52 protein-coding genes, 1 pseudogene, 1 riboswitch and 2 other annotated features (1 of these 56 only partly in view) are annotated in these 57,671 nt (G+C 34.8%); of the genes and pseudogenes, 41 read left to right on the forward strand and 12 right to left on the reverse strand.

The window, feature by feature from the left end; translation table 11 throughout:
• The 3 genes from AC22L0_RS05265 to AC22L0_RS05275 form a co-directional block, all read left to right on the forward strand.
• Nucleotides 1-500: the 3' portion of a PadR family transcriptional regulator gene (locus tag AC22L0_RS05265; RefSeq protein WP_070757096.1), read on the forward strand. Its footprint begins 40 nt before the window's first position; 500 of the gene's 540 nt are visible here — the last part of the coding sequence; its start codon lies beyond the left edge, outside the window; its stop codon occupies nt 498-500.
• Nucleotides 501-536: 36 nt separating this feature from the next.
• Nucleotides 537-2,285 carry an MDR family MFS transporter gene (locus AC22L0_RS05270; protein ID WP_069604831.1) on the forward strand — a complete coding sequence of 583 codons (1,749 nt, stop codon included), beginning with the start codon at nt 537-539 and terminating at the stop codon, nt 2,283-2,285.
• A 208-nt stretch (nt 2,286-2,493) separates the two neighbouring features.
• Nucleotides 2,494-3,768, forward strand: a complete 1,275-nt coding sequence (locus AC22L0_RS05275; RefSeq protein ID WP_000884510.1) for an MFS transporter — start codon at nt 2,494-2,496, stop codon at nt 3,766-3,768.
• Nucleotides 3,769-3,814: 46 nt separating this feature from the next.
• Here the strand turns inward: AC22L0_RS05275 and AC22L0_RS05280 are convergent, their stop codons facing one another.
• Nucleotides 3,815-4,798, reverse strand: coding sequence for a ketoacyl-ACP synthase III (locus AC22L0_RS05280; protein WP_087968078.1), 984 nt, complete (start codon nt 4,796-4,798; stop codon nt 3,815-3,817).
• Nucleotides 4,799-5,489: 691 nt separating this feature from the next.
• Between AC22L0_RS05280 and hflX the strand changes: the two genes are divergently transcribed.
• The 12 genes and pseudogenes from hflX (at nt 5,490) to AC22L0_RS05340 (ending at nt 16,283) form a co-directional block, all read left to right on the forward strand.
• Complete coding sequence (hflX, locus tag AC22L0_RS05285; protein ID WP_087968076.1) at nt 5,490-6,749, forward strand: GTPase HflX; 1,260 nt, start codon at nt 5,490-5,492, stop codon at nt 6,747-6,749.
• 211 nt (nt 6,750-6,960) lie between these two features.
• Nucleotides 6,961-8,172, forward strand: a complete 1,212-nt coding sequence (locus AC22L0_RS05290; protein WP_001149411.1) for an MFS transporter — start codon at nt 6,961-6,963, stop codon at nt 8,170-8,172.
• Nucleotides 8,173-8,182: 10 nt separating this feature from the next.
• Nucleotides 8,183-9,100: a cysteine synthase A gene (gene cysK / locus AC22L0_RS05295; RefSeq protein WP_000762273.1), complete on the forward strand. Its 918-nt coding sequence runs from the start codon at nt 8,183-8,185 to the stop codon at nt 9,098-9,100.
• Between the two features lie 78 nt (nt 9,101-9,178).
• Nucleotides 9,179-9,691, forward strand: coding sequence for a GNAT family N-acetyltransferase (locus AC22L0_RS05300; protein ID WP_000771279.1), 513 nt, complete (start codon nt 9,179-9,181; stop codon nt 9,689-9,691).
• A gap of 92 nt (nt 9,692-9,783) precedes the next feature.
• On the forward strand, nt 9,784-10,611 hold the full coding sequence (locus tag AC22L0_RS05305; RefSeq protein WP_087968073.1) for a DUF4037 domain-containing protein: 828 nt from the start codon (nt 9,784-9,786) through the stop codon (nt 10,609-10,611).
• A 23-nt stretch (nt 10,612-10,634) separates the two neighbouring features.
• Nucleotides 10,635-11,210: a hypothetical protein gene (locus AC22L0_RS05310; RefSeq protein ID WP_087968071.1), complete on the forward strand. Its 576-nt coding sequence runs from the start codon at nt 10,635-10,637 to the stop codon at nt 11,208-11,210.
• A 239-nt stretch (nt 11,211-11,449) separates the two neighbouring features.
• Nucleotides 11,450-11,672, forward strand: a binding site (T-box leader).
• A gap of 299 nt (nt 11,673-11,971) precedes the next feature.
• A complete protein-coding gene (locus AC22L0_RS05315) occupies nt 11,972-13,309 on the forward strand; it encodes a sodium-dependent transporter (RefSeq protein ID WP_001088187.1) in 1,338 nt (445 codons plus the stop codon).
• 369 nt (nt 13,310-13,678) lie between these two features.
• Nucleotides 13,679-13,942: a CD3324 family protein gene (locus AC22L0_RS05320; RefSeq protein WP_000878325.1), complete on the forward strand. Its 264-nt coding sequence runs from the start codon at nt 13,679-13,681 to the stop codon at nt 13,940-13,942.
• A gap of 160 nt (nt 13,943-14,102) precedes the next feature.
• Nucleotides 14,103-14,789, forward strand: coding sequence for a DUF421 domain-containing protein (locus AC22L0_RS05325; RefSeq protein WP_001015536.1), 687 nt, complete (start codon nt 14,103-14,105; stop codon nt 14,787-14,789).
• A gap of 110 nt (nt 14,790-14,899) precedes the next feature.
• A complete protein-coding gene (locus AC22L0_RS05330) occupies nt 14,900-15,541 on the forward strand; it encodes a FusB/FusC family EF-G-binding protein (RefSeq protein WP_000387073.1) in 642 nt (213 codons plus the stop codon).
• Between the two features lie 142 nt (nt 15,542-15,683).
• Nucleotides 15,684-15,842, forward strand: a pseudogene (locus AC22L0_RS05335) (RCC1-like domain-containing protein); the annotation flags it as partial.
• A gap of 240 nt (nt 15,843-16,082) precedes the next feature.
• A complete protein-coding gene (locus AC22L0_RS05340) occupies nt 16,083-16,283 on the forward strand; it encodes a hypothetical protein (RefSeq protein WP_000913386.1) in 201 nt (66 codons plus the stop codon).
• A gap of 163 nt (nt 16,284-16,446) precedes the next feature.
• On the opposite strand, the gene msrA is transcribed toward AC22L0_RS05340, so the two are convergent.
• Entirely contained in the window at nt 16,447-16,983 is a 537-nt protein-coding gene (msrA, locus tag AC22L0_RS05345; RefSeq protein WP_001291887.1) for a peptide-methionine (S)-S-oxide reductase MsrA, read from the reverse strand.
• Nucleotides 16,984-17,073: 90 nt separating this feature from the next.
• Complete coding sequence (locus tag AC22L0_RS05350; RefSeq protein ID WP_087968068.1) at nt 17,074-17,832, reverse strand: SDR family oxidoreductase; 759 nt, start codon at nt 17,830-17,832, stop codon at nt 17,074-17,076.
• A 545-nt stretch (nt 17,833-18,377) separates the two neighbouring features.
• Nucleotides 18,378-18,617: a binding site (T-box leader), on the forward strand.
• Between the two features lie 149 nt (nt 18,618-18,766).
• On the opposite strand from AC22L0_RS05350, the gene ilvE reads away from it, so the two are divergent.
• The 6 genes from ilvE to ilvA are packed head-to-tail and all read left to right on the forward strand — an operon-like array spanning nt 18,767 to nt 25,667.
• Nucleotides 18,767-19,666 carry a branched-chain-amino-acid transaminase gene (gene ilvE / locus AC22L0_RS05355; protein ID WP_000528156.1) on the forward strand — a complete coding sequence of 300 codons (900 nt, stop codon included), beginning with the start codon at nt 18,767-18,769 and terminating at the stop codon, nt 19,664-19,666.
• A 22-nt stretch (nt 19,667-19,688) separates the two neighbouring features.
• Nucleotides 19,689-21,404, forward strand: a complete 1,716-nt coding sequence (gene ilvB, locus AC22L0_RS05360; protein WP_000813474.1) for an acetolactate synthase large subunit — start codon at nt 19,689-19,691, stop codon at nt 21,402-21,404.
• Nucleotides 21,401-21,631 (forward strand): ACT domain-containing protein, encoded by a 231-nt coding sequence (locus tag AC22L0_RS05365; RefSeq protein WP_000019916.1) that lies wholly within the window; start codon nt 21,401-21,403, stop codon nt 21,629-21,631. Before ilvB ends, AC22L0_RS05365 begins: the two co-directional genes overlap by 4 nt.
• 14 nt (nt 21,632-21,645) lie before the next feature.
• Nucleotides 21,646-22,653, forward strand: coding sequence for a ketol-acid reductoisomerase (ilvC, locus tag AC22L0_RS05370; RefSeq protein WP_000861136.1), 1,008 nt, complete (start codon nt 21,646-21,648; stop codon nt 22,651-22,653).
• A 46-nt stretch (nt 22,654-22,699) separates the two neighbouring features.
• Nucleotides 22,700-24,373 (forward strand): dihydroxy-acid dehydratase, encoded by a 1,674-nt coding sequence (gene ilvD / locus AC22L0_RS05375; RefSeq protein ID WP_001255818.1) that lies wholly within the window; start codon nt 22,700-22,702, stop codon nt 24,371-24,373.
• Between the two features lie 31 nt (nt 24,374-24,404).
• Nucleotides 24,405-25,667: a threonine ammonia-lyase IlvA gene (ilvA, locus tag AC22L0_RS05380; RefSeq protein ID WP_087968066.1), complete on the forward strand. Its 1,263-nt coding sequence runs from the start codon at nt 24,405-24,407 to the stop codon at nt 25,665-25,667.
• Nucleotides 25,668-25,747: 80 nt separating this feature from the next.
• Here the strand turns inward: ilvA and AC22L0_RS05385 are convergent, their stop codons facing one another.
• Together AC22L0_RS05385 and AC22L0_RS05390 are read right to left on the reverse strand one after the other, a co-directional pair.
• Nucleotides 25,748-25,975, reverse strand: coding sequence for a hypothetical protein (locus AC22L0_RS05385; protein ID WP_087968063.1), 228 nt, complete (start codon nt 25,973-25,975; stop codon nt 25,748-25,750).
• A gap of 52 nt (nt 25,976-26,027) precedes the next feature.
• Nucleotides 26,028-27,131, reverse strand: coding sequence for a CapA family protein (locus AC22L0_RS05390; RefSeq protein WP_000854542.1), 1,104 nt, complete (start codon nt 27,129-27,131; stop codon nt 26,028-26,030).
• Between the two features lie 204 nt (nt 27,132-27,335).
• On the opposite strand from AC22L0_RS05390, the gene AC22L0_RS05395 reads away from it, so the two are divergent.
• The 3 genes from AC22L0_RS05395 (at nt 27,336) to AC22L0_RS05405 (ending at nt 30,313) form a co-directional block, all read left to right on the forward strand.
• Nucleotides 27,336-28,052: a DUF554 domain-containing protein gene (locus tag AC22L0_RS05395; protein ID WP_000236039.1), complete on the forward strand. Its 717-nt coding sequence runs from the start codon at nt 27,336-27,338 to the stop codon at nt 28,050-28,052.
• 18 nt (nt 28,053-28,070) lie between these two features.
• Complete coding sequence (locus AC22L0_RS05400; RefSeq protein WP_087968061.1) at nt 28,071-28,931, forward strand: GNAT family N-acetyltransferase; 861 nt, start codon at nt 28,071-28,073, stop codon at nt 28,929-28,931.
• Nucleotides 28,932-29,098: 167 nt separating this feature from the next.
• Nucleotides 29,099-30,313 carry a multidrug efflux MFS transporter gene (locus tag AC22L0_RS05405; RefSeq protein WP_061654551.1) on the forward strand — a complete coding sequence of 405 codons (1,215 nt, stop codon included), beginning with the start codon at nt 29,099-29,101 and terminating at the stop codon, nt 30,311-30,313.
• A gap of 54 nt (nt 30,314-30,367) precedes the next feature.
• Here AC22L0_RS05405 and AC22L0_RS05410 read toward each other — a convergent pair whose 3' ends face one another.
• The gene (locus AC22L0_RS05410; RefSeq protein ID WP_087968059.1) at nt 30,368-31,129 is read right to left on the reverse strand and encodes a DODA-type extradiol aromatic ring-opening family dioxygenase; all 762 of its coding nucleotides are present in this window, start codon (nt 31,127-31,129) and stop codon (nt 30,368-30,370) included.
• A gap of 212 nt (nt 31,130-31,341) precedes the next feature.
• On the opposite strand from AC22L0_RS05410, the gene AC22L0_RS05415 reads away from it, so the two are divergent.
• The 7 genes from AC22L0_RS05415 (at nt 31,342) to AC22L0_RS05445 (ending at nt 39,063) form a co-directional block, all read left to right on the forward strand.
• The gene (locus AC22L0_RS05415) at nt 31,342-32,265 is read left to right on the forward strand and encodes an alpha/beta hydrolase (protein ID WP_087968057.1); all 924 of its coding nucleotides are present in this window, start codon (nt 31,342-31,344) and stop codon (nt 32,263-32,265) included.
• 293 nt (nt 32,266-32,558) lie between these two features.
• On the forward strand, nt 32,559-33,203 hold the full coding sequence (locus AC22L0_RS05420) for a LytTR family DNA-binding domain-containing protein (protein WP_000390208.1): 645 nt from the start codon (nt 32,559-32,561) through the stop codon (nt 33,201-33,203).
• A 127-nt stretch (nt 33,204-33,330) separates the two neighbouring features.
• The gene (scpC, locus tag AC22L0_RS05425; RefSeq protein ID WP_087968055.1) at nt 33,331-34,845 is read left to right on the forward strand and encodes a succinyl-CoA:acetate CoA-transferase ScpC; all 1,515 of its coding nucleotides are present in this window, start codon (nt 33,331-33,333) and stop codon (nt 34,843-34,845) included.
• Between the two features lie 226 nt (nt 34,846-35,071).
• Nucleotides 35,072-35,515 (forward strand): GNAT family N-acetyltransferase, encoded by a 444-nt coding sequence (locus AC22L0_RS05430; protein WP_000701894.1) that lies wholly within the window; start codon nt 35,072-35,074, stop codon nt 35,513-35,515.
• A gap of 27 nt (nt 35,516-35,542) precedes the next feature.
• Nucleotides 35,543-35,902: a YunG family protein gene (locus AC22L0_RS05435; protein WP_000342922.1), complete on the forward strand. Its 360-nt coding sequence runs from the start codon at nt 35,543-35,545 to the stop codon at nt 35,900-35,902.
• A gap of 53 nt (nt 35,903-35,955) precedes the next feature.
• The gene (locus AC22L0_RS05440; protein ID WP_002196386.1) at nt 35,956-37,281 is read left to right on the forward strand and encodes a bifunctional S-methyl-5'-thioadenosine deaminase/S-adenosylhomocysteine deaminase; all 1,326 of its coding nucleotides are present in this window, start codon (nt 35,956-35,958) and stop codon (nt 37,279-37,281) included.
• Between the two features lie 153 nt (nt 37,282-37,434).
• Entirely contained in the window at nt 37,435-39,063 is a 1,629-nt protein-coding gene (locus tag AC22L0_RS05445) for a peptide ABC transporter substrate-binding protein (RefSeq protein WP_000823519.1), read from the forward strand.
• 51 nt (nt 39,064-39,114) lie between these two features.
• Here the strand turns inward: AC22L0_RS05445 and AC22L0_RS05450 are convergent, their stop codons facing one another.
• Together AC22L0_RS05450 and AC22L0_RS05455 are read right to left on the reverse strand one after the other, a co-directional pair.
• Nucleotides 39,115-39,645 carry a GNAT family N-acetyltransferase gene (locus AC22L0_RS05450; RefSeq protein ID WP_000484219.1) on the reverse strand — a complete coding sequence of 177 codons (531 nt, stop codon included), beginning with the start codon at nt 39,643-39,645 and terminating at the stop codon, nt 39,115-39,117.
• Between the two features lie 196 nt (nt 39,646-39,841).
• Nucleotides 39,842-41,137, reverse strand: a complete 1,296-nt coding sequence (locus AC22L0_RS05455; RefSeq protein ID WP_001030677.1) for an Nramp family divalent metal transporter — start codon at nt 41,135-41,137, stop codon at nt 39,842-39,844.
• A 478-nt stretch (nt 41,138-41,615) separates the two neighbouring features.
• Here AC22L0_RS05455 and trhO point away from each other — a divergent pair, with 478 nt between their 5' ends.
• Nucleotides 41,616-42,575, forward strand: coding sequence for an oxygen-dependent tRNA uridine(34) hydroxylase TrhO (gene trhO / locus AC22L0_RS05460; RefSeq protein ID WP_000246215.1), 960 nt, complete (start codon nt 41,616-41,618; stop codon nt 42,573-42,575).
• A 251-nt stretch (nt 42,576-42,826) separates the two neighbouring features.
• Here trhO and AC22L0_RS05465 read toward each other — a convergent pair whose 3' ends face one another.
• Nucleotides 42,827-44,302 carry a hypothetical protein gene (locus AC22L0_RS05465; protein ID WP_087968052.1) on the reverse strand — a complete coding sequence of 492 codons (1,476 nt, stop codon included), beginning with the start codon at nt 44,300-44,302 and terminating at the stop codon, nt 42,827-42,829.
• Between the two features lie 175 nt (nt 44,303-44,477).
• On the opposite strand from AC22L0_RS05465, the gene panE reads away from it, so the two are divergent.
• Complete coding sequence (gene panE / locus AC22L0_RS05470) at nt 44,478-45,422, forward strand: 2-dehydropantoate 2-reductase (protein WP_001221896.1); 945 nt, start codon at nt 44,478-44,480, stop codon at nt 45,420-45,422.
• Nucleotides 45,423-45,486: 64 nt separating this feature from the next.
• Here the strand turns inward: panE and AC22L0_RS05475 are convergent, their stop codons facing one another.
• Nucleotides 45,487-45,615: a hypothetical protein gene (locus AC22L0_RS05475; RefSeq protein ID WP_000031873.1), complete on the reverse strand. Its 129-nt coding sequence runs from the start codon at nt 45,613-45,615 to the stop codon at nt 45,487-45,489.
• A gap of 140 nt (nt 45,616-45,755) precedes the next feature.
• Nucleotides 45,756-45,902: riboswitch (cyclic di-AMP (ydaO/yuaA leader) on the forward strand.
• Nucleotides 45,903-46,046: 144 nt separating this feature from the next.
• On the opposite strand from AC22L0_RS05475, the gene AC22L0_RS05480 reads away from it, so the two are divergent.
• The 5 genes from AC22L0_RS05480 (at nt 46,047) to AC22L0_RS05500 (ending at nt 52,923) form a co-directional block, all read left to right on the forward strand.
• The gene (locus AC22L0_RS05480; RefSeq protein WP_000254887.1) at nt 46,047-47,873 is read left to right on the forward strand and encodes an APC family permease; all 1,827 of its coding nucleotides are present in this window, start codon (nt 46,047-46,049) and stop codon (nt 47,871-47,873) included.
• Nucleotides 47,874-48,471: 598 nt separating this feature from the next.
• Nucleotides 48,472-49,632: a non-hemolytic enterotoxin NHE subunit A gene (nheA, locus tag AC22L0_RS05485; RefSeq protein WP_000751832.1), complete on the forward strand. Its 1,161-nt coding sequence runs from the start codon at nt 48,472-48,474 to the stop codon at nt 49,630-49,632.
• Between the two features lie 37 nt (nt 49,633-49,669).
• Nucleotides 49,670-50,878 carry a non-hemolytic enterotoxin NHE subunit B gene (nheB, locus tag AC22L0_RS05490; RefSeq protein WP_000162975.1) on the forward strand — a complete coding sequence of 403 codons (1,209 nt, stop codon included), beginning with the start codon at nt 49,670-49,672 and terminating at the stop codon, nt 50,876-50,878.
• Nucleotides 50,879-50,985: 107 nt separating this feature from the next.
• The gene (gene nheC / locus AC22L0_RS05495; protein WP_001171989.1) at nt 50,986-52,065 is read left to right on the forward strand and encodes a non-hemolytic enterotoxin NHE subunit C; all 1,080 of its coding nucleotides are present in this window, start codon (nt 50,986-50,988) and stop codon (nt 52,063-52,065) included.
• 231 nt (nt 52,066-52,296) lie between these two features.
• Nucleotides 52,297-52,923 (forward strand): LysE family translocator, encoded by a 627-nt coding sequence (locus tag AC22L0_RS05500; RefSeq protein WP_000432986.1) that lies wholly within the window; start codon nt 52,297-52,299, stop codon nt 52,921-52,923.
• Nucleotides 52,924-53,046: 123 nt separating this feature from the next.
• Here the strand turns inward: AC22L0_RS05500 and AC22L0_RS05505 are convergent, their stop codons facing one another.
• Nucleotides 53,047-53,358, reverse strand: coding sequence for a heavy metal-binding domain-containing protein (locus AC22L0_RS05505; RefSeq protein WP_487272165.1), 312 nt, complete (start codon nt 53,356-53,358; stop codon nt 53,047-53,049).
• Between the two features lie 129 nt (nt 53,359-53,487).
• Nucleotides 53,488-54,141, reverse strand: a complete 654-nt coding sequence (locus AC22L0_RS05510) for a CPBP family intramembrane glutamic endopeptidase (protein WP_001009302.1) — start codon at nt 54,139-54,141, stop codon at nt 53,488-53,490.
• 640 nt (nt 54,142-54,781) lie between these two features.
• Here AC22L0_RS05510 and AC22L0_RS05515 point away from each other — a divergent pair.
• From AC22L0_RS05515 to deoC, 3 genes are all read left to right on the forward strand, one after another.
• Entirely contained in the window at nt 54,782-55,372 is a 591-nt protein-coding gene (locus tag AC22L0_RS05515) for a TetR/AcrR family transcriptional regulator (protein ID WP_000169648.1), read from the forward strand.
• 360 nt (nt 55,373-55,732) lie between these two features.
• Nucleotides 55,733-56,680: a DNA-binding transcriptional repressor DeoR gene (gene deoR, locus AC22L0_RS05520; RefSeq protein WP_000409782.1), complete on the forward strand. Its 948-nt coding sequence runs from the start codon at nt 55,733-55,735 to the stop codon at nt 56,678-56,680.
• A 305-nt stretch (nt 56,681-56,985) separates the two neighbouring features.
• Nucleotides 56,986-57,657 (forward strand): deoxyribose-phosphate aldolase, encoded by a 672-nt coding sequence (gene deoC, locus AC22L0_RS05525; protein ID WP_001017441.1) that lies wholly within the window; start codon nt 56,986-56,988, stop codon nt 57,655-57,657.
• The last annotated feature ends 14 nt before the right edge of the window (nt 57,658-57,671 follow it).

Below are 57,671 nucleotides of genomic sequence, written 5' to 3' on the forward strand. Positions count from 1 at the left end.
AGGAATTGTCTGGTTACGATATTAAAATTGTGTTTGAAGACGTATTTACTCATTTTTTTGATGGAAGTTTTGGAATGATTTATCCAACGTTACGACAATTGGAGAATGAAGGGAAAATAAAAAAAGAGGTTGTCATGCAAGAGGGGAAGCCAAATAAGAAAATGTACTTTATTACGGATGAAGGACGTGAAGAGTTTTATCAATACATGCAGACGCCTATAGAGAAGGATGTTTTACGTTCGGATTTTTTAATGAGAATGTATTTTGGCAACTATAGTGATGATGTAACAATAAAAAAATGGATTAAAGATGAAATTGAAAGAAAAGAAGCGTACATTGCAGATCTTCGATTGAAATATGAAAAGTGGAGAGTAGGTATTACTTTCGTCGAAGAAATTTCACTAGATGTAGGTATTGCATCGTATAGTGCACAAGTGGAGACTTTGAAGAAAAAATTAGAAGAGTTAGAGGCGAAAGAAAACAATAAAACAGAAGAATGAAAAACGCATTCACAATAAATAAAGGGGTATATAAAGATGGAGCAATCAAAGGGTATTAAGATTGTCTTTTTAATGTGTCTAGGTATCTTTCTTTGTATGATTGATACGACAATTATGAATATAGCTTTACCGGCAATACAATCGAGTGTAAATACTTCATTAGAAAAGATGTCTTGGGTATTAAATGTTTATACAATGACGATTGCAGTACTTGCCATTCCGTTAGGGCGGATAGCTGATATCTTTGGAAAAGCAAAGATGTATATTCTTGGTCTGGTGATTTTTGGGGGTGGATCGGTACTTTGCGCTTTTGCTAATACAGGTGATTTTCTTATTTTTTCTCGTTTTATACAAAGTATTGGGGCAGCAATTTTATTTCCAACAAGTATGGTAATTGGTGTATCAGCTATGCCGTTAGCTAAAAGGCATGTTGCACTTGCAATTTTAGGAGTAACACAAGGATTGTCAGCTGCTATGGGGCCAGTAATAGGTGGAATTATTACGCAAAATTTAGGATGGAGATGGGTGTTCTTCGTTAATGTTCCGGTTTGTATAATAGGAATTGTGTTATGTTGCATCATGCTACAAATAAAAAATGAAGAACGTATTATCTCAAAAATAGATTGGATAGGACTACTATTAAGTAGCACAGCAATTTTTTCATTTACTCTCATATTAGTAAAAGGTAATACATGGGGATGGCAAAGTAATATTGCTTTGTCTTGTTATGCAATTAGCACTATTTCTCTTATTCTATTTATTTTAGTAGAACGAAAGATTCATAACCCAATGGTGAATTTAAAGTTATTTCAAGATCGAATGTTTGTCGGAGCGTCGATCGTTGTTATATTGAGTAATTTATTTTTAATTGGAGTTACTGTATTGCTTCCAACGTTCTTGACGAAACTACAAGGTCGAACGGAAATTGAAGCGGCTTTTTTAGTGACACCTATTTCAGCGATGATATTTTTTGTCTCACCAGTTGCAGCAACTTTAATTAAAAAACTCGGAAAAGTAACTATTATTTTGTCAGGATTTCTTGTTATGGGGCTTTCCTACTATTGGTTGCAAATGATTGATGTTCATTCAACAAATATAGAAATTATTATTCCATGTATGATATTAGGTGTCGGATATGGCTTAGTAGTGGGGCCAATTACAGTTTTAAGTGCGTCTTCGTTTGAAGGAGAATTATTAACTGCTTCTCAAAGTGTTGTATCAATGTTACGACAAGTTGGAATTGTATTGGCGGTCGCAATATTTGTCTCTAACTTAACTCACAATTTAACTGTAAATAAAGAAAAAGTATATCGTTATGCAGAAGAAAAGGTGCGGAATATTCATGTGAATAGTACTGAGCAAACTGAAATTTTACAAATGACTAAAGAAAAAATAGAGAATCAAAGTTTAGAGTCGAATATAAATAAGAAACAAAATGCAATGACAATGGGATTAAGTAAAGAGAAAAAGGAAGAATTGATTCGCGACAAGACGGATGAAATATTAAGAAAAGTTCCAGTAGAATATAGAGATGTAAAAAGAGAAGAAGTTATGAGGCAAGTGACAAAAGAAGTTGAAAAACAAGAGGAAAGTATAAAGAAAGAGGTACTCACATTTTCGAATGATGTGAATCATTATGCCAAGAATCAGATGGCTATGAGTTTTACAGATTTATATAAAGCAAGTGTGCCAATTATTTTAATTTGTGCTTTCGTAAGTTTGTTGTTTTGGGAAGGAAAAGCTTTAAGTAAAAAGAGAAGGGGAAGATTAGTAGAAGATGCGTAAAGAAAAACAGGCTGCTATTAGCCTGTTTTTTCATTGTTTTCTCCTTGCATATTGTGAATAGTAGTATTTTTAATATAGCATGGGATAAGTCGAGTATGATTAGAAAGTTTTTTAGAATGAAAGGTATGAATGGAAAATGCCATTGAATATGTAACATTATACATAGTACATTAACAAGAGGGATTAATTTTAAAAGGAGGATGGGGAATTGCTAGATAAGGCAGGGGCTTTAATAGATAATCATGTGTACACAGAAGAAGAGCAACAAAAACTATACAAACGAACGTTAATAATCGTCAGCATTTCACAAATGTTTGGCGGTGCAGGACTAGCTGCTGGTATTACAGTGGGAGCACTTCTTGCGCAGCAAATGCTTGGAACAGATGCATTTGCAGGATTACCAACTGCTATGTTTACATTGGGATCGGCATTAGCAGCTTTCATAGTAGGGAAGCTTTCGCAACGATATGGACGCCGGATAGGTCTTGCAACAGGGTTTATAGTAGGTGGATTTGGAGCAATTGGTGTTGTAATGGCAGCTTTAACGAATAGCATTATTCTTTTACTTATTTCTTTACTCATATATGGTGCCGGTACAGCCACGAATCTACAAGCTCGTTATGCAGGTACAGATTTAGCAGATAAGAAGCAGAGAGCAACGGCTGTTAGTATTACGATGGTAATGACGACTTTCGGTGCAGTTGCAGGACCAAATTTAGTAGGAGTAATGGGTAGTTTTGCGCATTCAATTGGAGTTCCTAAACTTGCAGGTCCGTTCATACTATCGGCAGCAGCATTTATACTGGCGGGTCTAGTTCTTTTTGTTATGCTTCGTCCAGATCCGTTAATTATTGCTAACATAATAGAAAGATATAAACAGGAACATACATATAAAGGACAACCAATAACAGACGAAGCGAAAGAAAATAAACGAGGTATTACAGTTGGAGCAATCGTAATGATACTTACGCAAATCGTGATGGTTGCGATTATGACGATGACGCCAGTTCATATGGGACACCACGGTCACGGTTTAAGTGCAGTAGGACTTGTGATAGGTTTTCATGTAGGTGCAATGTATCTTCCATCTCTCGTTACAGGAATGTTAATTGATAAAATTGGCCGAACTACAATGAGCATAGCTGGTGGAGTGATTTTACTTGCAGCGGGTGTCATAGCTGCGATAGCGCCAAGTGATTCTTTATTACTATTAATCGTTGCTCTGTCTTTACTTGGGCTAGGATGGAACCTCGGATTGATTAGTGGTACAGCACAAATCGTTGATTCCACAACACCGTCTACACGTGCTAAAACACAAGGGAAAATAGATGTTTTTATTGCGCTAGCTGGAGCTTCTGGTGGCGCGATGTCAGGTATGGTAGTAGCGAATTCAAGTTATGCGGCATTGTCATTGGCTGGAGGCGTGTTAGCGTTATTACTTATTCCTGTTGTGATATGGTCTCGAAAAGGGGCAAGAAATTAAATGAAAAAGAGGTTCTAGTTACTGACTAGAGCCTCTTTTTATACACTTAAATTAAATTCCACTCTACAATAAGCCCTAAATGTGTAAGACCACCACCGAATCCGTATAGTAAAAGTGTGTCTCCATTATTTAACTTTCCTTCTTTTATAGCTAAATCTAGAGCGAGTGGAATGGTGACTGAAGAGGTATTCCCCATATATTCCACGCTCGTTAATGTTTTTTGTATTGGAATTTGAGATTTTTCGCAAATAGATTCAATCATTCGTAAGTTAGCGCTGTGGGGTATGAACCAGTCTATATCATCCCCTTGCATATTTGCGTTATGTAATAAATTTTTTATGCCTTTTGGCACTGTTCGTGTTGCCCATTTATATACTTCTCTTCCATTTTGAACGATTTTTTCATTTGTTTGCAGTGGTGTGCCATTCATAGTAGTAGATAAGTTTGTTCTATATAGATGAATGTCGCCATCACCGTTTGTTCCCATGTGAGCAGCGATAAAGCTTGGGGTGTCTTCATCTCTTTCTAATAAAATAGCTCCAGCACCATCACCGAATAAAATACAGGTCGTTCTATCGGTATAATCAGTAACTTTAGATAATGTCTCTGTCGCTACGACAAGTATTTTTTCATGTGATCCAGAAGTGATTAAGCTATTACCGACGTGTAGTCCATATGTAAAACCAGCACAAGTTGCATTTAAATCAAAAGCTAGTGTATGAGGTATGTTGAAGTATTGTTGTATTTGGCAAGCAACACTAGGGAAAACGTAATCAGCAGTAGTAGTAGCGACAATGATACAGTCGACATCTTCTAAGTTTTTCTTATATGTTGTACATAAATTTTTAATTGCTTTAATGGCTAAGTTTGAGGAATATTCTTCTTCGCTAGCGATTCTTCTTTCCTTCATTCCTGTTCTTTGTACAATCCATTCATCATTCGTATGGGCCATCTTTTCTAAATCGTTATTAGACAATATTTGATCTGGAACATAAGTACCAATTGCAGTAATACGAGATTTAGAATGCATAGGAACATCTCCTAATTTTTATTTTTATAACCTGATACTAATATTAGGTTATAAAAATGTCAATATAGATTTTTGTTGTATTAAAACGATAATACTTAACTTACTATGAAGGAATTTGGCGAGTGCTGTAAAAATAATATACGAGAAGTTTCTAAAATTGATAATTGCTTTTGTTATTTTTATTGTGAGAAAAACTCGCAAAAAATGACGATTAAAGTAAAAAAATAACGATTTTCTTTAGTGTGATATAGGTTGTTAAACCTTGTGAAAGCGAATTACTTATGCTACACTTTATGTAACTTAAAATGAACGGAGGGGCTTCCTTTGATCTTAATCAGATTACGTCTCAATACTTTGTGCCAATAATTGAATAGCGCTCAAAGGCTCTGTCTGTGTACAGAGTGAACGGGATTGGTCTGCCTATTTTAAAGGAACCCTTTATTAAGCTTATATGTGAAAAAGAGGGAGGGACGAATACGCCCTCTTTTTGTTTTGCCTTTATAAATAGAATGGGATTGTATAGGTGAACGCTTATTGTGGATACGTATACGATCTTGGGACTTTTTGACTATAAAATAGGATGAAAGCATAGCTTTCTTCTATTTCTTTGGTGAACCCTTATCCGTTTACGAAAACACAGGCAGCGACCTGTGTTTTTTATTTTACGTAATCGAAATGGAGGAATAAATATATGGAAGAAGTATTACAAAGAGCAGTTTTAGTTGGAGTAAATGTAGGTAATGAAGATGATTTTGCATATTCGATGGAAGAGTTAACAAATCTTGCGGAAGCTTGTGATGTAGAGGTAATTGGGCAAGTAACGCAAAATTTACAACGAGTAAATCCATCGCATTATATCGGAAAAGGAAAGATTGAAGAAGTAGCAGCGTATGTACAAGAAATAGATGCGAATATGGTCATCTTTAATGATGAATTATCTCCTTCACAAATTCGAAATTTAGAAGAGGATTTAGATTGTAAGGTAATTGATCGCACCATTTTAATTTTAGATATTTTTGCGCAACGTGCGAAAACGAAAGAAGCACAGCTACAAGTAGAAGTAGCACACCTTCAGTATATGATGCCTCGTTTAATCGGTCTTCGTGAATCGTTAGGGAGACAGAGTGGCGGCGTTGGTACGAAAAATAAAGGTGTCGGTGAGAAGAAGTTAGAGTTAGACCGTCGTAAAATTGAAGAACAAATTTCAGTTTTGAATAAAGATTTAGAAGCGCTCGTTGCCCAGCGTCAAACGCAGCGAAAGCAACGTAAGAAAAATGAAATACCTGTTGTAGCATTAGTAGGCTATACGAACGCAGGAAAATCAACGACGATGAATGCAATGCTTGAAATTTATAATGGTACAGAAGAAAAACAAGTATTTGAAAAAGATATGTTATTTGCGACGTTAGAAACATCTGTACGAAATATTGATTTGCCAGATAATAAATCATTTTTATTAACGGATACAGTTGGATTTGTAAGTAAATTACCACATCATCTTGTGAAGGCGTTCCGTTCAACGTTAGAAGAAGTAGCGGAAGCAGATTTACTTATTCACGTCGTAGATTACGCAAATCCAAATTATGAACAATTAATTGATATTACAAATGAAACGTTAAAGAAAATTGGAGTAGAAAATATTCCAACGATCTATGCTTATAACAAATCAGATATGGTGGATGTTGAAATTCCGAAAGTACAAGAAGACCGCGTGTATTTATCTGCGAAGAAACATGTTGGAATTAAAGAGCTTGTAGAAATGATTCGTTCCCATATTTATAAAGAATATACGAAATGTGAAATGTTAATTCCGTACGATCAAGGACAGGTAGTTTCGTATTTCAATAATCATGCGCACGTTTTATCAACGAGTTATGAAAATGAAGGTACGAAACTAGAAGTGGAATGTAAGACGAGCGATTACGAGAAGTATAAGCGTTTTGCAATTTAATGTAAGAGGCAACCCAGTTTGTGATTGGGTTGCCTTTTTCTATAATGTTTTACTGCTGAAAGTTACAAGGATGCAAGTCAATGATGGGAGTTAAGTTATATTTCTGGAAAAAGAAATGAAAGCAGTATAGAATAGAAATGTTTCAAAAGTCAGAATTTATTACACCTACTGTAATAAATATATATTTTGTACAGAAAGGAGCGATTCACATATGCAGGCAGTTTCACAAAAAAACACAGTAGAAACACCGACAATATATCGAATATTATTTGCGATTAGTTTCGGACATTTTTTAAATGATTCGATGCAAGCAGTTGTGCCGGCGTTGTTTCCTATTTTGGAAAAAACGATGAATTTATCCTATATGCAAGTAGGGTGGATTGCGTTTGCGTTAAATATGACGTCATCGATTATGCAACCGGTGTTTGGTATGTATTCAGATAAGAAACCGTCACCATTTTTATTACCACTCGGTATGTTTTCAAGTATGCTTGGAATGATTGGACTCGCGTTTGCACCAAACTTTATTATTGTTATTATTTCTGTTTTATTTATTGGCTTAGGTTCCGCAGTCTTTCATCCAGAAGGCGCTCGTGTTGCCTATATGGCGGCAGGTGCAAAACGAGGGTTAGCGCAAGCGATTTATCAAGTTGGGGGAAACACGGGGAATTCTTTAGCTCCTATTTTTACAGCGCTAATTTTCGTTCCACTCGGTCAAATTGGTTCATTAGGTTTTACAGCATTTGCAGCAGTAGGAATTGCATTATTAATTTTCGTATCGAATTGGTACAAAAATGAATTAGCAACCGGCGCTGTAAGAAGGAAGAAGAGAGCTGCGCTTGAGGCGGAAAATGCAATTGTAAGTACACACATTAAATTTGTTATTATACTTCTTGTTTTTCTTACTTTTGTGCGCTCTTGGTACGGTGCCGGTATCGGGAATTTCTATCAATTTTACTTAATTGAGCATTATGGTTTATCTATAAAAAATGCCCAGTATTTCGTATTCGCATTTATGATTGCTGGTGTGTTAGGCACTTTCTTCGGGGGACCGTTAGCAGATCGATTTGGTAAGAAAAACATCATCGTATTTTCAATGTTAGGTTCAGCGCCACTTGCGCTGTTATTACCACATGTCTCACTTGTGTGGGTCGTACCTTTATTTTTATGTATCGGTTTTATTAGTTCAAGTAGTTTTAGTGTAATTGTTGTATACGCGCAAGAGCTTGTTCCGGGAAAAGTAGGGATGGTATCAGGTCTAATTGTAGGTCTTGCGTTCGGCCTTGGTGCTCTAGGTGCTGTAGTACTAGGAAAGTTAGCTGATATATATAGCCTTCAGTTCATTATGATATTATGTAGTTGTTTACCGTTAATTGGACTTACTTCATGGTTATTACCAAGTGATAAGAAAACGATAGAATAGGGGATGCACTATGAAATTATGTGAAAACGTAACAGAATTAATAGGAGATACACCTGTCGTCCGATTATCTAAATTTATTCCGGAAGACGCAGCGGACGTGTATGTGAAACTAGAAATGTTTAATCCATCACGTAGTGTGAAAGACCGTGCTGCTTATAATTTACTTCACGTTGCAGAAGAAAATGGTCTCATTAAACCAGGGGATACAATTATTGAACCGACAAGCGGGAATACAGGAATTGGTTTAGCGATGAACGCAGCAGCTAAAGGGTATAAAGCGATTTTAATTATGCCAGACAATATGTCAAAAGAGCGTATTAATTTATTGAAAGCATACGGGGCAGAAGTAGTTTTAACACCAGCAGAACAAAGAATGCCAGGAGCAATTGCGAAGGCGTTAGAACTGCAAAAACAAATACCGAATAGTTTTATCCCGCAACAATTTGAAAATCCAGCTAATCCGAATATTCACCGTTATACGACTGCACTTGAAATTTACGAACAAATGGATGGAGAGCTTGATGCTTTTGTTGCAACGGCAGGAACAGGCGGAACGATTACAGGGACTGGTGAAACGTTAAAAGAGAAATTGCCAAACTTATATATTGCAGTAGTGGAACCGAAAGGATCTCCCGTTTTATCCGGTGGTGTACCAGGTCCTCATAAACTAGTAGGAACAAGCCCAGGATTTATTCCGAAAAACTTAAATACAGAAGTGTATAACGAAATTATTCAAATTGCAGACGAAGAGGCTTTAACGACAATGAGAAACTTAGCTAGACAAGAAGGATTATTAGTTGGGCCATCTTCTGGAGCATCTGTTTACGCTGCAATCATGATAGCGAAACGTCTAGGCGTTGGTAAAAAAGTTTTATGTATTGCGCCTGATACAGGTGAACGTTATTTGAGCATGGGGTTATTTGAATAAAAAGGATAGAAACACCTTAATAGTGAATAGCTGCTATTAAGGTGTTTGTTTTATGGAATGAAGAGGGGGAGAAGAACAATGAAACTATTAAAACCAATCCATGAATATAGTGAGCGTATTACGGCGTATAGACAAGCGTTTTTACACTCAGGGGAACAACCACATGGAAGTAGTTCTTTACAAAACTTTGATTCTCTTGATGAATGGTTTGAAAAAGTGAGTAAACAAGAACTAGGAGAAAATTTACTAGCTAATCGAGTGCCATCTAGTCAGTTTTTAAGTTTTGAAAAAGGGGAACTTATAGGTTTTGTGAATATTAGACATAGATTAAATCCAGAATTATTACGGGAAAGCGGTCATATTGGATATAGTGTCCATCCGAATAAACGTCGCCACGGTTACGCTACGAAACAACTACAACTTGCATTAGCTGAAGCGCAAAAATTAGGATTGCAGAAAGTATTAATAACTTGCGATAAATCCAATATCGGTTCTGCTAAAACGATTCAAAAGGTTGGAGGTGTGTTAGAAAATGAAGTAGTTTCTTCTCGTACTGGTGAAGTTATTCAGCGCTATTGGATAGAAATATGATTAAGTAGGAATTTGAAAAGGTAATGCAAGCTGTAATATCGAAATAGATAAATGAAATATAGGGGATTACTGCAATTTTAGGGGGAAATGAAATGGGATTAAAAGAGAGAGCGATAGAGATGTCAGAGATTTATAGGCAAAATCCGAAAGTAGAAGCTATTATTTTAGCGGGTTCAGTAGCTAGAAAGCTTGAAGATGAACATTCAGATATAGAATTACATATTTTATGGTCAACACCGCCGGAAGATGAGGATCGTAGGGCCCCTATTTATCATATTGATGGGAAAATATTATCGTATCATCCGTATGAGGAAGAAGAATGGTCGGAAACGTATTTAACGAAAGAGGGAATTAAATTAGAGATTAGTAACTTTTTAACAGAGACAGTAGAGAAAGTAATTTCGGATGTGGTGGATCAATATGATATAAATTATGAAAAACAATGTATTGTATCATCCATTCATGATGGTGTTAGTTTGTATGGAGAAGGGAAAGTGAATGAATTAAAAGAAAAAGTAGCGGCATATCCAGATGAACTAGCAAAACTGATGATTTCAGAAAATCTATGGTTAAGTAATCGTTGGCACAATCGAAAGGCGCTTTTAAAACGGAAAGATTGGCTTATGCTTTATGACGTTATTTGCGAAGTACAAAGGAACGTATTCGGTGTTTTATTTGGTTTGAATAAAATGTACGTACATCATCCAGCGTTTAAATGGATGCCTAATAATGTGGAACGAATGACTATTAAATCTGAAAAATTATATGAACGTATGGCAGACACATTAATAGGGAATCCAGAAAAAAGCGTACAGGAGTTAGAGTTGCTAATAGAAGAAGTGTTGCAACAAGTTCATATATACGCGCCAGGAGTAAATGTGGATGAGCAAGAAAAATCTATTTTTTATTTTGTGAAATAGAAAATAGTAATAAGGGGGAAGTTATGGGTTTTTTTAATAGGTTTTTAAAAAAAGTTGAAAAAGTAAATGAGCAAGAAGCTACTCTTCATGAATTAAGTGAAGAATTGTATGTTGAATCACCGGTAGAGGAAGCGACTAGTTACTGGGTATCAATGGCACAAAATATAATTGTTAATGCTGTAAAAGCGGCTGACAATGATGTGGAACGTGCCTTCGTGTTATTGAATTTGAAGAAAGGTGAGGCTTCATTTGATATTTTTTATCAAATAAATGGGCAATTGTATTTCTGGGATCAGCTAGAAAATGAGACGATAAGAAATAGAATTCAGAACGAGTTGTTACCGCAAGCTCCAGAAGTTTCAAATGCAGTAAATCAGCAATTTCGTGAAGCTGATCACCCTATAATCTCGTTCGCACAATTGCAGTTTGAATGGGAAACGAAAGCCTGGTTCTCACATATAATTTGGGAAGATAGCCTTGCTGCTCAATTGCCCAAAACTCAAATTCTAAATGAATGGTTTCGTGTAATTAAAGAAGAAACGAAAAATAGACCACTGGATAGTGATGCGAAATTTTCTTGGTATCCATCAAACTCTTAAAAAATGAATACAGAGAGACAGGCTATGTTTCTAGATGATTTGTATTATTGAATAAGTATCAATAATACGTAATTCTTTTTCTATTGCCTGTTATAATTCGTTATTAAGCTACTTGTTTTCTAAACTAAAACTTATATTTCGAATTTTTAAATAGATTGTAATACATAAAAATTCGAAATATAAGTTGACACTATTTTTAATGTGTGATAAAAATGATAGTAATCAATTCGGAAAATAATATTTGGGCAATGAAAGGGTATAGTAGTGAATATCTCCCTATTTCAGAGAGCTGATGGTTGGTGTGAATCAGTATATAGATTATTCATGAAGTTCGTCCTGGAGCATCTTTCATAAATCTCATATTTTGAGGAAATGAAAGACGGTAGTTTATACCGTTATCAAATAAAGTGGTGAAGATTTTTTCACAACTAGGGTGGTACCGCGATATTTATCGTCCCTACGTATTTACGTGGGGACGTTTTTTATTTAGGTCCTAACTTTGGTGTGGCTTCATAACTAGGGTGGTACCGCGATATTTTATCGTCCCTACGTTTTTGCGTAGGGGCGTTTTTATTTAGGTGGTTTCTTAGTGTTCTTCACAACTAGGGTGGTACCGCGATATTTTTGTCGTCCCTACGTATTTACGTAGGGACGTTTTTTTATTATTAGGGAGGAAGTGAACGTATTAGAAAAGAGTATTGATAGAACAATATAAATACCGAATTGTAACAAAGAAAAAGAGATAGAGAGGAGATTAACAAATGAATTCACAGCAATGGACATCGAAATTAGGTTTCGTATTAGCTGCAGCAGGTTCGGCAATTGGTCTTGGGGCGATTTGGAAATTCCCATATATGGCCGGCATTGGAGGAGGCGGAGCGTTCTTCCTAATTTTCATCGGTTTCACATTATTAATTGGTTTACCGCTATTATTAGCTGAATTTGTTATTGGAAGAAGTACACAAAAAGAGGCTGTTGATGCATATAGAGAGATTGCTCCTAAAACGTTATGGCCTTGGTTAGGTAAATTAGGAATTGTAACATGTTTCATATTACTTTCTTTCTACAGTGTTGTAGGAGGCTGGATTTTATTATATTTATGGAATGCGATTACAGGTAGACTATGGGAAGGAAATGGAGCATACGAAGCTACGTTTGGTGAAATCATTTCCAATCCATATTTAGCAGTTGGATCACAGCTATTATTCATCCTTATTACTATTTTTATCGTAAGTAAAGGTGTACAAAATGGTGTTGAAAAAGTAAATAAATATTTCATGCCAGCACTATTCGTTTTATTCTTTGTATTAATCGTTCGTGCACTTACGTTAGATGGTGCTGGAGAAGGAGTTCGTTTCTTCTTACAACCTGATTTCTCACATGTAACATCAGAAGTTATTTTATACGCAATGGGGCAATCGTTCTTCTCATTATCTGTTGGGGTAGCCGTTATGGTAACGTATAGCTCATACTTACCGAAAGAAGAAAGCTTACCACGTTCAGCATTTTCTATCGTAGCCTTAACTCTTGTTATTACATTACTTGCAGGACTTGCAATTTTCCCAGTTGTGTTCGCATTTGGAATGGAACCATCTCAAGGACCGGGACTATTATTTATCGTATTGCCAGCTATTTTCAGTAAAATGGCATTCGGAAAATTATTCTTCATCGTTTTCTTATTATTATTCTTCTTCGCTACGATTACATCAGCAATTTCGATGTTAGAAATTAGTGTCGCATCGTTAACATCAAAAGGTAAAGGGAAACGTGAAAAAATGGCCTTAATCGTAGGGTTATTAATCTTCGTTGTTGGGGTACCATCAGCATTATCATTCGGTATATTAAGTGATCTGAAGATTTTCGGGAAGACAGTCTTTGATTTAGCGGACTATGCAGTAAGTAACGTATTAATGCCACTTGGTGTATTATTAGTTTCTATCTTTGTTCCTTTAAAAATGAAGAAAGATGTATTAATGAAAGAGCTAGGTGTAAGTAAAAATAAAGGTTATAAACTATTCGTATTATGGTTATTCTTACTTCGTTATATCGCACCAATTGCGATTATTATCGTATTCTTAAATGTACTTGGCATTATATAAAAAGAAAGGTAGCGTATCATACAAAGATACGCTACCTTTTTATTTTGCTCTTTTTTGCAATTCATTTACTGTTACGAACTGATAGCCCTTCTTAGATAAAATTTCGTGCTTTAAGAAGGGTGTGGATGCAAGGAGAAGGAATTTATCATATAATAAAATGCAAAAGGTATATTAGGAGGTGTTTATATGGCGATTATAATTCAATTGCCAGACACTGCAACGTCTCATGCAAAGCCAAGTATGGAAATGGCGATACTTTGCGTGAGGTAGACAAGTAATATACAATCGCCTATATGAGCTCGTATCATTTTTTATATTTGGCTTTGCACCTTATTGAAATGAACCATAAAAAATAAGGGGCGAGCAGAAATGAAATACGTAAAAGCTAATGCTGTTTTACCGGAGAGTTTAATTACTGAAATTCAAAAGTATATACAAGGTGAAACAATTTACATTCCGAAACAAGAAACGAAACATTATAAATGGGGTACACGATCTGGCGGAAGAAAACAATTAGATGAAAGAAATAAAGCAATTAAAGAAGCGTTTAAAAGTGGGATTGCTATTCATCAACTTGCAGAAGAATATTTTCTTTCTGGGGAAACGATTAAAAAGATTGTGTATTCTAAATAAGAGGAAAAGAGTCTGATTCATATATTACTTTGAATCAGACTTTTTTTGTTTTATATGTATTGGATATATGAAGTGTGAACGGGCATGATAATAGAAAAAATGTGCCGTTTTTTTATTAAATGCTATACAGAACATTTGAAGAGTAGAAAGGTGAACATATATGAATCATATTGGACAAATAACGATAGAGCTTTTAATTGGTTTTTTTGTTCTATTAATTGCTACAAAAATATTAGGGAAAACACAAATATCTCAGCTAACGCCCTTTGATTTTATTTCTGCAATCGTCCTAGGTGAGCTCGTTGGAAATTCAATATATGATCCTAAAATTAAAGTATGGTCTATTTTATATTCAGTATTTGTTTGGGTAATTTTAATTTATACTATTGAAGTGATAACACAAAAAGTAAGAGGGACAAGAAGGTTTTTTGAAGGATATCCTTCAATTATTATTCGTAATGGAAAGATTGATCGTGAACAATTAAGCGTAAATCATTTGGATATAAACCAATTACAACAAATGCTTAGGCAACAAAAAGATATATTTTCAATCCGAGAAGTTGAATATATGATATTGGAACCTAACGGAAACATAAGCGTTTTGAAAAAAAGTAAATATGAATCTCCTACTGTAAATGATTTAAGTTTAAAACATAAGCCTGTATATTTACCAATTTCATTAATTAGTGATGGAAAAGTAGTTAAGGATAATTTGAGGGAAGCGGGATTTGATGAAGGGTGGCTTTATAAACAAATAAAGCAAAAAGGAATTACTAAATTTGAAGACGTATTATATGCGGAATGGAAAACAGATGATGGCTTCTTTTGTCAGGAAATGCGGCGGTAGAGAATAAGTGATATATGTAATGTTTGTTTCTAAGTTATCTTTTACATATCAAAAAACGTAATCATTGTATACAATAAAACTAGATCAACAATTTGTATGGAGTGATAAAGATGGAAGCGTTTATTAGAAGTGATCAATATAATTTTATAAAATCACAAGCTTATATTTTAGCAAACGGGCATGCAACGGCAAATGATAGAGGTGTAATTCAAGCGTTAAAATCGCTTGCGATTGAAAAGATAATACATGTATTTGAGAATTTAACGGATGAACAGAAAGAGTTAATTGATACGGTATTAACAGTTCAAAATAGAGAAGATGCAGAGTCATTTTTAATGAAAATAAATCCGTATGTAATTCCGTTTCAAGAAGTTACAGCACAAACATTAAAAAAGTTATTTCCTAAGGCGAAAAAGTTAAAACTTCCTGATATGGAAGAAATGGATATGAAAGAAATATCTTATTTAAGTTGGATTGATAAGGGATCAAGCAGGAAATTTATTATAGCGAAAAATGATAAAAATAAATTTGTTGGTCTGCAAGGAACGTTCCAAAGTTTAAATAAAAAAAGCATTTGTTCATTATGTCATGGGCATGAAGAAGTAGGAATGTTTTTAGTTGAAATTAAAGGCGATGTACCAGGAACTTTCGTTAAAAAGGGAAACTACATTTGCAAAGATGGTGTAGCTTGCAATCAGAATATGAAATCGCTAGATAAATTGAACGATTTTATTGACCGCTTGAAGAAATAACGAGAAAACCTCTAGTATTTAAACTGGAGGTTTTTATTTTTTGAAGAAGTAAAATAAGCTTTCTTTGTAAATGTAGATTTATAATGAAATTTGATAAAAATATCTATTATGATACAGTTGCTTATATGCAAGGAGGTAAAACATGGATTACCTTTTATCGAAAGAAAAAGTGAAGCGATGGCCCAAAGATATGATAGCGGCGGGGCGTTGTCATACTGTTGGCCTTAAATCGGATGGCACGGTAGTCGCGGTAGGTAATAATGAATTTGGCCAATGCGATGTAGGTAGCTGGCGCGACATTCGGTTGCCTGGCAAATAGTCAATTTACAATAAATGATTAGTAATATTATTCTATTTTAGGAGTAATTATGGAATAGGATATGTAGAAAATAATTAAACTTAAATCTACTGAATAAGAATCTCTTTTGAAAAGGGATTCTTATTATTTTTCATAAAATGAGGGTCTAAATGGAATTTTTGAACAAACTATATTTCAAAATTACAGTAGAAGATATAAATAAAGTATAGAGGAGATAAAGAAATGCTTAAAAAGTTTTTGCTTTCTTTACCGGATGTTTTACTTATATGTATCGTTCTCTACATAACGTACACAAATTCTTTTAGTTTTGGACAGATGTTAGTAATTTCAATTGCAATCGGAATTATTGGTGGTCTTGTTATAAGGATTGGTAAGGATGTATTTATGTATATAAGGTGGACAATGAAACAGAGGAAATCTTGAATACGTTGTATTGCTATTAGGAGGAGATGAAATGACTAAGAAAAAGAGTAGAGTGAAAAATGAAGTAGCGCTTTGGGCATTAACAGCGGTTGTTTTCATCATTGTATGGTACTTTTATCAAAAATAAAAACGCATCGTACTAAAAAAGCACGATGCGTTTTTATTATTTTTTTTGCCAATTTTCTTTAATAAAGTCTTCACGACCAGATTCCTTTTGCTCAGTAGCATATTTCTCTGGATTCTTTTTATAGAAATGTTGGTGGTATTCCTCTGCTGCGTAAAAAGGTGCAGCAGGACGAATTTCAGTCACGATTGGATCTTTAAACATACCGCTTTCTGTAAGAGCTTGTTTTGATTTTTCAGCAAGCCCTTTTTGTGTTTCGTTATGATAAAAAATAGCGGTACGATAAGATGGACCACGGTCAAAAAATTGTCCGCCATCATCAGTTGGATCGATTTGTGGCCAATATAAGTCTAGTAATTTCTGATAAGGAAAAATAGAAGGATCGAATGTAATTTGAACAACTTCTAAATGTCCAGATGTTCCAGCTTTTACTTGTTCATATGTTGGGTTTTCTACATGACCTCCTGCATAGCCAGAAAGTACTTTATGAATACCAGGAAGTTCATCAAATGGTTTTACCATGCACCAAAAGCAACCGCCTGCGAAGGTTGCGAGTTCGTATGTTTTTTCGGACATTGCTGTAATCCTCCTAAATGTATATGTTTTATATAGTATTATATAAATTGTTTTATTGCGCAATAAAAAAGATTTGAAAATATATGTTTTTTATAAACAAGATCCTCCGCTCACATCAATTAATTGTCCAGTTACCCAGCGGCTGTCTGGAGAAGCAAGGAATGCAGCAGTATCGGCAATGTCTTCTACTTCACCTAAGCGATTGAAAGCGGAAATAGTAGTAGCGTACTGCTTCATCATCGGGTCGCTCAAGAGTTCTGCATTCATATCTGTTTTAATAAATCCTGGAAGTATTGCATTCACCGTTATTCCTCGTGCTCCAAGCTGTTTTGCTAGCGTAAAAGTCATTGTATTAATAGCGCCTTTCGTCATACTATATGCAACAAAATCAGGTAAAGAAATGCGGGTGGCAGCGGATGAAATATTAATAATTCGGCTATTGTCACGTAAACGTGGCAGTGCTTGTTGAATGATAAAGAATGGTGCTTTTGCATTTACTGAAAACATTCTATCAAAAAATTGTTCAGTCGTTTCTTCAATAAAAGCGCCAGGACCAATGCCAGCATTGTTTATTAAAATATCAAATTGTGTTTCACCAGTGCGCTTTTGTAATTCAGTATCTAAAGCGTTATAAAGGTTTTCTACACCGTGTAAGGATTCTAAATTTGCGCCGATAGAAAAAGCTTGGCCACCATCTGATCGAATTTCCTGAACAGTTTCTTCAGCGTCATCTTTTCGATTACCGTAATGAACAGCAACCAATGCACCGTCATTTGCTAAACGTTTAGCGATCGCTCGTCCAATTCCTCGGCTTGCTCCTGTAACTAACGCTACTTTCCCTTTTAACATAGTTTCCTCATCTCCTCATAAACTTTATAAGTTTTTCTTTATGTAGTAATGCAAACATACTTAAGTAATATATGAGTGTATGTAAGTAATGCATTCCAATTTTGATTTGAGAAAAAATAAATAGAATGAATTTTGATTTTTTTGAGAAAACATGTTGACAACGAAAAGAACAACGTCCTATAATACGTGTAACAAATAAAAGTTAATTAAGAATTTTCTAACTTTATATGTTGTATATGCAAAGAAGAGGAAAGTAGATGATTATGATCGTTTCAGAGAGCTACTCCAAGGCTGTGAGGGTAGTAACAATCGAATCATTGAAGATCACCTCGGAGCATCGCTTGCGAAAGGGAAACTGAGTAGAGGGCGGCGGCATCGTCTCCGGTAAAAGGACGGAGGTCTGATTGGACCTACAAAGCTTATATTTCGTGAGAAGTATAAGGAAGCTGAGTGGTAACGCGAAACTCTCGCCTCAGCAATCAAAGCTACTAAATTGTAGTAGTTGATTGCTGAGGCGAGAGTTTTTATTTTTAAAAATAGAAGAAGAGAATGCGTAGAAGAGGAGAGTAAATGATAAAGATTGTTTCAGAGAGCTGCCCCGAGGCTGTGAGGGTGGTAACAATTCACTCATTGAAAATCACCTTGGAGCACTACTTTTGAAAACTAGTAAAAAGTAGCGGGGTTGTTCCCGATAGAAAAACAAAAGTCTAATTGGACTTGCAGAGCTTATATTTCGTGAGAAGTATAAGGAAGCTGAGTGGTACCACGATTCCCTCGTCTCAGCAATGGATTGCTACAAGTATGTAAGTAATCGATTGTTGAGACGAGTATATTTTTAAGGTTTATATACTGAATATTCTGTTAAAATTACTCATCTCAGCAATCGATGTAGAAATAGATTGCAAAAATAGAGAAAAAAGAGGAGCGATGTGAGATGGGAAACCAGTACATTTACATGAATGGGGAATTTGTAGAAAAAGAAAAGGCAGTTGTTTCAGTGTATGATCACGGTTTTTTATACGGAGACGGTGTATTTGAAGGGATTCGTAGTTACGGAGGAAATGTATTTTGTTTAAAAGAACATGTGAAACGATTGTATGAATCAGCGAAATCTATTTTACTAACAATTCCAATGACGGTAGAAGAAATGGAAGAAGCAGTTTTACATACACTCCAAAAAAATGAATACGCTGATGCTTATATTCGCTTAATTGTCTCAAGAGGAAAAGGTGACTTAGGACTCGATCCGAGAAGTTGTGTGAAGCCGAGCGTAATTATCATTGCAGAACAATTAAAGTTATTCCCACAAGAATTTTATGATAATGGGCTAAGCGTTGTATCTGTTGCATCAAGACGTAATACGCCAGACGCGTTAGATCCACGTATTAAGTCAATGAATTATTTAAATAACGTACTTGTAAAAATTGAGGCGGCACAAGCAGGAGTGTTAGAGGCTCTTATGTTAAATCAACAAGGATATGTTTGTGAAGGTTCTGGCGATAATGTATTCGTTGTGAAAGATGGAAAAGTATTAACCCCGCCATCCTATTTAGGGGCATTAGAAGGTATTACGAGAAATAGTGTTATCGAGCTATGTGAACGACTGAGTATTCCGTGTGAGGAAAGACCATTCACTCGCCATGACGTATATGTAGCGGATGAAGTATTTTTAACAGGAACAGCAGCGGAGTTAATTCCAGTTGTAAAAGTTGATTCGAGAGAAATTGGAGATGGGAAACCAGGAAGTGTAACGAAACAATTGACCGAAGAATTTAAAAAATTAACGAGAGAAAGAGGAGTACGTGTTCCCGGGCTGACGGAAAGCTTAGCATAAATAAGGAGAGGAGTTAATTGAAATGAAGCAGCAGTATACAGCGTATGAGAAGTTACAGTGTGAAGAAATGACAGGCGCTGGGCACGTGATTCAAGGTTTGAAGAAATTGGGTGTAACGACCGTTTTCGGCTATCCAGGCGGAGCGATTTTACCAGTATACGATGCGTTATACGAAAGTGGTTTGAAACATGTTTTAACTCGTCATGAACAAGCTGCCATTCATGCGGCTGAAGGATATGCGAGAGCTTCTGGGAAGGTCGGGGTAGTCTTTGCTACCTCTGGCCCAGGGGCGACAAATTTAGTTACGGGCTTAGCAGACGCTTATATGGATTCGATTCCTTTAGTTGTCATTACCGGCCAAGTTGCAACGCCTTTAATTGGTAAAGATGGATTTCAAGAAGCGGATGTTGTCGGAATTACAGTACCTGTTACGAAGCATAATTACCAAGTTCGTGATGTAAATCATGTATCACGAATTGTGCAAGAAGCTTTTTACATCGCCAAAAGCGGACGACCGGGACCAGTATTAATCGATATTCCAAAAGATGTTCAAAATGCAAAAGTCACCAGTTTCTTTAATGAAGAAGTTGATATTCCGGGGTACAAACCAGAACTTGTACCAGACAGCATGAAACTTAGAGAGGTGGCTAAAGCAATTTCAAAATCAAAGCGTCCACTTCTTTATATTGGAGGAGGTGTCATTCATTCAGGTGGATCCGATGAACTCTTCGAATTCGCAAGGGAGAACCGTATTCCAGTCGTTTCAACTTTAATGGGACTTGGTGCATATCCACCGGGAGATCCATTGTTTCTAGGGATGCTTGGTATGCATGGGACATACGCTGCTAATATGGCGGTAACAGAATGTGATTTACTACTTGCATTAGGTGTTCGCTTCGATGATCGTGTAACAGGGAAATTAGAACTTTTTTCTCCGCACTCGAAAAAAGTACATATTGATATTGATCCTTCTGAGTTTCATAAAAATGTAACTGTAGAGCATCCGATTGTTGGTGATGTGAAAAAAGCGTTACACATGTTGTTACATATGTCTATTTATACACAAACAGATGAATGGCTTCAGAAAGTAAAGGCATGGAAAGAAGAATATCCACTTTCTTATAAGCAAAAAGAATCTGAGTTAAAACCACAGCATGTGATCAACTTAGTAAGTGAATTAACGAATGGTGAAGCGATTGTCACAACAGAAGTAGGACAGCATCAAATGTGGGCTGCTCACTTCTATAAAGCAAGAAAACCTCGGACGTTCCTTACCTCTGGAGGATTAGGAACAATGGGGTTTGGGTTCCCAGCGGCAATTGGTGCTCAGCTTGCAAAAGAAGAAGAACTCGTCGTTTGTATTGCAGGTGATGCTTCTTTTCAAATGAACATTCAAGAACTACAAACAATTGCTGAAAATAACATCCCTGTAAAAGTATTTATTATAAATAACAGATTTTTAGGGATGGTAAGGCAATGGCAAGAAATGTTTTATGAAAATCGTTTATCAGAGTCAAAAATTGGCTCACCAGATTTTGTGAAAGTGGCAGAAGCTTATGGAGTGAAGGGATTAAGGGCGACAAATTCAACAGAGGCGAAACAAGTGGTGTTAGAAGCATTTGCTCACGAAGGTCCTGTCGTAGTTGATTTTTGTGTAGAAGAAGGTGAAAACGTATTTCCGATGGTTCCGCCAAACAAAGGGAATAACGAAATGATTATGAAGAGGTGGGAAGAATGAGTCATACTTTTTCACTCGTTATTCATAACGAGCCAAGTGTCTTATTACGTATAAGTGGAATTTTTGCTCGGCGTGGCTATTATATTTCTTCTTTACATTTAAACGAAAGAGATACGAGTGGCGTTTCTGAAATGAAACTCACAGCAGTTTGTACTGAAAATGAAGCGACATTACTTGTTAGTCAGTTGAAAAAATTAATTGATGTACTGCAAGTAAATAAATTATAAGGGGTGTATGGAGTATGAAAACGTATTATGAGAAAGATGCAAATGTAGAGTTATTACAAGGGAAAACAGTTGCGGTAATTGGTTATGGATCTCAAGGGCATGCGCAGGCACAAAATTTACGTGATTCAGGTGTGGAAGTTGTAGTTGGTGTTAGACCTGGTAAATCGTATGAAGTAGCAAAAGCAGATGGATTTGAAGTAATGTCTGTTTCAGAAGCGGTTCGAACCGCACAAGTTGTACAAATGTTATTGCCAGATGAACAGCAAGCACATGTATATAAATCAGAAGTAGAAGAGAATCTCCGTGAAGGACAAATGTTACTTTTCTCACATGGATTTAACATTCACTTCGGCCAAATTAATCCGCCAAGTTACGTAGATGTAGCAATGGTTGCGCCAAAAAGTCCAGGTCATCTCGTTCGCCGTGTATATCAAGAAGGAAATGGTGTTCCGGCATTAGTCGCAGTGCATCAAGATGCGACGGGAACAGCGCTACATGTAGCATTAGCGTATGCAAAAGGTGTAGGTTGTACACGTGCGGGTGTAATTGAAACGACATTCCAAGAAGAAACCGAAACGGATTTATTCGGTGAGCAAGCTGTACTTTGCGGCGGGGTAACTGCACTTGTGAAGGCCGGGTTCGAAACGTTAACGGAAGGTGGATATCGTCCTGAAATTGCATACTTTGAATGTTTGCATGAATTAAAGCTAATTGTTGACTTAATGTACGAAGGTGGATTAACGAATATGCGCCATTCTATTTCAGATACGGCAGAATTTGGAGATTATGTAACAGGATCGAGAATTGTTACAGATGAAACGAAGAAGGAAATGAAGCGTGTTCTGACAGAAATTCAGCAAGGTGAATTTGCGAAGAAATGGATTTTAGAAAATCAAGCAGGGCGTCCGACGTATAACGCAATGAAAAAAGCAGAACAAAATCATCAATTAGAAAAAGTGGGAGCAGAGCTTCGTGAAATGATGAGTTGGATTCATGCACCGAAAGAATTAGTAAAGAAATAGAGTAAGAGAGTATAAATGAAAAATATGTAAGAGGGGATTTGACAAGATGAGAAGTGACATGATTAAAAAAGGTTTTGATAAAGCGCCGCACCGTAGTTTATTAAAAGCAACTGGTTTGAAAGATGAAGATTTTGATAAACCTTTCATAGCGATTTGTAATTCTTTTATTGAAATTATTCCAGGGCATAAACACTTGAACGAGTTTGGGAAACTTGTAAAAGAGGCAGTTCGTGCGGCAGGTATGGTACCATTCGAATTCAATACAATTGGAGTTGACGATGGTATTGCGATGGGACATATCGGTATGCGTTATTCTCTTCCGAGTCGTGAAATAATTGCAGATTCAGTAGAAACGGTTGTAAATGCACACTGGTTTGACGGCATGATTTGTATCCCAAACTGTGACAAAATTACACCAGGTATGATGATGGCTGCACTACGTATTAATATTCCGACTGTGTTTGTTTCAGGCGGCCCAATGGCAGCAGGAAAAACATCTAAAGGAGAAGTTGTTGATCTGAGTTCCGTTTTTGAAGGAGTAGGAGCTTATCAATCTGGGAAAATTTCAGAAGAAGAATTAAAAGATATTGAAGATCATGGCTGTCCATCTTGTGGCTCTTGTTCGGGTATGTTTACCGCGAACTCTATGAATTGTTTATGTGAAGTGTTAGGTTTAGCTCTTCCTGGTAACGGGAGTATTTTAGCAATTGATCCAAGACGTGAAGAGTTAATTAAACAAGCAGCAGAGAAATTGAAAATTTTAATTGAAAGAGATATTAAACCAAGAGACATTGTAACGGAAGAAGCAATTGATGATGCGTTTGCGCTTGATATGGCGATGGGCGGTTCAACAAATACAGTGTTGCATACATTGGCGCTCGCGCAAGAGGCTGGATTAGATTACGATATGAACCGTATTGATGCCGTTTCAAGACGTGTACCACATTTATGTAAAGTAAGCCCTGCTTCCAATTGGCATATGGAAGATATTGATCGTGCGGGCGGGATTAGTGCAATTTTGAAAGAGATGAGCCGGAAAGAAGGAGTACTTCATCTTGATCGAATAACTGCTACTGGGCAAACATTAAGAGAAAATATTGCTGAGGCAGAGATTAAAGATAAGGAAGTTATTCACTCTCTTGAAAACCCTCATAGTGAGGAAGGAGGATTGCGTATATTAAAAGGCAACCTTGCGAAAGATGGAGCGGTTATTAAAAGCGGTGCAACAGAGGTAAAGCGTTTTGAAGGACCTTGCGTTATTTTTAATTCACAAGATGAGGCACTTGCTGGCATTATGCTTGGGAAAGTGAAAAAAGGAGATGTAGTTGTCATTCGTTATGAAGGACCAAGAGGTGGCCCTGGTATGCCAGAAATGTTAGCACCAACATCAGCAATTGCTGGAATGGGATTAGGTGCTGAGGTTGCATTATTAACGGATGGACGTTTCTCTGGAGCTTCACGTGGAATTTCAGTAGGACATATTTCACCAGAAGCAGCAGCTGGTGGAACGATCGCACTTCTTGAACAAGGGGATATTGTATGTATTGATGTTGAAGAACGCTTGCTAGAAGTAAGAGTGAGTAATGAAGAATTAGATAAGCGTAAAAAAGAATGGAAACGACCAGAACCGAAAGTGAAAACTGGCTGGCTTGGACGTTATGCACAAATGGTAACATCGGCGAATACAGGGGCTGTTCTGAAAATCCCACATTTTGATTGAGCCAATTTAAAAGAGATAAGGATGATATATAATGGTGCAAAAGGTAAAGGAGAGAGTGAAAATTGAAGATATCTTAATGGCTCATAATTGCATGAAAGATATCGTTATTAAAACACCGTTACAACGTGATACAGTTTTATCTGAGAAATATGATTGTGACGTTTATGTAAAACGAGAAGATTTACAATTAATTCGCTCTTTCAAAATTCGTGGTGCATACAATTTGATTCAAAGTTTACCTAAAGAAAAGTTACAAAACGGTGTTGTTTGTGCAAGTGCTGGTAATCATGCGCAAGGAGTTGCTTATACATGTAATTTATTGAAGATTCCGTCGAAAATATTTATGCCCACAACAACACCGAAACAAAAAGTATCACAAGTACAATTTTTCGGTGGTGATTTCGCAGAGATTGTATTAGTTGGTGATACATTCGATAGCTCTTTCCAAGAAGCACAGTGTTATTGTGAAGAAAATAGAATGACATTTGTTCATCCGTTTGATGATCCGTATGTAGTTGCTGGTCAAGGGACAGTGGCAGTTGAAATTATGCATGATATGGAGAAACCGGTTGATTATATCTTTACGGCAATCGGCGGTGGTGGATTAGCATCAGGTGTTGGTACATATGTAAAAGGTGTTAGTCCTACTACAAAGGTTATTGGTGTAGAACCGATGGGAGCTGCCTCTATGAAAGAGGCTTTTCTTCAAAATGATAATGTCGTATTAGAGAAAATAGATAGTTTTGTTGATGGGGCAGCGGTTAAAAAGGTAGGAAAGTTAACTTTTGAAACTTGTAAAGATGTAATTGATGACATCGTTTTAGTACCAGAGGGGAAAGTTTGTACGACGATTTTAGAACTGTATAAGAAAAATGCGATTGTAGCTGAACCGGCTGGTGCACTCTCTATTGCAGCACTTGATTTATACAGGGATGAAATAAAAGGTAAAACAGTTGTATGTACGCTAAGTGGTGGAAATAATGACATTGATAGAATGCAAGAAATGAAAGAACGATCTCTCATTTACGAAGGGTTAAAGCATTATTTCATCATTGAATTCCCACAGCGTTCAGGCGCGTTAAGAGAATTTCTTGATAAAGGATTGGGGCCAGAAGATGATATTACTCGTTTTGAGTATATTAAGAAACATAATAAGGAAAATGGTCCAGCACTAGTCGGAGTAGAGTTAAAACATAAAGAAGATTATGAGCAATTAATTACTCGCTTTAAAGAAAATAATATTCAATTTATGGAGCTTAATAAAAACCCTGTTTTGTTTGATTTGCTTATTTAATAGAAGGGAAGAATAAGCATCTAAATAAAAAAGATAGATACAAGCAAAGAAATATAGTGCTTGTTCTATCTTTTTTATAGTTAAACTAGATACTCATTAAATTCAAGAAGAATAAAGCTAGTTAACCAAAAAAATATCGCAATGCGAATAATTACATATATAGTAAATTCAAAGGTAGTAAGTTTTCGTTCGCGTTTTATTTTTTTTAGAAATCTAACAGAAAAAACTGAACATAAAAGTAGAACGGCTATAGACATTTTATAAATATTTTCTAACAAACTTACATTTTCTAATAAGTTTTTCAGCATGTTTATCACCTATTCTGTAAAGTAGATTACAGAGAAATAGATCTTGAGCTGTCTAGTTTCGTTTATTTTTTATTTTCCCTGTATCATCAATTTCTACATCAGTTGAAATTGTTTGTAAATATTGAAGAGCTTTTTTCTTTTCTTCCTCATTTACAGGGGAAACTTGGTTGTTGCGAATGATATAAGGATTGAATGACATTTGGACATCCTTTCCTTTAAAAGTTAAAGTTAATACGCCAGTTTCGGCGCTTTTTCCATTCACATAACTTGGGAATAAAAAGTTACCTAATGAGTAAGCGATAGGAACTTTATTATAATACTCAAACCCTTGTAACCAATGTGGATGGCTTCCGACAATCGCGTTAGCTCCTGCTTCAACCATTTTAGGTACATATTGCTTTTGGTATTCTACCGGACGGTTTGATTTTTCAACGCCCCAATGCATATAGACGATTAAATAGTCTGCATCTTGTTTTTGTTCTTTAATTGTTTTTGTTACAAGATTTAAATCATAGCCATTCGCAACGCCAGGTTTATTCTCACCAGCTACCCAATTAGAATCAGGCATAAATCGAACGAAGGAAAGAAATTTAAACTTTTTCCCTTTTACGGTCATTTCTCGTGCTGTATATGTATCTTTCGCATTTTTTCCGGCTCCAATGTAAGGGAACTTTAATTTTTCTACGTGAGAAATCGTATCTAATAATCCATCTTGCCCATAATCAAGTGTGTGGTTATTCCCAATATTTACGATGTCATATCCAGTGTTTTTAATAGCTTGTAGTGTAGATGGATCACTTTTAATCCAAAACAGTTGCCCAGGTGCTTTCTTTTCTTTCGTTGTAAATGCCGATTCTAAATTCACAAAAGAAATATCAGCTTTTTTTATTTCTTCTTTTACATGTTGGAATGGGTAATCAGCCCCATTCTTTTCGATTATAGGACGTAATTGCCAATCAAACATTGTATCACCAGAGAAGGTGAGTGTGATTTCTTGGTCTTCTATTTTCTTTTCGCTTTTTGAAGCGGTTTTACTAGATTTGTTTTGTAAATCGGGTTTGTCTTTTGCTTTTGAAATAAAAGAGTAATTGATTAATAAAACAATCGGTGTAATGAAAAAGGCTATTAACAAAAATCGTTTTAGTAAAGTTTTCATATATACCTTCCCTTTTAATATTATCCCGCAATTAAATTAACAATGAATCTATTAAAGGTAATTAAAGTTACAAAAAAACAGCGGGTTATGTAGTGGAAAACATTTGTTAATATTCTCAATATTAAGTTAACATATAGATAACCTGTAAATCAATGTATAAACCAAAATATAGAAATAAAGAATTCGAAGGGTGAAGAATGAGAAATGGTTATATTAGGAGCAGTTGTAAATGGAATTTGTATTATATTTGGTACTTTACTTGGTAAATTATTTAGTAGGATTCCAGAAAGTATGAAAGGGACGATAATGCACGCAATCGGTTTAGCGGTTACTGTGCTTGGGCTTCAAATGGCATTAAAAAGTGAAAACTTTCTTGTTGTCATACTGAGTTTAGTGATTGGTACGGTAATTGGAGAATGGTTACAATTAGAAGAAAAGTTAAAAAATTTAGGGGATTGGCTAGAAAATAAAGTTGGATCGAAGGGGAAAGGAAGCATATCAGAAGGTTTTGTAACAGCTACTTTAATTTTTGCAATTGGTGCGATGGGGATACTTGGTGCACTTGACAGTGGGATTCGCGGAAATCATAATATTTTATTTACCAAGGCAATTATCGATGGATTTATTTCTATTATATTAACGACAACTCTAGGAATTGGCGTAGTATTTTCGGCGATTCCAGTTGTTTTATATGAAGGTGGTATTGCAGTTTTTGCAACACAAATTAATAGTTTTGTCCCGGAAGAATTAATGAACCAATTTATAGTGGAGATGACGGCTACGGGCGGCATTATGATATCTGCTATTGGATTGAACTTGCTTAGTATTATTAAAATCAAGGTGGCAAATTTACTTCCAGGTATATTGGTAGTAGGTGTAATTGTTTCAATTATTTATGGTTACGGTTTGTTAGTAAATTAGTAGAGGGTGGAAACACATATGGAGGAATTTCAATTTACAAAACGTGTGCATAAAATATTGGAGATTGCAGCAGAAGAGAGTGAGTATAACATAATTCAACCAGTCCATCTGTTCATAGGTATGTGTAAAGAAGGTACAGGAGTTTGCGCTGAGTTATTTATGTATTTGTTTCATAAAGTCGTTCCAGATTTTTTAGAAAAACTTTCGTTACGAAAACGATTCGATTTACATCATCAAGAGTATAAAAAAATAGGGCAATATAAACTATCTTATAAGGCGATAGAAATTTTACAAATAGCGAAGAAACGTATGGAACGCTTTCAGCAAGTAGTAATCAATGAAGGACATGTTATGTATGCATTATTTCGTGTAGATACAGATATTGGTGAATTTATACATACACAAATGCAAAAAGATATATTACGTATTACAGCTGCACCGAGAGACTTAGCGGTTGATTTAAATAGTTTTAAATCTATTTATAATACATTATTTTGTCATGTAAGAAGAGCTAGTCCTTCTGATTTTGATAAGTTATCACGATTTGTGGCGGCTGAATTTGGTGAACGGTGGTTACAGTCGGTTGATTACGGATTTCGGACATATAATGAAAAGTTACCTATCTATATTGCACAGCAGGAGGAAGTAATAGTTGGTTTCGCCTGTTACGATGTAGTGAGAGGAAAGAAAGGATTGTTTGGTCCAATGGGCATAGCGAAACAAAATCGTGTGAAAGGTGTAGGAAAAGAATTATTGCATCATTGTTTATATAATATGAAGCAAGATGGATATGAATATGCGATTATTGGACAAGCAGGTCCCATTGAGTTTTACGAGAGAAATTGTAATGCTCGTTTAATACCGATAGATAATAATTAACCAACTTCATCTAGAGGAGTTGGTTTTATTATGAAAATGATGTAGAGATGTAGTGATTTTTACTAGAAAATAGCGGGTTTTGTAGTAAATCTTGCATATAAAGCAAATTACTAAACTTTTGACAAGAAAGGGTGTAGAATGGGTATCTAAAGAAAGAAGGTGTGAAAATGGCCAGCTGGAAACGAAATTTAATGATTTGTTGGCTAGGTTGTTTTACCACTGCAGCCGGTATGAGTTTAGTAATTCCTTTCTTATCTTTTTATATTGAGGAATTAGGAGTAACTGGCACTTCAAGCATTGCACAGTGGTCGGGACTTGCATTTGGTGTAACATTTTTAATGGGTGCGATCGTATCGCCAATATGGGGAAAGCTTGGTGATATACATGGACGGAAACTGATGCTTATTCGTGCTAGCCTCGGTATGGCGATTATTATGACGCTTATGGGGTTTGTAACGGATGTGTATCAACTAGTCGCACTAAGATTTTTAATGGGAGCAGTATCTGGTTTCCTTTCAACAGCGATGACATTTATTGCAGCAGAAACTCCGAAAGAACATTCAGGTTGGGCAATTTCCACAATTTCAACTGGTGGTGTGAGCGGTTCGTTACTTGGCCCGTTACTTGGAGGTTATTTGTCTGAGTTAATTGGAATGCGTCATGTCTTTCTTGTTACAGGAGCTTTTTTATTCCTTTCCTTTCTCATCGTTTTTTTCTTCCTGCATGAAGAAAATCACTCTGCTCAAGCAAAAAAAACACAGCCGAAAAAAGTATGGACGATGGTCCCAGCGAAGCATTTAATTATTAGTTTATTTGTAACAACATTTATTATTCAACTTGCTAATATGTCAGTTCAACCAATTGTTACATTGTACGTAAAAAATTTAGTAGGTCCTCATACTGCACATATTGAAACAATTGCGGGTGCAGTTATGTCAGCGACAGGATTAGCAGTTATTTTGGCAGCACCAAGACTAGGAAGATTATCAGATCATATCGGTCCTCAAAAAACGTTAGTTGTAGCGTTGTTTGCAGCAGGAATTATTTTTATCCCGCAAGCATTTGTAACCTCAGCTTGGCAACTATTAATTCTTCGATTTTTATTAGGTATCGCACAAGCAGGATTATTGCCTTCCGTACAAACTCTACTAAAACAACATACACCAACCCATGTTACGGGACGAATATTTGGATATAATCAGTCGTTTCAGTTTTTAGGAAATATGATTGGTCCAGTGCTCGGGGGACAAATTGCAGCGCATGCAGGCTTCCAATATGTTTTCCTCTCTACATCATCACTATTATTTATTGCGTGTATCTGGGTTTATTTTCATAATAAGAACGAAGAAGTATCAGAGGAACAACGTTTGGAAGTTAGTTAACTAAGTGAATGAAAAAGAAAAAGGATGAAGCAACATGTGCTTCATCCTTTTTCTTTAAAATCGAAGACAGAGATAACTTAATGTACCAAGCTCATAACTACGGTGAATGACTTCACCGCTATATTCACCACTTCCCATAGCGATAAATAAAGGAACAAAATGCTCTGCTCTTGGTACTGCTAATTGTGCATGAGGAGCATTTTCCTCCCAATTAAACAATGCATCTTTATCGTTATTCTGCATATGTTTAATAATCCAATCATCAAATTCAATTGCCCATTTTTCAGGTGTAGTTTGATTCCATTTCAGTGCTCGTAAATTATGAACGGTAACGCCACTACCGATTACTAAAATATCTTCTTGTCCGAGTCCTTTAAGTGCTTCTCCAATTTCAAATTGTTCTTTTGCAGAAAGGAATGGATTGACTGATATTTGCACGACAGGAATATTTGCTCCTGGATACATACGATGCAGAAGTGTCCATGAACCATGATCTAAACCTCTCGTCATATTATGATGAACTGGAATACCTTTGTTCTTAAATTTTGTTTCTAACATAGATGCAATGCTAGAAGAGCCTTTCACACGATATTTGATTTCGTATAACTCAGGGGGGAAACCTCCAAAATCATAAATTGTTTCATATTCGTTATCTGATGAGGAAATCGTTAATACTTCACTTTCCCAGTGAGCAGTGAAAATAACAATTGCTTTCGGTTTATATGTTTCTCCAAGTGTTTTTAAAAATCGTGTATAGTCTGTATCTTGAATAGCGAGCATAGGCGAACCATGTGCTAAAAATAGTGATGGCATCATAATAGTAGAAACCTCCTAAAAAATATATAGTTACTTTATGTAAGTGACTATATATTTTTATTTTTGGTTCGTCAAGAGATTAGTTTGAAAGCAAGTCTGAAAAATACATCATTTGTCATAATGAAAGCAATTACATATAATATAAAATAAGAAAAGTGAATGGATATTCATTTTTCTTAAAGGTATACATAATAAATTTGGGGGCTGACGAAATGAATGTACAGGAAAGTTTCGTTACGGCATTGGATGGATCGGAAATTTATTTGCGTAAATGGTTACCAGAAGGAGATCCGAGAGGAATTATTCAAATTGCACATGGCATGACAGAGCATGCAGGGGTGTATACAGAATTTGTAGATGCTTTATTGGAAGCAGGGTATGGTGTTTATGCGCATGATCATAAAGGACATGGGAAAACAGTAAAAAAAGAAGAAGATTATGGTCATTTTGAACCAAATATAGGGTGGAATCAAGTTGTATCGGATGTTATCTTTGTTTCAGAAAGGATAAAAGAAGAGCAGTCAAGTCCTTTGTTTTTACTTGGACATAGTATGGGTTCTTTTTTATCAAGACGTGCTGTACAACTTAGAGGTGAACTATATGATGGATTTCTGATTTCAGGAACAGGTGGAAATCCAGGGCTTTTAGGAGCCGTTGGTCATAAAGTAGCGACAATCGAAATGAAATTGCGTGGGGCAAAAACGAAAAGTCCAATGCTAAACTTTTTATCTTTCGGAAACTTCAATTCGAACTTTAAGCCAAATCGTACAAAATTTGATTGGTTATCTTCAGATAATAATCAAGTTGATAAATATATTGCGGATCCGTTATGTGGTTTCATTTGTACGACAAGTTTTTACCGAGAATTATTTTCTGGTGTATTAGAAGTAAATAAACTAGAAGAATACAAGAAGACGCCAAAGAATCTTCCAATACATATATTTTCTGGTGATCGCGATCCTGTTGGCGATATGGGGAAAGGTGTAAAAGAAGTATATGAAAACTATAAAAAATGTGGTGTGAAAGACGTGACACTACGTTTATATGAAAATGGTAGGCATGAAATGTTTCATGAAGTAAATAAGGATGAAGTATTTAAAGATTTAATTTCTTGGTTAGATGCGCATAATAAATGAGAAAGATAATCCCAAACTGTTTGTAGTTTGGGATTATTTATTTTACAGAAATACGGGCAATAAATTCTTAAATTCACTTTACTTAATAAAAAATAAATCTTATTCTATAGTCGTTAAAAAATAAAGAAATATTGTATGAGAGGAAACCTCACTTTTCTGAAGTGAGGCTTTTTGTAGTAACGAAGTAATAGTGAATAAAACTAATTTTAAAAGTAACTTAAAATCAAACTTTTTATAAAGCAACAGATGCTCGTTCATAATAGTAGTATAATAGTGAATGAGGTGTTAATAGAATGGAAGATAGAACATTAGGTTTATTACTAGATGTTGTTGGTGAATTATTTTCAGATGAAATTTCAATTGCTGTTTCGAATACGAAAGAATATATTTACTATCGGCCAAGTAAACGAATTGATTTAAAGATTAGCGCTGGGGATTCTATAAAGGAAGGAACGATTGCTCATAAAGCGATGGTGATGAATCAAAAAACATCTGAGTTTATGAATCGGGATGTTTTTGGTATTCCTTATCATGGAATGGCTGTACCATTTTCAAACAATGGAAAGCTTGAAGGGTGCGTAACGGCAATTTATCCAGCTTTAACGGATGGAAAGTCAGTCGTTACTTTAAAAACAACAGATGGCTGGATTCCGGTTCCTTTTTCAAAGGTTATGTATTTAGAGGCTAAAGATAAAAAGACGTACGTGAATTCAGAAGAGTTATCAGGAACACATAAATACTCTCTGCAAGAATTCGAATACTTGCTTCCTAAAGATTCATTTATTAGATGTCACCGTTCATTTATTGTAAATGTTAATCATATTAAAGCGATTTATCCTGATACCCATTCTACTTTTGTACTTTCGATGGATAATGGTGAGAGAGTACCAGTTAGTCAATCATACGCTAGTTATTTCCGTAAGCTTCTAGGATTCTAAATTTTTCTGCTTTAGAACCTAAATTTGCTGTTCTGTCTGAATTTTCGGCATTGTATACTAAAATCCCTATTTTGATAGTGTAAATGTGTAAAATAATTATGAATATTCAATGAGAGAGGGATTACATATGGAGAATAATTTAGATAGAATCAGAGATCAACGTCTAAAAGATCGGGTAGTTACACCTGAAGAAGCAGCTTCCTGGATTCAAAGTGGAATGACTTTAGGCTTAAGTGGGTTTACACGTGCAGGTGATGTAAAAGCAGTCCCATTTGCGCTTGTAAACCGAGTTAAGAATGATGAATCTTTTAAAGTAAATGTTTATACTGGGGCTTCTTTAGGCTCGGATGTAGACAAATTATTTGCTGAGGCAGGAATTTTAGGGAAAAGATTACCTTTCCAAGCTGACGCGACGATGCGAAAAGGAATTAATAACGGAGACTTTTTATTTGTGGATCAACACTTATCTCATACAGCAGAGTTACTCCGCGCTGACGTTCTGGATATAGATTTCGCTATTTTGGAAGCGGTTGCGATTACAGAGGACGGAATGATTATTCCAACCACTTCAATTGGAAATTCCTTAGCGTTTTCCTTAAATGCTAAGTCTATTATTATTGAAATGAATATGGCTCAATCCACGCAATTAGAGGGACTACATGATCTATATGAACCAGGTAAACCAGGGGAGAGGCTTCCAATTCCGCTTGTGAAAACAGATGACCGAATTGGAACAATCGGTATTCCAATTGATCCTGAAAAAGTAAAGGGAATTGTGTTTACGAATCAATTGGATTCGCCATCGACAATTGTTCCTCCGGATGAAGAAACGGTCATTATGGCACAGCATTTAATAGAATTCCTTCGAGAAGAAGTTAAAATAGGGCGATTAACAAATCGTTTAGCGCCGTTACAATCAGGAATTGGTTCAGTTGCTAACGCAGTATTGCATGGAATGTTAGATTCAGAATTTGAAGATTTAGAAGTGTATTCTGAAGTTTTACAAGATGCAGTTTTTGATCTGATGGATGCTGGAAAAGTCAATTTTGCTTCTTGTTGTTCTATCACGCTTTCTGAAGAGAAAATGCAACAAGTATTTTCTAACTTTGAAAAATATCGTGACAAATTAATGATGCGTCCGCAAGAGATTTCCAATCATCCTGAAATCATTCGTCGCCTTGGATTAATCTCAATTAATACTGCATTAGAATTAGATATATACGGAAATGTTAACTCTACTCACGTTTTAGGTACAAAAATGATGAATGGAATTGGTGGGTCTGGTGATTTTGCAAGAAATGCACGCCTAGCTATCTTTGTTACTAAATCGATTGCGAAAGGTGGTAACATTTCAAGTATTGTTCCTTTCGTTTCTCATGTAGACCATACTGAACATGATGTAGATGTTATTGTTACTGAACAGGGGTATGCCGACTTAAGGGGACTTGCGCCAAGAGAAAGAGTGGAACTTATTATTGAGAATTGCGCACATCCAATGTATCGTGATCAACTACGTGCTTATTACGAAGAAGCAAAAACAAGAGGTGGACAAACTCCTCATATTTTAGAAAAAGCTTTTTCTTGGCATACGAATTATGCTAAAAATGGAACAATGCTTGAAGCGGTAGTAGAAACTGTATAGGTTTGTATCGTACGAAATAGTAAAACGAATGAGTGAGTTTGAAGATTAAATTTTAGAAAAAGAGAACACCAACTTTTAGGGATGGTGTTCTTTTTCTTTAAAAAAATTGTACTGGTTATAATAAAGATTTATAAAAATAACCTCTAATTTATGAAAAAAAAGGTTTTTTGAAGTGCTTTCCGAATCAATTTAGTAGTTTACATATCGAAGGTGAGGAGAAAGAATCATGAAGATAAGAGAAGCGTTATTAAGTGAAGCAAATGAATTAAGTGAATTCGCACTACAATCAAAAGCAACGTGGGATTATAGTGAAGAATTCATACTTGCTTGTAAGGAAGATTTAACAATTACAGAAGAATACATAAAAAATAATTTTGTATATGTTTTAGAAAACGATAATGCGAAGATTGGTTTTTTCTCATTTTTACGTAATGATAAAGCTCTCGATTTCTTGTACATTCATCCTGATTACAAAGGAAAAGGTTACGGGAAAATACTTTGGGAGTACGTAATAGAAAAAGCCAATGAACTAGGATTAAAAAGTTTTACAATTGATAGTGATCCGAATGCAAAAGGATATTACTTGAAAATGGGGGCACAGTTAATAGGAGAGACACCATCAACTGTCTTTAAGGGTCGTGTACTGCCTCTTTTGAAATATGATGTGTAAAACTATTAATAGTAGGGGAAGATTAGAATGGATGATGTAAAGGGAAAAAGAATATATGAAGCACTAATAAAATCGTGGTCGATTGAAACAAGTTCAAAGTGGACAATTGAAAATCCAGCAAAGGGACAGTGTGGTGTAACGGCTCTAGTCGTTCAAGATATATGTGGAGGGAAAATTATAAAGACAAAAATAGGGGGCGTGTGGCATTTTTATAACTTTATAGATGGGCAGAGGTTTGATTTTACAGAGTCTCAATTCAATGAAAACCTGAATTACTTGGGTGTGGAATCAAATCGGGAAGAAGCATTTGCAGATACAAATGAAAAGCAATATAGCATTTTGAAGGGAAAAATAACGAAAGAATTAAAATTATCTTTTGACTCTTAATCTTTAATAAGTTACTATAATGGTGGTAACTTATTAAAGGGAACTTCATAGAGTTGAAAGGGGAAATACTTTTGAAAACAACTTATGTAAACGCTACAATTGTAACGATGAATGAACAAAACGAAGTGATAGAAAATGGATATATCATTGTAGAAAATGATCAAATTATAGATGTAAAGAGCGGAGAATTCGCTAATGATTTTGAAGTAGATGAAGTAATTGACATGAAAGGAAAGTGGATTTTACCAGGGCTTGTAAATACACATACACACGTTGTAATGAGTCTCCTAAGAGGTATTGGCGATGATATGTTATTACAGCCGTGGCTTGAGACGAGAATTTGGCCACTGGAAAGTCAATTTACTCCCCAAATTGCGGTCGCTAGTACGGAATTAGGATTACTTGAGATGGTGAAAAGTGGTACAACATCATTCTCTGACATGTTTAATCCAATTGGAGTAGATCAAGACGCAATTATGGAAACGGTATCAAGGAGCGGGATGCGAGCTGCTGTTTCAAGGACTTTATTTAGCTTCGGAACGAAAGACGATGAAAAGAAAGCGATTGAAGAAGCTGAGAAATATGTGAAGCGTTACTATAACGAAAGTGGCATGTTAACTACGATGGTTGCACCACATAGTCCATATACATGTAGTACAGAATTGTTAGAAGAGTGCGCACGGATTGCAGTAGAGAATCAAACGATGGTTCATATCCATCTTTCTGAAACAGAGCGTGAAGTACGTGATATTGAAGCACAATATGGAAAACGTCCAGTAGAATATGCAGCGAGCTGCGGATTGTTTAAACGCCCAACAGTTATTGCACACGGTGTAGTATTAAATGAAGATGAGCGTGCATTTTTAGCAGAAAATGACGTTCGAGTAGCTCATAATCCGAATAGTAATTTAAAACTAGGTTCTGGTATAGCGAATGTAAAAGCGATGCTAGAAGCAGGAATAAAAGTAGGAATTGCAACAGATAGTGTTGCATCTAACAATAATTTAGATATGTTTGAAGAAATGCGCATAGCGACTTTACTACAAAAAGGTATTCACCAAGATGCAACAGCTTTACCAGTTGAAACAGCTCTTACACTTGCGACAAAAGGAGCTGCTGAAGTAATCGGGATGAAACAAACAGGATCACTTGAGATTGGAAAATGTGCTGATTTCATTACAATTGATCCGTCTAATAAGCCTCATTTACAACCAGCGGATGAAGTGTTATCACACCTTGTATATGCTGCTAGTGGAAAAGATATAAGCGATGTAATTATTAACGGAAAACGTGTCGTTTGGAATGGCGAATGTAAAACGTTAGATGAAGAGCGTATTATATTTGAAGCAAGTCGTTATAAACGAGGTTTGCAAAGATAACTAATTATGTGGCAGTTGAAAAAGCTATCCTTTTAAAAGGATAGCTTTTTTCTTGAACGAATAAATATTCAAAAGAATGTCGCATCTTTCTGTTCATATTTCTGCTATAATATATAACGCTTTATAATATTTTATACTTAAGGAGAACAACTCATGAAGCGAAAAAAGAGCCATTTAATGGTAATGGCACTTGTTACATCTTTATTATTAACAGCTTGTAATAATAAAGCGAATAAAAGTGATACAGAGGTTAAAAAACAAGTGTTAAATGTAACAGTATCAGAAGAAATTCCTTCTCTGGACACTGCGAAAACGATGGATGGTACATCAGCACACGTTATGCAAAACATATTTGAAGGGTTATATGTATTAAATGATCAAGATCAGCCTACTCCAGCAGTAGCAAAATCGTTTAAAAGAAGTGAAGATGGTAAGAAATATACATTTAACTTGCGTAAAGATGCAAAATGGTCAAATGGAGATAATGTAACAGCAAATGATTTTATATTTGCATGGAAACGTGCAATTAACCCTGAAACGGCATCTCAATATGCATACATGCTCTTTTATGTGAAAAATGCGAAAGAGATTAATAAGGGAACAATGCCTCTTGATGCACTTGGGGTTAAAGCAATAAATAATTATACGTTAGAAGTTGAACTGGAACAGCCAGTTCCGTATTTTTTACAGTTGTTAGCACTACCTATATACTTACCACAGCATGAATCATTTTTGAAAGAACAAGGAAACAATTATGCATTGGAACCTAGTAATCTCATATATAACGGGCCATTTGTATTAGAAAAATGGAAGCATGAACAAGAGTTTCAATTAAAGAAGAATGCTGCATATTGGGATCGAAAGAAAGTGAAATTAGACGAAATAAACTTTCATATCGTAAAGGATACAATGACAGCTGTAAATTTATATGAAGCCGGAGATTTGGATCGAGTACCTATTAATTCGCAAATTGTAGACAAGTATAGAGGGAATAAGGAATTACATATGTCGAGTGATCCTGGAATTGCCATGCTTCGTTTTAATGAAAAAAATACCGCGTTAGCAAATAAAAAAGTGCGTCAATCTATTTCATTAGCGTTAAATAAAGATGATTTTGTTGCTCACTTTATTAATAACGGAGCAAAACCTGCAAGCGGGCTTGTACCAGTTGGTCATGTAAATGAAGTGACCGGTAAAGATTTTAGAAAAGAAAACGGAGATCTTTCTTCATATGATTTGCAAAATGCGCAAAAGATTTGGAAAGAAGCGAAAAAAGAGCTTGAAGTAGAGCAAGTAAACCTCGAGTTTTTAACGTTTGAACAAGATAATGCAAAACGGATGGCAGAATATATAAAAGGTGATTTAGAAAAGAATTTGCAAGGAATCGCGATACAAATTAAACAACAGCCATTTAAGCAAAAATTACAGTTAGAACAAACAGGTGATTACGATATAACTATGGCAAATTGGGGACCTGACTATAAAGACCCAATTAGTTATTTAGAGTTATTTACGACAGGGAATCCGAATAATAAAATGAATTATTCTAATGTTCATTACGATGAATTAATAAAGAAAGCGAAAACGGATTTTGTACTAGATACGGAAAACCGATGGGAAGCGTTGCGAGAAGCCGAGCAGGTATTATTAGAAGATGCTGCGGTAGCGCCGCTTTATCATATTGGCTCAGCATATGTACAAAAGGATTATGTAAAAGGAATTGAAAAGCATCAATTTGGTGGTATTTATACTTATAAGAATGCTTATATTGCTAATGAATAAATACAAAAAACCTTACTTTTTAAAAGTAAGGTTTTTTACACATGAATTCTATTAAACCGATTTTAATAAAGCGTAAAAATTCGTATCATATGGGACATCATCTTGATACATATAATTTTTTAGAACGCCTTCTTTTTCAAAGCCTAATTTTAATAGTACTTTATTGGAAGCTTCATTTTCAAGAAATACAATTGCTCCAATCCGCTTTAAATGAATCGTATGGAAACCGTATGATATAACCTCAGAAACAGCTTCAGTCGCATATCCTTTTCCCCAGTGTTCAGGCAAAAAGGCATAACTTATATTGGCTCGTTTATGCTCAGAAGACCAATCGTGAAAACCAATGGTACCAATGAGTTCTTTCGTGTCTTTTAATTCGATTCCCCATTTTATACCGCTTCTTGCATTGTAACTCAACTTAAAATTATGAATGATTTGCTTCACTTGATCAATATCTTGTAACGGTTTTTGGCCATAATAGCGCAGTACATTAGTATTAGAAAAGCATTGTAGTATACGCGGTGCATCTTCTTCGGTAAGTTCTCTTAAAATGAGTCTTTCAGTTTTTAATAAAGGAAACATATTTTCGCTCCTTTTCACATGAAAATAGAATGTATTTGTTATTATATAATTTAATCTGAAAATAAAGATTATTCAAGGCGTAAGGAAGTTATTGGCTGGAAATAGATTATAAAATTTATTTTAAAAAGACTTTATAGGATTAATACAAATAATGAAAAAAGGGTATTCCAAATTAAAATTGGAATACCCTTTTTCATTATCCTACAAATGTTTGATACAGTAAGAAGATATTTAAAATGATAACGAGTGCTGCAATTATCCAAGCGATAAATGTTGTTATACGGTGGTTAACGAGTGCACCCATAATCTTTTTGTTACTTGTAAACATAATAAGTGGTACTAGCGCAAATGCAATACCGAATGATAAGACGACTTGGCTCATGACTAGAGCGTAAGTTGGATTTACACCTAAAGCGATAATAACTAATGGTGGAATCATTGTAATAAATCGGCGTAAGTATAACGGAATATGCATGCGAATGAAACCTTGCATAATAATATCACCCGACATTGTACCGACAGAAGAGCTAGATAGTCCTGCTGATAAAAGTCCAATCCCAAATAATGCAGCCGATACAGGACCTACTAAATTGGTAAATTGAGTGTAAGCAACATCTAAATCTTCAACGTGCAAGCCGTTTTTAAAGAATAGTGCAGCAGCAACAATTAACATACTTGCATTAATTGCTCCAGCAATAACCATTGCAATAATAATATCGATAAATTCGAAACGAAAAATCTTTTTCTTTTGTTCGTCAGTTGTTCCGACCACGCGGCGTTGTGTTAATGCAGAATGCAAGTATATTGCATGTGGCATAACTGTTGCACCTAAAATCCCTGCTGCAAGTAATATACTGTCTACACCTTGGAATTTTGGAATAAATAGTCCTGAAAGAAGGGGACTTAATTCTGGTTTTGCATAAAAAACTTGAATCCCAAAAGCAATTACTACAATGAAAATCATTCCTGTAATAATAGCTTCTAGTGGACGAAATCCTCTACGTTGAAACTCAAGAATAATAAATGATCCGGCTGCAGTAATTAAAGCGGCAGGTAGCATCGGGATTCCAAATAGTAAGTAAAGCCCCAAAGCAGCTCCAATAAATTCCGCTAAATCTGTAGCCATAATAACTAGTTCACCTTGTATCCATAAGCCGATAGACACAGGCTTTGGAAAGTTTTCACGAGCTATTTCGGGTAAATTGTTTCCTGTAGCAATTCCTAATTTAGCTGATAAAGTTTGGATTAATACAGCCATTAAGTTAGAAGCGAGTATAACCCATAATAGTAAATATCCATATTGTGAACCAGCTGCGATATTTGTAGCAAAGTTGCCAGGATCAATATAAGCAACGGACGCGATAAAAGCGGGTCCTAAAAATGGTAACAGTCTTTTCCAGCCTTTTGTTTCTCCACTTAAAGCTAAGTGAGCTGATTGTACAGTTGTACTTTCAGAAGGGAGATGTTCATCTTTTGTTATATCTTTATTCATAGTAGTTTTCCCCTTTAAAATGTTAACTTGATGAAATTATTGTATTTATTCTTACTCATTATTTCAATACATTTAAATATATTATATGGTAATTTCATTTGAACACGAAAGTTTCCTTAATGCAAATTATATGCCTTTATGCAATGGATGGTGTGATAACGTAAAATGAATTGGGAGTTTATGGTGTGATGACGTGGGGAAACATAGTGAATTAAAGGGCTGTTTTTGAAATTTATGTGAACATAAAGCCGATAATACAGCATATTAATTGATGGAATTGCATTTGTATGATATATAATATATTGGGATTACAACATAACCATAGTGTTTTGGTGTGTAATCTTGTTTTTTATTTTTGTTAACTGATAGAAAATAGTATAAAGAAAAGAAAATGGGATTCATTTTCTTATTATATATGTTTTGATATGAACGTTAACTTATACATGATTTAAAAAATTAGATAGGTGGTAGAAATACATTGGCAACTACAAAACCATACAGAGTATTACTATATTACATGTACACAACAATTGAAAACCCAGAAGAATTCGCGGCAGAGCATTTAGCATTTTGTAATTCACTTGAATTAAAAGGAAGAATTCTTGTAGCAAAAGAAGGTATTAACGGAACTTGTTCTGGAACTGTAGAACAAACAGAGAAATACATGGAAGCAATGAACAATGATCCACGTTTTGACGGTATCGTATTTAAAATAGATGAAGCTGATGGTCATGCATTCAAGAAAATGCACGTGCGTCCTCGTCCAGAGTTAGTTACACTTCGTCTAGAAGATGACATTAACCCGCACGAAATAACTGGGAAGTATTTAGAGCCAAAAGATTTTTATGAAGCAATGAAACAAGAAGATACAGTTATCATTGATGCACGAAATGATTATGAATTTGATTTAGGTCACTTCAAAGGTGCGATTAAACCTGATATCGAATCCTTCCGTGAATTACCAGATTGGATTCGTGAAAACAAAGAAGTACTTGAAGGTAAAAAGATTTTAACTTATTGTACAGGCGGAATTCGTTGTGAGAAGTTTTCTGGTTGGTTAGTTCGTGAAGGCTATGAAGATGTAAGTCAGCTTCACGGCGGAATTGTAACGTACGGAAAAGACCCAGAAGTACAAGGTGAGCTTTGGGATGGACAATGTTACGTGTTCGATGAGCGTATCGCTGTACCAGTAAACCAAAAAGAACATGTTATCGTTGGTAAAGACCACTTTACAGGTGAACCTTGTGAGCGCTATGTAAACTGTTCAAATCCAGAATGTAATAAGAAAATTTTATGTTCTGAAGAAAACGAAGCGAAATATTTACGTGCATGTTCTCATGAATGTCGTGTAAGTCCACGTAACCGCTACGTAATACAACATGAATTAACGGAAGAGCAAGTAGCTACTGCATTAGAGCAAATCGAAGCAGGGAAATAAATTGAATTCGTATAATAAAAAGGGGTACTCCAAGTTTTATTTTGGAGCACCCTTTTTTTATTATACGGTTCTGTCATTTGTCGGTTTTTGTCGGTAAGTCGATATATCTTGAAAATCGCTGATATATTTTGAGTTGCGCTGATATATCTTAAAAATCGCTGATATATTTCGAGTTGTGCCGATATAATCGGAAAATCGCTGATAAAGATTTCACTTACTGCAGCGCGCCAAGAATTTGAAAATAACCTTCTTTAATTTTTATCTTCTTTCTCTTTAACGGCAGAAAGTACAGTTTGTTTTACCCAAGCTTTTCTTCGTTTATGCTGTAAACCCCATTGGTATAAACTTTGAGCTCCTAAAATAAGTGAAATGACAATGCCGCTAATCGCAATTAATAGAGCGAAAAATTCAAGAGGTGACGATATTTTGTTTGAATCGGTGTTTCTTAAAAGGTCAATCATAGTAAACCCTAACATTTGGCCCACTACAGAGTAGAGCGTTAAAATTAATAATAAGAGGCTATCTTTTTTAGAGGCGACATTTTCTTGATATTTAAACAAACTATCAAGATTTTGTTTCGCGTTCGAGTATAGAACCTCAATATTAAAAAGTTTTCTTAAACGAAAGAAAATATCTTCACTTTGTGATTGGGATACTAATTCTAAAGAAAAATAATTAGCAGTGAACGAATTGATCGAATAAATTAATTTCTCTATTTCATTAGTATCTTGTTCAATGTTTAGCTCAGCATAGGCGTTTGCCATTTTTAATAAAACAATTTTATGGAATAGGTTTAATAATAAAGCGTAATAAAATTCTCCGTACATTTGACTAGCAAGTTTAGCGATTTCGCGTTCTCCTTCATTTGTTACACATGTAAAAATATGTTCTTCCATTATGAAATAACGATTTGGAGCCCATCTCTGGTAAGCGTGTTTTTTTAAATAGTCATGAATGTAAGGAAGGTTATTTGCACTCACATATGGCTTACCATCACTTGTTAATCCGGAAAGACTAGAAGTACGATAAACATCCACTTCATTAAGTTCCATACCTTCTTTTAGTGACAATAAAGTTTGGACGTACATTCTTTGGTCTTCGAAGAAAGGGAAGGTTTGAAAGTATGAACTTCGTAATCTCTTCTTTTCAAAGAAATCAGTTACGCCATGAAATAAATAACCAAAAATGAATTTTTCAACTTGGGAATACTTTTTTCCGTTACATTCAATACAAATAGTCTCATTTGTATCATTTTTAGTTTCAAGTACACGGAAGCGAGCAGCGAATTCGATTGCTTCAGATAAAGTCATGCTTGGAGCAGTGTTTACTTCTGTTCGAATTGTTAAGAAGCCAAGTTCATAAGGACAAAGTGTTATATCAATAGAGTGTATCTTGAATGGGATTGAGATAAGGTTTGTTGTTAAATGTCCAGTTAAGTTAAGGTCCTTTGAATAACGTTGCAAGCCCTTTTGATGCTCTGAGTGAGGAAAGAGAATTTTATTTGTAAATGAAAGATAGTATGCTTCCATATTTTGATGTGAAACTTTAAACTCCCCATAATATGTATTTTCATCATAGAGATGATCGAGCCGAAAAGGACGGAAATCGTTTTTTTGTAAGAAAGGGAACATATTTTGTTCATATCCAGCTTTAAACGAAAACGGGAATATAAATTGAAATATAGCTGTTGCTACATCTTTTTCCTCAATTGCTTGTATTGCCTCCATCTACATTGTTTCCTTTCCATATATGCTATAGAAACAACATGCCCAAATTTATTTGAAAATAACCACTGTTTTATACTCGATTGAGAGTGAAAATTCAGCTTATTTAGCAGAGGACATGTATAATGTTATGTATACTAAAAGTTATAAAATTGTATTTTGAAAAGGGGGATGCTGTATGCGGATTTTAGTATTAGGCGCTGGTGGAGTCGGAGGATTTTTTGGTGGCAGATTAGTCGAAAAGGGAGAAGATGTTACATTTCTTGTTCGTAGTAAACGGAAAAAACAATTAGAGGAAAGAGGACTTGTAATCCGAAGTGTTAACGGGGATTTTTCCTTTCAACCGAAATTAATAACGAAGGAAGAGAGAACTTCTCCATTTGATGTCATTTTATTTTCAACAAAAGCGTATCACTTAAACGAGGCAATTCAAGATTTGAAGCCGTTTGTTGGCGAAGGTACTGTAATCATTCCATTGTTAAATGGTATCGCTCATTTATCACTATTACAAAAAGAATTCGGCGAAGAAAAAGTACTTGGCGGTTTATGCTTTATCGAGACGACGTTAAACGATCAAGGAGAAATTGTACAAACTAGCGCTGCCAACAGACTTGTGTTTGGAGAAATTAAGTCTCAAAATTCAGAGAGAGTAAAGCATATTTCTAAAGCATTTGCAGGTACGAAATCTAGTTTTGTTTTAAGTGAAAATATTACGCAAGATATGTGGCATAAATATTTATTTATTACTGTAATGTCCGGTGTGACAACGTTAATGCGTGCACCAATTGGACCAATTCGTGAAAGTGAAGGCGGCCGTGATTTTATCCGTAATGTATTTGAGGAATCTGTACAAATTATGAAAGTATTAGGAGCTCCAATAAAGGTTAATATTGCCCAGGAACATATGAAAACAATTGATAAAATTTCGTATGATATGAAGTCATCGATGCAACGTGATATGGAGAAGGGTTCGTTTATTGAAGGGAAGCACTTGCAAGGATATTTACTGGATGTAGCAGAGCAATTTTCTATAGCGGCACCATTATTAGGCACTATATATCAAAATTTAAAGGTGTATGAAGAGATGACCTTTAACAGATCTGTAATAGAATTAGATGTATGAAAAAATAAAAAAGATAGCAATATATAAGTGTATTGCTATCTTTTTTATTTTTTTGTATGACAAATTATTTATTTCTTTTCGTTCTATCTGTCAAATTTATTTCCTGTTCACGTTTACCATATAACTGATTAATTTCATTTGCTACTGCATCTAAATATGAATCGGAAAAAATAGGCTTCTTTTCTTTAGACATATGGGTCTCCTTTGCGGATTTTTTAGTATTCATTATGTATATTTCTCAGTGGATTATGCACAATCATTTTAATTTTTTTCTTATTAAAAATTTTTGTTTACTTTTTGAAAATAAAGGAGTATTATAATCCACAGTTTCAATTTTCTAAATCGCTGAAACCGCATGGTACGGGGGACCCGTTTTTACGGATTAGTACATAATCCGATGGGGTGAATCCTTAAAAAAGGTAGGGCTACTCATAGGCCCGAATCCGACAGCTAACCTCGTAAGCGTTATATTGAGAAGGAAGGTGGAGCTTGTGCGACAAAAAAAATAATGTCTACAAGTCTATTTCGCTATGGCTTGTAGACATTTTTTGTTTTCTGAGTAAATAGTTTACTGGCTGCAACAAGCAGAAAAGTTCGTACAAAATTATTGGAGAGTGGACAGCATTGGTTTCATCTATTAAAAGATTTTTAATTGGAAGACCGTTAAAATCAACGGAGCTTGGAGAACAAAAGCTTAATAAAACGAAAGCTTTAGCTATTTTATCTTCTGACGCATTGTCATCAGTTGCTTACGGTCCAGAGCAAATTTTAATTGCTTTAGCAGGTGTTGGAGCGATCGCTTATTGGTATTCCATTCCGATCGCTGTTGGGGTATTAGTATTATTGACAGCCCTTATTTTATCTTATCGTCAAATTATTTTTGCTTATCCGCATGGCGGGGGAGCGTATGTTGTATCAAAAGAAAATTTAGGGATGAATCCAGGCTTAATTGCTGGAGGATCTTTATTAGTTGACTATATTTTAACTGTTGCGGTAAGTGTGTCCGCTGGTACAGATGCAATTACGTCTGCGTTTCCTAGCTTACATGCACACAACGTAATTATTGCGGTTATATTTGTTATATTAATTACGATATTAAATTTAAGGGGAGTAACGGAATCAGCTTCCGTTTTAGCATATCCTGTTTATTTATTCGTTTTAGCACTATTTATATTAATTGGTGTGGGCATATATAATATTTTAACTGGTCATGTTTCACCCACTTTACATGCGCCAATTGGTACACCAGTTGCAGGGATTAGTTTATTTTTATTACTAAGAGCATTTGCATCAGGTAGTTCTGCTTTAACAGGTGTTGAAGCAATTTCAAATGCAATTCCGAACTTTAAAGATCCTGCGCCAAACAATGCTGCAAAAACATTGCTTGCAATGGGTGCATTACTTGCTGTGTTATTTTCAGGAATTGTATTTTTAGCTTATTATTACGGAGTGACTCCGAGTAAAGAAGTAACAGTTGTTTCTCAAATTGCTGAACAAACATTTGGACGTAATTTCATGTACTATTTCATACAAGGTACAACAGCTTTAATATTAATTCTTGCTGCTAATACAGGTTATTCTGCATTTCCTTTATTAGCGGTTAACCTTGCAAAAGATAAATTCATACCGAGAATGTTTACGATTAGAGGAGACCGCCTAGGTTACTCAAACGGTATTATTATACTTGGAGTTGCTTCGATTATTTTAATTGTAGCTTTCCAAGGGCAAACAGAACATTTAATTCCACTATATGCAGTAGGTGTATTTATTCCATTTACACTTTCTCAAACAGGGATGGTATTAAAATGGCTTCGCGAAAAGCCTGAAGGATGGGCTTTAAGATTAACGGTTAATTTAATTGGTGCAGTTATTAGTTTTATCGTAATGAGCATGTTCTTTTTAACTAAATTTGCACAAGTTTGGTCGATTCTTATTTTCTTACCAGTTATTATCTTCTTATTCCATCGAATTAAGAAGCATTATGATGCAGTGGGTGATCAATTAAGTTTAAAAACTTGCGAGCCTCTTATTCCAATTGAGGGGAATGTAATTGTCGTTCCTGTAGCAGGTATGACGCATGTAGTAGAAAATTCATTGAACTATGCGAAATCGCTTTCGGCAGATCAAGTTATCGCAGTATATGTTGCTTTTGACAGAGAAGAGGAAAAGAAATTTGAGGAGAAATGGAAGAAGTGGCAACCTGAAGTAAGGCTTGTTACATTACATTCTCATTATAGAAGTATTATTCAGCCGCTAACGAAGTTTATCGATACAGTGCAATATAAGGCAAGTGAATCGAATTACCGTGTTACGGTCGTTATACCACAGTTCATTCCGAAAAAAGGTTGGCATAACATTCTTCATAATCAATCCAGTTTACTTATACGTGCGTATTTACTTTATAAAAGAAATGTTGTTATTACGACAGTTCCATATCATTTGAAAAAATAAGAAAATTTTTTAAGGATAGCTTCGCGAAAATGAAGCTATCCTTTTTGTGTATATGCTATGCATAATTGCATATGGGGTTAAAAATTATACTAATATAACTTCATTGGTTATTTGAAAGTAGTGTTTTCTGTTGTGATATGTAGATATTTCAATCGATAAAGTGAATCGGATTATATTTTGAAATAAGGACATGAAAGCTTGAAAATAAAGGGAATGAAAATACTTCTTTACGATATATAAACAGCTGTGTTTAAATGACCTTACAGTACAAAACTTATATGAAAACAAAATGAAATTTCATATTTACGTATGTTGTTTAGTTTAAAATGAATAATATTTTTATGTAATATATTCACTGTGTGAATGTGGGAATTTCGATGAAATAGAAAATTTATACAATATTATTCATACTAAACACATATGAAAAATAATGAAATGTTTTGTGACGATAAGTAAGTACTGTAGCAATACGAGAGAGGTGGTTCATACATAGATCACGTTGAGAACGTTCTCTATTTTAACCATCTCAAATTATGGGCAAGAAAATAGAATAATAAAATGCGATAGTAATAGTTGCTAATACATAGGAGGAGTTAAAGTGAAAAAGACTTTAATTACAGGGTTATTGGTTACAGCGGTATCTACGAGTTGCTTCATTCCTGTAAGCGCTTACGCTAAGGAGGGGCAAACGGAAGTGAAAACAGTATATGCGCAAAATGTAATTGCTCCAAATACATTATCCAATTCAATTAGAATGTTAGGATCACAATCACCGCTTATTCAAGCATACGGATTAATTATTTTGCAACAGCCAGACATTAAGGTAAATGCGATGAGTAGCTTAACGAATCATCAAAAGTTTGCAAAGGCGAATGTACGAGAGTGGATTGATGAATATAATCCGAAGCTAATTGACTTAAATCAAGAGATGATGAGATACAGCACTAGATTCAATAGTTATTATAGTAAGCTCTATGAACTAGCAGGAAATGTAAATGAAGATCAGCAAGCAAAAACAGATTTTATGAGTGCATATGGAAAATTACAATTGCAAGTACAGAGCATCCAAGAGAGTATGGAGCAAGATTTATTAGAGTTAAATCGATTTAAAACAGTATTAGACAAAGATAGTAACAACTTATCAATTAAAGCCGATGAAGCAATAAAAACACTGCAAGGATCAAGTGGAGATATTGTGAAATTAAGAGAAGATATTAAAAGAATTCAAGGGGAAATTCAAGCTGAACTAACTACTATTTTGAATAGACCTCAAGAAATCATTAAAGGTTCTATTAATATCGGTAAACAAGTATTTACAATCACAAATCAAACTGCACAAACGAAAACAATCGATTTTGTTTCTATCGGTACTTTAAGTAATGAAATTGTAAATGCTGCAGATAGTCAAACGAGAGAAGCAGCTTTTCGCATTCAGCAAAAGCAAAAAGAGTTATTGCCACTTATTCAAAAGTTATCACAAACTGAAGCAGAGGCGACTCAAATTACATTCGTTGAAGATCAAGTAAATAGCTTTACAGAATTAATTGATCGTCAAATTACAACTTTAGAAACGTTATTAACGGATTGGAAAGTTTTAAATAATAATATGATTCAAATTCAAACAAATGTTGAAGAAGGCACGTATACAGACAGTAGTTTACTTCAAAAACATTTTAATCAAATTAAAAAAGTAAGTGATGAAATGAATAAGCAAACAAATCAATTTGAAGATTACGTTACAAACGTTGAAGTACATTAAATAGAAAAATAATTAGCGATATAGGGAGAGAAGAAAAATGACAAAAAAACCATATAAAGTAATGGCTCTATCAGCACTTATGGCAGTATTTGCAGCAGGAAATATTATGCCGGCTCATACGTATGCAGCTGAAAGTACAGTGAAACAAGCTCCAGTTCATGCGGTAGCAAAAGCTTATAATGACTATGAAGAATATTCATTAGGACCAGAAGGCTTGAAAGATGCAATGGAAAGAACAGGTTCAAATGCTTTAGTAATGGATCTGTATGCTTTAACAATTATTAAACAAGGTAATGTTAACTTTGGAAATGTATCGACTGTTGATGCAGCTTTAAAAGGAAAAGTGATTCAGCACCAAGATACAGCTAGAGGAAATGCGAAGCAATGGTTAGATGTATTAAAGCCACAGCTTATTTCAACGAATCAAAACATCATTAACTACAATACAAAATTCCAAAACTATTATGATACTTTAGTTGCTGCGGTAGATGCAAAAGATAAAGCGACTCTTACGAAAGGCCTAACTAGATTATCAAGTAGTATTAATGAAAATAAAGCGCAAGTGGATCAGTTAGTAGAAGACTTGAAAAAATTCCGAAATAAAATGACGTCGGATACGCAAAACTTCAAGGGTGATGCAAATCAAATTACATCTATATTAGCTAGTCAAGATGCAGGGATTCCACTTCTGCAAAATCAAATTACAACGTACAATGAAGCAATTAGTAAATATAATGCAATTATTATCGGTTCATCTGTTGCGACAGCTCTAGGACCAATTGCAATTATTGGTGGTGCAGTAGTTATTGCTACGGGCGCAGGAACACCGCTAGGAGTCGCATTAATTGCAGGTGGTGCAGCAGCTGTAGGCGGTGGTACAGCTGGTATCGTATTAGCGAAGAAAGAACTTGACAATGCACAAGCTGAAATTCAAAAAATAACTGGACAAATTACAACTGCTCAATTAGAAGTAGCTGGGTTAACGAACATTAAAACACAAACTGAGTATTTAACAAATACGATTGATACTGCAATTACAGCGTTGCAAAACATTTCAAACCAATGGTATACAATGGGATCAAAATACAATTCTTTACTTCAAAATGTGGATTCAATTAGTCCAAACGATCTTGTTTTCATTAAAGAAGATTTAAACATTGCGAAAGATAGCTGGAAAAACATTAAAGACTATGCAGAAAAGATTTATGCTGAAGATATTAAAGTAGTAGATACGAAAAAAGCATAATCGAATACGAATCGTTAGGGCGTTAAGTGTTGATGAATGATTTGAAGCTCCTGTTCAGTTGTGAGCAGGAGCTTTTGATATCCTTATAAAGAGAATAGGTGAAAAATATGCAGAAACGATTTTATAAAAAATGTCTTTTAGCGGTAATGATTGCTGGGGTGGCAACGAGTAACGCATTTCCTTTACATCCTTTTGCAGCAGAACAAAATGTAACGGTGCTACAAGAAAATGTGAAAAACTATTCTCTTGGACCAGCAGGATTCCAAGATGTAATGGCACAAACGACATCAAGCATATTTGCAATGGATTCATATGCAAAATTAATTCAAAATCAACAAGAGACGGATTTAAGTAAAATAAGTTCGATTAATAGTGAATTTAAAGGGAATATGATTCAGCATCAAAGAGATGCAAAAATTAATGCAGCATATTGGTTAAATAATATGAAGCCTCAAATTATGAAAACAGATCAAAATATTATAAATTACAATAATACTTTTCAATCGTATTATAATGACATGTTAATAGCGATTGATCAAAAGGATAGTGGAAAATTAAAAGCGGATTTAGAAAAGTTGTATGCGGATATTGTAAAGAATCAAAATGAGGTAGATGGATTATTAGGAAATTTGAAAGCTTTTCGCGATAGAATGGCGAAAGATACAAATAGTTTCAAAGAGGATACAAATCAGTTAACAGCGATATTGGCAAGTACGAATGCTGGTATTCCAGCTCTAGAGCAACAAATAAATACATATAACGATTCGATTAAAAAGAGTAATGATATGGTCATTGCTGGTGGCGTACTTTGCGTAGCTCTAATAACATGTCTTGCTGGCGGGCCGATGATTGCGGTTGCGAAAAAAGATATCGCAAATGCAGAAAGAGAAATCGCCAATTTAAAAGATAGAATTTCAGGAGCACAAGCAGAAGTCGTAATTTTGACTGATGTAAAAAATAAAACAACAAACATGACAGAAACAATTGATGCAGCAATTACAGCACTACAAAACATATCAAATCAATGGTATACAGTAGGTGCAAAGTATAATAATTTATTACAAAACGTAAAAGGAATTAGTCCGGAAGAGTTTACGTTTATAAAAGAAGATTTACATACAGCGAAAGATAGCTGGAAAGATGTAAAGGATTATACAGAAAAATTACATGAAGGTGTGGCAAAGTAAACAGTGGACTAGTTCTGCTGTTTATTTTTTATCCTGTTTTTTGTGAGAGTTGAGCTTGCAATTATATATAAGTTTGTCATGTGTTTTATCAATGTGGCTATTGGGTAATAGTTAATCAAATTGATACGAATAACCTAAATAAATTTCTGATCAAGTCTTTTATATGTAATGTTTTAATGAAAAAAGCTATACTGTAAGCAAAACTAAAAATTGGAGAGGAAATACTACAACATGGAAAATTATTTGTTATTTATCCTTACAGCAATGTTAATCATAATCATGCCTGGTCCTGGTTTTGCGCTAGTTACAAAAAATACTATCTCGCATGGTAAAAATGGCGGGATAAAGACTGTTTTAGGAACGATATCTGGAATGATGATTCATACAATAATGGCTACGTTAGGACTTTCTGCTATCTTAATGAAATTTGCTATGTTATTTACATTTATAAAATATGCTGGGGCTGTTTATTTAATTTATTTAGCTGTAAAGTCAATTAAAAGTGCCTTACATAAAAAAGAAGATATGTCAGGTTCAGCAGAAATGGACTCTAAGGATATTGGGGCAATTAAAAGCTTTAGACAAGGATTTACTACGGCAATTTTAAATCCAAAAACCGCTGTATTTTTCCTTAGTTTTTTACCCCAATTTATTGTGAGTAATCAAAATCATTTCTTCCAATTTCTTTTGTTAGGACTCACATTTACGACTTTGACAGCAATATGGTATTTACTTTACATCTCACTCATACGTCAATTAAGAACTTTTTTAAGAAAAGAAAGAGTGAACCGTACAATAGAGGGTATTACAGGCGCCGTATTATTAGTATTTGGAGTTAGATTGTTTTTCCAAAAATAAATATGTAGATAAAACGAGAAATAAAAAAGTTGATTATTTCTCGTTTTATTCTTTAAAATCTGCAACAGAATCAGGATTTCCCCTCAAAGTATAAATTCCAAGAGGAACCGTTTTTTTATTTACTTATATACGCACAGCTGTACCACTGACAGCAACCATTAACATTCCATCACGAACAACTTCGAAATCTACGTCAATACCAACGATAGCGTTCGCACCTTTTTCTTTTGCAAGTTCTTTCATTTCGCCCATTGCAATATCACGAGCGTCTTTTAGTTTACTTTCATAAGCACCAACACGGCCACCTACAACATCACGAACGGAAGCGAATACATCGCGGACAATATTTGCACCCATAATAGCTTCACCATTTACAATATCAATATACTCAATAATCTCTTTACCTTGAATTCCAGAAGTTGTTGTTACAATCATGACTGACACTCTCCTAATATTTTATAATTTTTGATTAGCTTTCTTATGTCATAGAAAAAGTAGTTCTGGTGCCAAAAATGCTTGATAGAAACATAGAATATTTTTGGCATCAGAAACAAGTCTAGTTTCTTACAGAATGAAAGCAAGGCAATTGTTTAACATATGTATCGCTATAACATATGCAATGGATCTTTTAGAAATAAGATAAGCCGCAGTAAGTATCAACGATCCAGGTAAATAAATAGCAATATCCGAAAGTTGGTTCGTATGAAGAAGTGTAAAAATCATAATCGAAATGATAGATGCAATAGCAGTACCAATATGGTAAGAAAAACGATTTATTAATATGTGGCGAAACACAATTTCTTCAAGTATTGGACCCAGAATACCAAATACAAGCAATGTAAATACAAGAGGTACCTCTGCACCCGTTTCAAGGAGCTGCTCTTGGTTCTCTGGTTGACCAGTTGCTAGAAAATGCATAACACACTGTTCCACAATTAACGTAAATAAAACTACCATAGGAATACTTACTATTTTCAAAATTGTCTTCTCTTTAAAATAAGTAAAACTTTCAATAATTTCTTTCCTAAAGTAAATGATTCCTACAATAGCAGGTACAGTAAAACCGATGGCACTAAGAACAAATTCTGATTCAACTAAATTGACATTAGCTAAAAGTGATATGCCAAATAGTATGTACAAGCCAATTTGAAATGGTACAAACAGTGTAAAGATTATTAGCATAATGATTTCTTTTTTATTCATTTTTATAAAGTTCACTGTATTGCCCCCATAATTAAATTACCTATAATTTTTGATTTTTCTTTCTGCATAACGCTCTCCTTCTAAATATATTTATATAAGATTCTAAACCGGACGGTTCGGTCTGAATCGAAATCTAATGATACTACAAGTTTCTAGTTTTTTAAACCCTTTTTATAAAGTATTAACAAAATCAAAATGGAAAAAAGCAAATATATTTATATTTCAGTTGCTTTGTTACAATTTAATTCCAGTAATCATTAATGGTTAATCTTTTATAGAATGAAGTGAAAGTGGGAGTAGTTCAAACACTTTAGCTAAACATATTGATAAAAATTATATATAATAATCATATGTCTATACATTAAAATTAACTATATATTTTTACACCTCTACGATTTTAGATAAAATTAGTTGTATAATATGACTGAATTAAACAATTGGTCATGTTGTTTTGACGGAAAATTCACTTAATTTATGTAGGTAATACAATTTGATTAACTTCTTTTCAAACTGTATTGTTTGAGGTTTCCATAAGATAGGGATTGATAAGATATTTCTGTTCCAAACTTATTTATACTTACAAAAAAATTAAGAAAATAGAGGGTAAACATTACCTAGAATATTAGGATCGTTTTCATTAGGAGGATTACAAAGCATGACTAAAGTTGATAAGGTTAAAGAAAAAATTATTGAAACATCTTTATATTTATTTAATACTAATGGGATAACTCGCACATCCATCCAGGATATAATGACAGCTACTGAACTACCTAAAGGATCTATTTATCGTAGATTCAAAAGTAAAGAAGAAATTGTCCTTGCTGCCTACGACAAAAGTGGTGAGATTATGTGGAGTCATTTTCATAAAGCAATGGAAAATAAAAAGACAGCAATTGATAAAATCCTTGCAATTTTCCTTGTATATCAAGATGCAGCTAATAATCCTCCTATTGCTGGAGGCTGTCCATTACTTAATAGTGCCATTGAAAGTACTGGAGTATTTCCAGAATTACAAAAAGCAGCAGCAAAAGGTTATGATGATACAGTAATGTTAATGGCTTCTCTCATAAAAGAAGGAATAGAGAAACAAGAATTTAAAGAAGATATAGAGGTTATATCACTCGCTTCCTTTCTTGCCTCTTCAATGGAGGGGGCTATTATGGCAAGTCGAGTATCTAACGATAATATACACCATCATTATTTTATTGAACAAATAAAACATCATCTTTTCACTTATTCTAAATAAGTGAGAACTTGCATTGTTTCCATCCAATTTTTATAAAATTAAATTGAGTAAATACCCCTTATAAATAGTAACTTCTGTTTATAAGGGGTATTTGAATAGTTTTTAGATGATGTTTCATGTTTCTTATTGAACGGCTTTGTTATCGTTACTACAGAAAAAATGTGAATTAAATGTTAATTGATTTACATGTTTCAAGCGTATCTATATTGAGTTTGTAAATCTACACAATAAGTTTTCATTATATATTAAGTGTAGTAGAAGTTCAGATAGATAAAATTCGGTAGTCGAATTTTTTTGCATAAAGCTGTATAATGCTTGTAACGAAAGGGAAATACAGGAAGGGATTTGTAATGAGTTACTATGGAAAAAGATAAACAACAATTAAGCGTTGAAGTTGCAAGATTATATTATCAATCAGATTATAGTCAGCAAGAAATTGCTAACAAATTAAATATTTCAAGACCAACAATTTCTAGATTGTTAAAGTACGCGAAAGAAAAAGGGTTTGTTCAAATTAGCATCGCTGATCCATTTGCGGATTTAGATAACGTCGGGAATTTACTGAAAGAAAAGTATAACTTATTAGAGGCACATGTTGTATTTTCTCCAGTTCCGGAATATGCAACGATTACAGAGTATATTAGCAAATATGCAGCTGAGTATATGGAAAAGACGGTTAAAAACGGTGATATTGTTGGTGTAAGCTGGGGAATGACGATGTATGAAATCGCTAGAAAAATCGTACCGCAACATGTAAAAGGGGTAGAGGTTGTTCAGTTAAAAGGTGGTATTAGTCATTCGAGTGTAAATACATATGCGAATGAAACAATCGCTTTATTTGCAGATGCTTTTCAAACGACGCCAAGAAATCTCCCCCTTCCAGTTATATTTGATAATGCAGTGACAAAAGAATTAGTAGAGCAGGATCGACATATTCATCACATTATCGAAATGGGGAAACAAGCGAATATTGCAATTTTTACTGTAGGAACAGTGCGAGACGAAGCGCTATTATTCCGATTAGGTTATTTTGATAAGGATGAAACGAGTTTGCTCAAAAAACAATCGGTCGGTGACATTTGTTCACGATTCTTTGATGGGGACGGAAATATTAGTAGTGAAGAAATTAATAAGCGGACCATTGGAATTGAGTTAGAAGAACTGAAATTAAAGAAACGCTCTATTTTAGTTGCAGGTGGTAATAGAAAAATCAAAGCAATTGATGGTGCGTTACGTGGCGGGTATGCAAATGTATTAATTATCGATCAGCATACAGCAAAAGAATTGTTACATTATCAAAAAGATTAGAAATAAAAGGCGTTCTCAAGATGTTAATTTTGAGAACGCCTTTTATTTTGTTATGTATGAATGATAGGAGTTTTTTTGAACACAAATTGCCTTTTTAAAAATAATTATGGATATGGAGATACATACTACCATTGTTAACATAAAAATTTTGATTATATATTTGAAATGTTCTTTGTTAGAATGCGCTTTATTTACTACAAGAAAATTCCTTTTAAAAAAGAATGAACAAAATTTCAAAAGTGTATTTACATTTGTTCAACTAAGAGTTAGAATGAAGTTGTTAAAAGATATGAGGAGTGAAGATAATGAACATTGCAAAGTTAATTGACCATACAATTTTAAAAGCTAATACTACTAAAGAAGATGTTATGAAAGTAATCGAAGAAGCAAAGGAATATAAATTCGCTTCTGTTTGTATTAACCCAACATGGGTAAAATTAGCGGCTGATGAACTAGCTGGACATGATGTAGACGTTTGTACTGTAATCGGTTTCCCATTAGGAGCAAGCACGACTGAAACAAAAGCATTTGAAACAAAAGATGCTATTGCAAAAGGTGCAACTGAAGTTGATATGGTAATCAACGTAGGCGCTTTAAAAGATGGTGACAACGAACTTGTTGAAAAAGACATTTATGAAGTAGTACAAGCAGCAAAAGGAAAAGCTCTTGTAAAAGTAATCATTGAAACTTGCCTATTAACAGATGAAGAGAAAGTACGCGCTTGTGAATTATCAGTAAAAGCTGGTGCTGACTTCGTAAAAACTTCAACTGGATTCTCAACTGGCGGAGCAACTGCTGAAGATATCGCATTAATGCGTAAAACAGTAGGACCAAACGTTGGTGTAAAAGCATCTGGCGGTGTTCGTACACGTGAAGATGCAGACAAAATGGTAGCTGCTGGAGCTTCTCGCGTTGGAGCAAGTGCTAGTGTTGCAATCGTATTAAATGATGCAAAAGGTGCTACAGATAACTACTAATCATTAATGAAGTG

This window comes from Bacillus sp. LQ01, from assembly GCF_057624735.1.

Bases quoted from the DNA above. Each gene is read 5' to 3' on its own strand.
- AC22L0_RS05270 (WP_069604831.1), top strand. From the start codon at position 537: ATGGAGCAATCAAAGGGTATTAAGATTGTCTTTTTAATGTGTCTAGGT.
- AC22L0_RS05280 (WP_087968078.1), bottom strand. From the start codon at position 4,798: ATGCATTCTAAATCTCGTATTACTGCAATTGGTACTTATGTTCCAGAT.
- hflX (WP_087968076.1), top strand. From the start codon at position 5,490: ATGGAAGAAGTATTACAAAGAGCAGTTTTAGTTGGAGTAAATGTAGGT.
- AC22L0_RS05290 (WP_001149411.1), top strand. From the start codon at position 6,961: ATGCAGGCAGTTTCACAAAAAAACACAGTAGAAACACCGACAATATAT.
- cysK (WP_000762273.1), top strand. From the start codon at position 8,183: ATGAAATTATGTGAAAACGTAACAGAATTAATAGGAGATACACCTGTC.
- AC22L0_RS05300 (WP_000771279.1), top strand. From the start codon at position 9,179: ATGAAACTATTAAAACCAATCCATGAATATAGTGAGCGTATTACGGCG.
- AC22L0_RS05305 (WP_087968073.1), top strand. From the start codon at position 9,784: ATGGGATTAAAAGAGAGAGCGATAGAGATGTCAGAGATTTATAGGCAA.
- AC22L0_RS05310 (WP_087968071.1), top strand. From the start codon at position 10,635: ATGGGTTTTTTTAATAGGTTTTTAAAAAAAGTTGAAAAAGTAAATGAG.
- AC22L0_RS05315 (WP_001088187.1), top strand. From the start codon at position 11,972: ATGAATTCACAGCAATGGACATCGAAATTAGGTTTCGTATTAGCTGCA.
- AC22L0_RS05320 (WP_000878325.1), top strand. From the start codon at position 13,679: ATGAAATACGTAAAAGCTAATGCTGTTTTACCGGAGAGTTTAATTACT.
- AC22L0_RS05325 (WP_001015536.1), top strand. From the start codon at position 14,103: ATGAATCATATTGGACAAATAACGATAGAGCTTTTAATTGGTTTTTTT.
- AC22L0_RS05330 (WP_000387073.1), top strand. From the start codon at position 14,900: ATGGAAGCGTTTATTAGAAGTGATCAATATAATTTTATAAAATCACAA.
- AC22L0_RS05340 (WP_000913386.1), top strand. From the start codon at position 16,083: ATGCTTAAAAAGTTTTTGCTTTCTTTACCGGATGTTTTACTTATATGT.
- msrA (WP_001291887.1), bottom strand. From the start codon at position 16,983: ATGTCCGAAAAAACATACGAACTCGCAACCTTCGCAGGCGGTTGCTTT.
- AC22L0_RS05350 (WP_087968068.1), bottom strand. From the start codon at position 17,832: ATGTTAAAAGGGAAAGTAGCGTTAGTTACAGGAGCAAGCCGAGGAATT.
- ilvE (WP_000528156.1), top strand. From the start codon at position 18,767: ATGGGAAACCAGTACATTTACATGAATGGGGAATTTGTAGAAAAAGAA.
- ilvB (WP_000813474.1), top strand. From the start codon at position 19,689: ATGAAGCAGCAGTATACAGCGTATGAGAAGTTACAGTGTGAAGAAATG.
- AC22L0_RS05365 (WP_000019916.1), top strand. From the start codon at position 21,401: ATGAGTCATACTTTTTCACTCGTTATTCATAACGAGCCAAGTGTCTTA.
- ilvC (WP_000861136.1), top strand. From the start codon at position 21,646: ATGAAAACGTATTATGAGAAAGATGCAAATGTAGAGTTATTACAAGGG.
- ilvD (WP_001255818.1), top strand. From the start codon at position 22,700: ATGAGAAGTGACATGATTAAAAAAGGTTTTGATAAAGCGCCGCACCGT.
- ilvA (WP_087968066.1), top strand. From the start codon at position 24,405: ATGGTGCAAAAGGTAAAGGAGAGAGTGAAAATTGAAGATATCTTAATG.
- AC22L0_RS05385 (WP_087968063.1), bottom strand. From the start codon at position 25,975: ATGCTGAAAAACTTATTAGAAAATGTAAGTTTGTTAGAAAATATTTAT.
- AC22L0_RS05390 (WP_000854542.1), bottom strand. From the start codon at position 27,131: ATGAAAACTTTACTAAAACGATTTTTGTTAATAGCCTTTTTCATTACA.
- AC22L0_RS05395 (WP_000236039.1), top strand. From the start codon at position 27,336: ATGGTTATATTAGGAGCAGTTGTAAATGGAATTTGTATTATATTTGGT.
- AC22L0_RS05400 (WP_087968061.1), top strand. From the start codon at position 28,071: ATGGAGGAATTTCAATTTACAAAACGTGTGCATAAAATATTGGAGATT.
- AC22L0_RS05405 (WP_061654551.1), top strand. From the start codon at position 29,099: ATGGCCAGCTGGAAACGAAATTTAATGATTTGTTGGCTAGGTTGTTTT.
- AC22L0_RS05410 (WP_087968059.1), bottom strand. From the start codon at position 31,129: ATGATGCCATCACTATTTTTAGCACATGGTTCGCCTATGCTCGCTATT.
- AC22L0_RS05415 (WP_087968057.1), top strand. From the start codon at position 31,342: ATGAATGTACAGGAAAGTTTCGTTACGGCATTGGATGGATCGGAAATT.
- AC22L0_RS05420 (WP_000390208.1), top strand. From the start codon at position 32,559: ATGGAAGATAGAACATTAGGTTTATTACTAGATGTTGTTGGTGAATTA.
- scpC (WP_087968055.1), top strand. From the start codon at position 33,331: ATGGAGAATAATTTAGATAGAATCAGAGATCAACGTCTAAAAGATCGG.
- AC22L0_RS05430 (WP_000701894.1), top strand. From the start codon at position 35,072: ATGAAGATAAGAGAAGCGTTATTAAGTGAAGCAAATGAATTAAGTGAA.
- AC22L0_RS05435 (WP_000342922.1), top strand. From the start codon at position 35,543: ATGGATGATGTAAAGGGAAAAAGAATATATGAAGCACTAATAAAATCG.
- AC22L0_RS05445 (WP_000823519.1), top strand. From the start codon at position 37,435: ATGAAGCGAAAAAAGAGCCATTTAATGGTAATGGCACTTGTTACATCT.
- AC22L0_RS05450 (WP_000484219.1), bottom strand. From the start codon at position 39,645: ATGTTTCCTTTATTAAAAACTGAAAGACTCATTTTAAGAGAACTTACC.
- AC22L0_RS05455 (WP_001030677.1), bottom strand. From the start codon at position 41,137: ATGAATAAAGATATAACAAAAGATGAACATCTCCCTTCTGAAAGTACA.
- AC22L0_RS05465 (WP_087968052.1), bottom strand. From the start codon at position 44,302: ATGGAGGCAATACAAGCAATTGAGGAAAAAGATGTAGCAACAGCTATA.
- panE (WP_001221896.1), top strand. From the start codon at position 44,478: ATGCGGATTTTAGTATTAGGCGCTGGTGGAGTCGGAGGATTTTTTGGT.
- AC22L0_RS05475 (WP_000031873.1), bottom strand. From the start codon at position 45,615: ATGTCTAAAGAAAAGAAGCCTATTTTTTCCGATTCATATTTAGATGCA.
- nheB (WP_000162975.1), top strand. From the start codon at position 49,670: ATGACAAAAAAACCATATAAAGTAATGGCTCTATCAGCACTTATGGCA.
- nheC (WP_001171989.1), top strand. From the start codon at position 50,986: ATGCAGAAACGATTTTATAAAAAATGTCTTTTAGCGGTAATGATTGCT.
- AC22L0_RS05500 (WP_000432986.1), top strand. From the start codon at position 52,297: ATGGAAAATTATTTGTTATTTATCCTTACAGCAATGTTAATCATAATC.
- AC22L0_RS05505 (WP_487272165.1), bottom strand. From the start codon at position 53,358: ATGATTGTAACAACAACTTCTGGAATTCAAGGTAAAGAGATTATTGAG.
- AC22L0_RS05515 (WP_000169648.1), top strand. From the start codon at position 54,782: ATGACTAAAGTTGATAAGGTTAAAGAAAAAATTATTGAAACATCTTTA.
- deoR (WP_000409782.1), top strand. From the start codon at position 55,733: ATGGAAAAAGATAAACAACAATTAAGCGTTGAAGTTGCAAGATTATAT.
- deoC (WP_001017441.1), top strand. From the start codon at position 56,986: ATGAACATTGCAAAGTTAATTGACCATACAATTTTAAAAGCTAATACT.